This window comes from Janthinobacterium sp. MP5059B (assembly GCF_001758645.1).
Classification (GTDB): Bacteria; Pseudomonadota; Gammaproteobacteria; order Burkholderiales; family Burkholderiaceae_D; genus Janthinobacterium; species Janthinobacterium lividum.
This window is the reverse complement of sequence record NZ_LRHX01000010.1, coordinates 229,085-286,755: the sequence shown is the minus strand read 5'-3', so window position 1 is coordinate 286,755 and position 57,671 is coordinate 229,085. Positions and strand designations below refer to the sequence as shown.

Below are 57,671 nucleotides of genomic sequence, written 5' to 3'. Positions count from 1 at the left end.
TGCACGGATTGCGGCCGCAATTCCGCCGTCAAGGAAAAACCGTTCTGCAAGACTTGCCACTGTTGCGCGTTGAGCGCTTGCGGCGCCGACGGCAAGTGGCTGGCGCTGCGCGTGTCGTCGAACGGCATGCGCCCTTCCAGCATCTGGTAAATCATCACGGCCACCGCATACACGTCCAGGCGCGGGCTGGGCTGGCGCTGGTTGGCGCCGGCCTCGGGCGCCCGGTAGCCGTGCGTGCCCGCATTCGGCATCTCCAGCGCCAGGCTGCTGTCCGCATTGCGCACGCGAGACGCGATGCCGTAGTCGAGCAGCTTGACGTCGCCCTTCGCCGTCAGGAAGACATTGCCAGGCTTGATGTCGCGGTGCACCAGCTTGTGCTTTTCCCACGCATACGACAGGGCGTCGGCCACCGGCTGCAGCAGTTCCTGCACGGTCGACAGCGGCAGCGCGCCCTCGCGCGCCAGATAGTGCTCGAGGTCTTCGCCATCGAGGCATTCCATGATGATGAAATAGCTGGCCGTGGCCGGATCCTGCGCCCACTCGTAGACGCGCACGATGTTTTCATGCGCGAGCTTGCGTGCCTGGGTGGCTTCCTCGATCAGCAGTTTTGCATGCGTGGCGCTCTGCGTCAGCTGCGGCGGCAAGATCTTCAGCGCCACCATTTCGCTGCTGCCCAGCTCCGCGTGCGTGGCCAGGTCGGTGGCTTGCCACACCTGTCCCATGCCGCCCGTGCCGATCAGCCGTTCGAGCCGGTAGCGGCGGTTTTGCGGGCCGATTTCCTGGCCCGTCATGAAGCCCAGTTCCGTGCCCTGGCGCACGGGCAACGGCGCGGGCGCAGGTGCGGCGCCGGGCGGCGCGTACTCGGCGTCGAGGATGGCGTTCTTGCGGCTTTCAAATTCCTGCTCGCTGAGCAGCCCGTCATCGTGGAGGGCGCGCAGTTCCCGCAGTTTGTCTCGTGCTTTTTGCATCATCTGGGGTGAAACGCTTCCATCAAGGCTGCAAGGCAACGCCGCAGGCGGCGCAGAATTTATCTTCCGGATGGCCCGCGCGCTGCGCATGGCCGTTCTTGCAGCGGGCCGGCGCGCCGGCAACAGAAGCCGCGCCTGGCTGCAGCGCCTGCGCCACGGCCACGCCCAGCTGCGCCTGCGCCGACAGGCCATGCGCATGCGCCGCATTTTGCAGGTTGATCAGGTCCAGCTGCTGGCGCCGTTCGCGTTCCGCCTGGCCTTCCAGATAGCTGCGCTCCTGCGCCACGCTGTCCTGCGCCATGCGCAGCGCGTCCAGCGGCGCGACGCTGTTCTCGGCCGCCGCCAGCGCCGCCAGCGCGTGGATCTGCTCGGCGCTCATGCCCGCCTGCAGCTGCGTTTTCAGCACTTGCGCCAGCGCGGCCGCGTTCTGCCCGGCGGCCATGGCCACCTTGCCCGTGTCGCTCAGGGAGCCGATTTTCTCGATGCGGTCGATGTCGATGCGCGCCAGTTCGGCCGCATGCGCCTGCTGCGCCAGCAGGGCTTCGTACTCGCCCTTCCAGCGCGCGTAATCGCTTTCGCGCTGCTGCGCCATGGCCAGCAGATCGCGCTGCCATTGCGCTTCCTGTTCCAGCTGGCGCAGCTGCTGGCGCTGTTCCTCGATGGCCAGCGCGTCGAGCTGTGCCAGCTGCGTTTGCTGCTGCAGCTGGCGCGCGTGCACGCCATCGGCCTCGATGGTGCGCAGCAGCTTTTCCTGCTGCGCGATGGCGTCTTCGCGCGCGCCGCCGCGCCGCAGCGCCGCCACCTTTTCCGCGATTTCCGCCGCCTGCACCTGGGCCGCTTCATCCTTGTGCGCCTCGGCGCGCAGCAGTTCGCGCTGGCGCGCCAGCTGCATCTGGTCTTCCCACTCCTGCACCCGCTCGGCCTCGCGCTTGCGCGCCGCGTTCGCCAGCATCAGGCCCTGCCAGGCGGCCTGGTGCTGCTCCGCCTCCAGCTGCGCCTCGCGCTGGGCCGCATCCGCTTCCGCCTGGCGCAGGCGCGCCAGCTGGGTGCGGCGGCCCGTCTCGTCATCGATCAGCAGCGCGCTTTCCACTTGCTGCGCGATCGACTGCAAGTGGACTTGATGCGTGAAACGCTGCTGCGCCAGCTGGATCTGTTCGCGCCCATGCAGCTGCGACAGTTCCAGCTCGCTGCGCATCTTGATGGCGGCCAGCGCCCGCACGTGTTCCCAGTTGGCCGCTTCATCGGCGCGCTGCGCGCCCTTTTGCGCCAGTTCCTGTTCCAGTTCGCCCAGCGCCAGCGCGGCGCCATGGTCGAGCGCCTGGCGCCGCGATTTCGCTTCCAGGATGCGGCCATACAGGTCGATCTGGCGTCCGCGCAGCGCCTGCAGGCGCTCCGCTTCCTGGTGGTTCAGTTCCGCCTTTTCCACCGTCGCATCCTGCTGCAGCTCGGCGCGGCGGTGCGCATGGCGCGCCGCCAGTTCCTCGCGGCGGATACGCTGCCACTCTTCCTCGTCATACAGCTGGTCGAGCTGCTTCATGCGTTCCAGGCTGTGCTGCTCCAGTTCCTGCGCCGGCAAGCCGCCCAGCCACAGGGTGCCGATGCTGGCGCCGGCGTCACCTTCGCGCTTGTCGTGGCGTAGCGCCAGGGTTTCCACGCGCGCCACGGCCAGGCCGCTGGACGCCAGGCGCTGCGTCAGCGCCGATTGCAGGCGTTCATTCAATTCCGGCCGCAGGTCGGCATTCGCCTCCATCTCGCGCAGCGCGCGGCTGCCGATGAATTCCAGCGCAATCTGGCGCACGGATGGCAGCAACAGGGCGTGCAGGTGGGCGCGCGTGACGGCGCCCGGTGCGCGCATGAACTGGCGCGCGAACGCATCGGGCTGGCCCAGGGCGATATCCACGCGCAGGGATGCGGCGACGTCCAGCCGCTCCGTGCTGGCCAGCCCGGGCAAGTCGAATTCCAGGCTGACGGCGTCGGCGCGCGCGATCAGCACTTCGGCCGGACGCGCCGGCAGCAGCGCGGGCAGGCGCGCAAAGAAGGCGGCGCTGTCATAGTCGCCGGCCGGTATCAAGGTGAAAGCGTCCGATTGCACGATCCAGGCGCGCGACTCGGCCGGCACCTGCAGACGGCGCGCGGCGCTGCCGAACAGCGAAGACAGTTCGCGCACGCCAAAGAACAGTGCCAGTTGCCCATCAGCAAGATGCCATTGATTGGCATGCAGCACCGCGTCGCTGTCGGGTGCCCCCAGCGACAAGCCGCATTGCGCGCAATAGCCGGCGGCAGCGCCGTTCTTGTGCTCGCAGCGCGGGCAGCGGGCGCCGCCAAAACCAAACAATTGGAACATATGTGACTCCTGATGATATTTTTATCCACGCGACGGGGCCGCCATGCCGATTCTAGCAGGACAGCTGGCCCTGCACTTGCCGCGCGCGGCAGTGTGCAGCGTCAAATAATGCCACGCGGCAATTACATTCATATGCCCGGATACAGGGCAATTTAGGCCTCAATTCAAGCGGTCGGCTTGCCAGCCCCGCGCGCAGGCATTTCAGCGCCGTTTTTTTGCAGGCCATCCCGCCAAAACCACGGCTGGTCGCATCCGCATGGCGCAGCGGCCCGCGCCTGGCTACAGTGCATGCATACCCACCCGCCACCCGAAAGGAAACATCATGAAAGCCTTGAAAAACATGGAAGCCATCTTCACCGTCGCCGTCGCCATCGCCTGCGGTGCCAGCTATGCCAGCTTCATGCAGCCATCGGCCGCCAAGGCTGCCGATGTGGCGCAAGCGAGCGCCATCCCCGTCGTGGTGGTCAGCGCCAAGCGCATGACGGAATCGGAAAAGAAAATCTCGCTGATCGAGGAACGGCAAGCCTTGCTGGCCAACGCCACCGCCAGCACCCTGTGAGCCACCGATGCTGACACCACGCCGCCTGGCGCCCGCTTGATCACCGCCGCGCCAGGCCGCCATTTGCATCGCAAATGTATCCGCCACGGATACACGGACACACAGCATTGTGTCAATTGTAATAAGTTGAATCAAAGGCGAAAAACCGCCAGCAAGCGCCTATAGTCCATTTCACGCAATCACCGAAATGGAGTACACCATGAAACCCATCACACTCTACGCAGCAGCCATGCTTGCCATCAGCACCGCGGCGTTCTTGCCCGTGCAGGCCATGGCACAGAATCAGCTCGGCGTCAGCATTGTCGTCGGCAACGCCCCGCCTCCGCCACGGTTTGAAAGCGCACCCGCGCCGCGCGCCGGCTATGTCTGGGCGCCCGGCTACTGGAACTGGGATGGCCAGCGCCATGTCTGGAACAACGGTGAATGGCTGCGCGAACGCAGCGGCAACCAGTACCGTCGCGCCGCCTGGATACAAGAGAACAACCGCTGGCGCCTGGACCGTGGCGGCTGGGTCGCCGCGCAAGTGCAGCCCGTGCGCTATGACGACATCCGCATCGCCCCGCCGCCGCCGCGCCGCGAAGCCATCCCGCGCGCGCGCCACGGCTACACCTGGGCGCCGGGCCACTGGGAATGGCGCGGCCAGCGCTACGCCTGGACGCCAGGCGTATGGATCGCCGAACGCCCCGGCTACGTGTATGCGCCGCCCGCCTGGAACCAGCGCGATGGCCGCTGGCAGATGGAGCAAGGCCGCTGGTCGCCACGCGGCCCGAACGGTGACCGCGACCGCGACGGCATCCCCAACCGCTATGACCGCGACAATGGCAACCGCCATGACCGCGACCATGATGGCGTGCCGAACCGCGACGACCGGCGTCCGGATAACCCGAACCGCAGCTGATATGCGGCTGTAATTGGCACCAAGGCCACCGTTCGCGGTGGCCTTGTCATTTTCCCGACATATCCGTGTATTAGAATCGCGCGACGATCAATCACACTGCGCGAGAAAGATTCACGATGGCGATGGAAACTGCCGGTTTTACCTACGGCTCGGACACCTCGGGCCTGGTCTGGGGCTTCCTGTTTGGTCGCGACGGGCCACCGCTGGCGCTCGACTCGACGGCGGCACTGGCCTGGCTGGCCGATGGCGCGGCGCGTCCGGCGCAGGAATTCGTCTGGCTGCATTTCAATTTGTCGCATGCGGCCAGCGAAAAATGGCTGATGACGCATACGCAGCTGGCCGACGAATTCTATGAAACCCTGCACCAGGGGTCGCGCTCGACGCGCATCGAACAGGCGGAAAACACCCTGATCGCCGTGGTCAACGATGTGGTGCACAATTTCTCGTTCGAGGCATCCGATATTTCCACCATGTGGGCCAGCGTGGCGCAAAACCTCGTCATCACGGCGCGCCGCGCGCCGCTGCAGTCGATCGAGCGCCTGCGCCAGGCCGTCATCAAGAACCACGAGCCGATCCGCTCGTCGGTGGAGCTGCTGATTCATTTGCTGCGCGACCAGGCGGACGTGCTGGTCAACATCGTGCGCGACGCCGTGGCGCGGGTCGACGATATCGAGGATCACTTGCTGGCCGGACGCCTGGTGCCGAAACGCGAAGACCTGGGCGCCATGCGGCGCGTGCTGGTGCGGCTGCAGCGCCTGCTGGCGCCGGAACCGGCGGCCCTGTTCCGCCTGCTGCAACGCCCACCTGCGTGGGTGTCGGAGCTGGACAGCCTGGAACTGCGCCAGTCGACGGAGGAATTTTCCGTGGTGCTCAGCGATATGTCCTCGCTACAGGAACGCATCAAGCTGCTGCAGGAAGAGATCGCCGCCAGCGTCAACGAGGAAAACAGCCGCAGCTTGTTCGTGCTGACCATTGTCACCGTGCTGGCCTTGCCGATCAATATCATCGCCGGCATGCTGGGCATGAATGTGGGGGGAATTCCGCTGGCCCAGCACCCGCAGGGCTTCTGGATCATCGTTGCCATCATCGTCACGTTTACGGTCGTGGCGGGATGGCTGGTGGTGCGCGTGCAGCGAAACAGTTAATTCCCGTCCCGGCACGGCCTGGCAGGCGAACGGCAGGCGCCGTCCGCCTTACTGCTTGCTGCGCTTAACGGTGGTATTCGCCAGCCCGTTCAGGCTGATAGACGATTTCCTCGATCTTGACCTTCACCACGCCGCCCGGCATGGGCCAGGCGATGCTGTCGCCGACGGACAGGCCCAGCAGCGCGCTGCCGACGGGTGCCAGCACGGAAATGCGGTCGGCCTGGCCTTCCACATCCTTCGGATACACGAGCGTCAGGCAGAATTCCTCCTTGTTCTCCACCGTGAAGCGCACGGTGGAATTCATCGTCACGACGGTCGGCGGAATCTCTTGCGGCTCGAGCACCTCGGCGCGGCCCAGCTCATCGAGCAAGGCGGCCTTGTCCGGCGACAGATTATTACCCAAGGCATACAACAACGCTTCCAGTCGTTCCAGGTCTTGTGACGACAAAATAATTTTTGGTTTTTTTTCCAAGATATCCTCACTATTGATCATTAGGGCGACGTCCGGTTTTACTGGCGGCAGCTTGCTTGGCCGCGGCAGACAAAACAAACAGCATCAGAACGTCCATCATCAGCGGATTATGGACGAAGTCGCGGAGCAAGGCCATAGTGTTCGCGCATTCTTCATTAAAATTTATTAAAATCAATGACTTGCAATCGGCCATACGGACAAGAAATTAATCCATGCCGGGATGGTCGCAGGTATTGAAGTTATTCTTGATGGTATTTTGTTTACCATCAGCATGTTTTTAAAGAAAAAAACCGGCGGGCAAAAAAAGGATTAAAATTCATCTGGAATTATTATTAGAAAGACACGTCCCGCCTTTTCCGTCCGTCTTGTCGCCTTGCCTGCTGCCACCGGCCTGCGGTATGGACACTAAATTGCCGCGCGCCCTGTACTTTCACGCTGCAAAATGACAATATGTCGGCCTTAACAACACGTTGAGAGTTCCGGCTCACTTCGGTTTTCATCAGACTGGAACGTAAAGTATGGCAGGGCGAGGCGGGATCACACGGGGCGGCGGCAAGCGGGGCCGGCAGGAGGGCGCGTCATGATGGCGCCATTGATGCTGCCGTCGGCGCAATTGCGCGGCGACCGGATTGCCCGCTTGAACTTGCTGGCCGCGGCGGCCATGCTGGCGATGGCCAGCCTGCTGCTGATCCTCTTCCAGTTGTTTTCCCTCCAAACATCCTTCCAGCGCACGCTGCGCATCCAGGCCGACATGCTGGCGCCTGCCGCCACCCAGGCCTTGCGCCAGGACAATCGACTTGCAGCGCAACAACTCCTCGCCTCCCTCGCCGCCGCCCCGCATGTCCGGCAAGCACTGCTCTACAGCCCCTATGGCGCGCCGTTTGCCAGCTACGCGCGCAGCGCCAGCGATGCCGCGCCCGCGGCGCCGCGCAACGGCCTGCACATCGATTACCTGGACGGCAGCGCCGCCATCCTGAAGACCTTGCCCGGCGGCGGCGCGCTGTACCTGCGCGCCAGCCTGGCGCCGCTGTACGCCAGCCTGGCGCAATTTGCCGCCTTCACCCTGCTCGTCTGCCTGTGCGCGTTCGGCCTGACGTTCCTGATGGTGCGCCGCACGCGCACGGCCGCCCAGCATGCGGAAAGCCATTTGCACTACCTGGCCCATGTCGACCCGGTCACGCAACTGCCGAACCGCCATGAATTCAACGATGCCCTGGCCTACGCGCTGGCGCGCGCCGACCGCCAGGACAGCAGCGTGGGCCTGCTGCTGCTGGACCTGGACAACTTCAAGATCGTCAACGATACGCTGGGCCACCACTGCGGCGACCAGCTGCTCAAGCTCGTGTCCGAGCGCCTGGTGGCCATCCTGCGCGGCACCGACATCATCTGCCGCATCGGCGGCGATGAATTCGTCGTCATCGTCGAACCGGCCGACGACGCCTCGGAAATGGCCAGCGTGGCGCGCAAGATCCTGGCCGTGCTGGCCGCGCCGTTCGACCTCGAAGGCCACCAGCTATATGTCAGCGCCAGCATCGGCGTGAGCCTGTATCCGTTCGACGCGCAGGACGTGGCTACCCTGACGCGCAATGCCGATACCGCCATGTACCACGCCAAGCACCAGGGCAAGAACCGCTACGCCGTGTTCAAGGCCGAAATGGAATTGCGCGCCCAGCGCCGCCTGCGCATGGAAGCGAACCTGCGCAAGGCTCTGCAGAACGAGGAACTGTATCTGCACTACCAGCCGCAGATCGACTTGCGCAGCGGGCGCATCGTCGGCGTGGAAGCGCTGATACGCTGGAACTGCCGCGACATGGGCCAGCTGAGCCCCGCCGAATTCATCCCCGTGGCCGAGGAAAGCGGCATCATCGTCGACCTGGGACGCTGGGTGCTGCAAAGCGCCTGCCGCCAGGCGGCCCTGTGGTGCAAGGCAGGCCTGCTCGATTCGCTCGAGCACGTGGCCGTCAACCTGTCGGCCTGCCAGGCGCGCGACCCGGGCCTGATGGACGATATCCGCGCCATCCTGGATGAAACGCAGCTGCCGCATGGCTTGCTGGAGCTGGAAATCACGGAAGGCGTCCTGATGGACAATGTCCACGCCAACGTGGAACTGATGCGGCGCCTGCAGGAAACTGGCATCCACCTGTCGATCGACGATTTCGGCACCGGCTATTCGTCGATGTCGTACCTGAAGCGCCTGCCCATCGACCAGCTGAAAATCGACCGCAGCTTCGTGCACGACCTGCCCGGCGAGGGAGAAGCCATCGTCACGGCCATCATCGCCATGGCGCACAGCCTGCACCTGAAAGTGGTGGCAGAAGGGGTGGAAACCTTGCGGCAGGTGGAGTTTCTGAGAAAAGCCGGCTGCGACAACGTGCAGGGCTTTTTCTTCGCGCGTCCGATGACGGCGGCGCAGTTGACGGCGCTGCTGCTGGAACGGCGCGACTGGAGTACGCGCACGATCCTGCCGGCTTGAATTGCTGCCAACAAGGGTGTCGGATTACGCACGGCGTGGCCGCGCTAATCCGACCTACGCCATAAACGGGTAGGCCGGATTAGCGCATGGCGCGTCATCCGGCGCTACAAGACGTAGGTCGGGTTAGCGCAAAGCGCGTCAGCCGACGCCGCCAATGCTACATCAGGCCAGCTTGGCCGAATGCTCGCGCGTGGCGTGGAATGTCAATTTCGGCCAGCGCTCTTCCGTCAGGCGCAGGTTCACGCCCGACGTGGCCAGGTAGGCCATGTTGCCTGCCGCATCGTAGGCCACGTTGTGGCCCAGCGCGTTTTCGAAATCCTGCAGGATGCGCTTGTCGTCGCAGCTGACCCAGCGGGCGCTGCTGATGCTGGTGCCTTCAAACACGGCGTCGACGCCATACTCGTTGAGCAAACGGCTGGCCACCACTTCGAACTGCAGCACGCCGACGGCGCCCAGTACCAGTTCGCCGCCCTGCACCGGTTTGAAGACCTGCACCGCGCCCTCTTCGCCCAGCTGCTGCAAGCCCTTGTGCAGCTGCTTGATCTTCAGCGGATTACGGATGCGCACGGAGCGGAAGAAGTCCGGCGCGAAGTACGGGATGCCCGTAAAGGTCAGCATCTCGCCTTCGGAAAAACTGTCGCCGATCTGCATGTTGCCGTGGTTCGGCAAGCCGATGATGTCGCCCGCGTACGCTTCTTCCACCTGTTCGCGCGAGGAGGCCATGAAGGTCACCACGTTCGACACCTTGATCTCGCGCCCCAGGCGCAAATGCTTGACCTTCATGCCGCGCTCGAAACGTCCCGAGCACACGCGCAAAAAGGCGATGCGGTCGCGGTGGGCAGGGTCCATGTTCGCCTGGATCTTGAAGACGAAACCGGTAAACGGCTGCTCGGACGGAGCCACCGAACGCACGGTGGCGTCGCGCTCGCGCGGCGCCGGCGCCCAGTCGACCAGCGCGGAGAGAATCTCGCGCACGCCGAAGTTGTTGATGGCCGAACCGAAGAACACGGGCGTCTGCACGCCGGAGAGGAATTCCTCCAGGTTGAACGGATTCGACGCGCCGTGCACCAGTTCCACTTCCATGCGCAACTGGTCCATCTCCAGCGGGAACATCTCCTGCAGGCGCGGGTTGTCGATGCCCTTGATGATTTCAAAGGCGCCATCGGCCTTTTCTTCACCGGCCTTGAACAGCATGATCTCGTCGTTCAGCAGGTGGTACACGCCGCGGAAGTTCTTGCCCATGCCGATAGGCCAGGTGACCGGCGCGCACTGGATCTTCAGCACCGACTCGAGTTCGTCGAGCAGGTCCAGCGGATCGCGCGTCTCGCGGTCCATCTTGTTCATGAAGGTGACGATCGGCGTATTGCGCATGCGGCAGACTGCCAGCAGCTTGATCGTCTGCGCTTCCACGCCCTTGGCCGCATCGATCACCATCAGCGCCGAGTCGACCGCCGTCAGCACGCGGTAGGTATCTTCCGAGAAGTCCTGGTGGCCCGGGGTGTCGAGCAGGTTGACGACGTGGTCGCGGAATTCGAACTGCATCACCGAGGAAGCGACGGAAATGCCGCGCTGCTTCTCGATCTCCATCCAGTCCGACGTCGCGTGGCGGCCCGATTTGCGGGCCTTGACGGTACCGGCCATCTGGATCGCGCCCGAGAACAGCAGCAGTTTTTCCGTCAGCGTGGTTTTACCCGCATCCGGGTGGGAAATGATGCCGAAGGTGCGGCGGCGCTGCACTTCGCGCGCGATCACGGCCGGCGCCTTGCTGCTGACGGCAGTGCTGGCGGAATCGGCTGCGCTGTCGCTGGAATCGGGGGTGTTGATGTCGTTCTCGTTGGCCATATTGGTGACCATAATATGGCCCTCGCAAAAAACCCTCGATTTTACAGAAGGATCGGCCTTCCGTGTGAACTGCTTCACTCTGGCGAACGGCAAAATCGCCCACTTCATCAAGGGGTCACAATCCGCAGGCAACATTGCACTGCAGAAATGTTGCCACTCTTTCCTGGAAACCCGATGAAAATGCTCCTCACCCCCGCCATCCGACTCATGCAGCGCTTGCGCCTGCTGCCCAAATTCATGCTTGTCTGCCTGGTCTTCCTGCTGCCGCTGGCGCTGGCGACCACCCTGCTGATCTCGGAGCTGGGCAAATCGCTGGCCCAGGCGCAGGATGCGCAGCGGGGCGTGGCCTATGTACGCCAGTTGCAGGAAGGCACGCGTCTGCTGCAACAGCGGCGCGGCCTCGAGCACTTGCGCCTGAGCGGCAAGGCGGGCATGGACAACACGGCCCTGAACGCGCGCATCACGGCCGCGCTGGGCGCCCTGGCGCGCTTGCCGGCCGGCGCAGGCCTGCCCCAGGCGGCCGAACTGACGAAGCAGTGGCAAGCCCTGCTGGGCCGCCAGGCGGGCCTCGCGGCGCGCGACAGCTACGCGGCGCACACGGCGCTGCTGCGCCAGGCCGCCAAGCTGGGCCAGCTGGTGGCCGACCGTTCGCACCTGAGCCTGGACCCGGACGCGGGCGCCAACCACCTGAGCGCAGTTTTCACCGCCACCCTGCCCGACCTGGCCGAAAGCTTGTCGGACATCGGCGGGCGCGGCGCCGCCTATATCGACACGGGCCTGTTCGAGGCGAATGAAGATCAGCTCGTCAACGCCAACGCCCTGATCGCGCGCCACGAACTGGAACGCCTGCCGGCCCGCTTCGACGAAATCATCGCCGCCAAGCCGGAACTGCGCGTCAGCCTGCAGCCAGCCCTGAAAGCCGTGCCGGCCGCGCTGGCCTTCCTCGAACGCACGAAGAATGAAGTGACGAATTCCTACGACCAGACCTCGGGCGCGCAATTCCATGCGGCCGGCATGCAGGCGATCGATACTCTGCACGCGCTGTCCGGCACCTCGGCCACCGCCCTGGACGGCTTGCTGGCGCAGCGCATCGCCCGCGACGAGGCGCGCCGCAGCCTGATCCTGGCGGCCATGCTGCTGGTGCTGCTGGCCGCCGCCTACCTGTGCGCAGGCTTCTATGCCGCCTTCGTGCGCGACGTGACGCAATTGCGCGTGGCCGTCGGCGCCGCGGCGGCGGGCGACCTGTCGCAGCGCATTACCTCGCAGGCGCACGATGAGATCGGCGACCTGGTGCGCGACTTCGGCGCCATGACGCACGGCCTGGCCACCCTGGTGCAGGAAATCCGCGGCGGCGCGGCCGTCATCGCCGCGGCCGGCGCCGATATCGCGCAGGGCAACGCGGCCCTGTCCGGCCATACGGCCACGCAAGCGGATGCGCTGGGCGCCACCGTGGACTCGATGCGCGAGCTGACGGCCACCGTGGGCCGCAACGAAGCCCACGTAGGACAGGGGCGCACCCTGGTGGCCTCGGCCGCCGAAGTGGCCCTGCGCGGCGGCGAGACCGTCAGCGCCGTGGTCGAGACCATGGCCTCGATCAAGGCCAGCTCGCACAAGATCGTCGACATCATCGGCGTCATCAACGGCATCGCCTTCCAGACGAATATCCTGGCCCTGAACGCGGCAGTGGAAGCGGCCCGCGCGGGCGAGCAGGGACGCGGCTTTGCCGTCGTCGCGTCCGAGGTGCGCAGCCTGGCGCAGCGCTCCAGCGAGGCGGCGCAGCAGATCAAGCGCCTGATCGGCGATTCCGTCGCCACGGTGGATGCGGGCGGCGACCTGGTCAATGCGGCCGGCAGCACCATGCGCCAGGTCGTCGATGCCGTGCAGCAGGTGTCTGTCGTCATCGGGCGCATCAGCAGCGCCGGCGCCGAGCAGAATGGCGAAATCGCCCGCATCAACGGCGCGCTGGCACAAATCGACGACATGACGCGCCAGAACGCAGGCCTGGTCGACGAGGCGCGCGCCGGTTCGCAGCGCCTGCACCAGGAAGGCGAAGCGCTGACGCAGGCCGTCAGCCGCTTCCGCCTGGGGGAACACGAGGCGCCAAACGTGCGCCAGACACCTGCCGCAACCGTGCGCGACGGCTTGCCCAGCGTGCGTCCGGCCGGCCTGTGGAGCGCCAACAAGCCGCGCGTCATATCACAAAATCGCGCGGAACGGCGCAAGGCTAGCTAGTCAAAAGTGTGCACGTAGGACAAGGACTACAATTTCGCCTCAATGGAGACTACAAAGTGGCGACTGCTAATCTTATGTTCGCCACTTACATAAGCTTTTAAAGTAGCTACATCGCGATCTGCACCGCGCGGTCGACAAAAACGCCGTTACCACATGAGTACGGCAGTTTTTTTGACCAGCAACGCGGCAGTCGCACTCCGATGTAAAAAGCCTGTGAGGAATACTATGAGCCATACTCAACTTATCGCCCCGGTCCAGAAGAACCAGTTGCTGCCGCGCGCCATGCCGGCGGCCGGTCGGGAAATCAAGCTTGCGTCGCGGGTTAGCCTCAGCAGTGCACAACAGAATGAATTGCTGGCCGCCCTGCCGCGCGCCGCGCTCGAATCGCTGTTCGAAGACCTGGAACTGGTCGAACTGCCTTTCGGCAAGGAACTGTATGCCTACGGTAACAACTTGGAATACAGCTACTTCCCTACCACCGCCATCATTTCCTTGCTGTATGTAATGGAAGACGGCGCCACGACGGAAATCGCCGTTGTCGGCCATGAAGGCGTGGCCGGTGCCTCGCTGCTGGCAGGCGAGCGCGCCATGTGCACGGCTGTCGTGCAAAGCGCCGGCTACGGCTACCGCCTGAAAACGCAAAGCTTGCGCGATGCCTTCAATCAAGGCGGTGCCCTGCCCCAGTTGCTGATGCGCTACACCAACGCCCTGTTTGCGCAAATGGCGCAGAACGCCGTCGGCGGCCGCCACAGCTCGATCGAGCAAAAGCTGTGCCGCTGGCTGCTGGACCGCCTGGACCGTTCGCCATCGAATGAATTGAAAGTCACGCAAGAGCTGATCTCCATCATGCTGGGCGTGCGCCGCGAAAGCATCACGGCAGCCGCCGGCAAGCTGCAGGAAGAAGGCTTGATCCACTATCGCCGCGGCAATATCACGGTGCTGGACCGCGCCGGCCTGGAATGCTATGCGGGCGAGTGCTACAAAGTGGCCAAGACGGAATACGACCGTTTGCTGCGCGACGTATCGCGCTGCTGATGGGAAGCTGCCGCGGATCCGGCGGCATGGATAAAAAAATGGCCGGGCTGCATGCCCGGCCATTTTTTTTGCCGCAACCTCAACCTCAATTAGGCTTCGGCATCCGCATCGATATCTTCCGGCTCCGGCGTCAGCGGCAGGGGAATCACGGCTTCCACACAGGTCCCCTTGCCTTCCGGCCCCTGGCGCACGGTGAGAGTGCCGCCCAGCAACAAAGCCCGTTCGCGCATGCCCAGCAAGCCGTGCGACATGGGTTTTTGCAAGGCATCTTCCGTGATGCCGATGCCGTCATCGATCACGCGCAGCACCAGGCCATGCTCGTTGCGTTTCAATGTCACGCTGACCATGCCGGCGCGCGCATATTTCAGGATGTTCGTCAGCGATTCCTGCACGATGCGGAACAGGGCAATCGTCAGGGTGGCTTCGCGGTTGTCGATATTGATGGCCACGTCCGTTTCGCAGCGCACGGAACTCATGCGCGTAAAATCCTCGCAATAGCTTTCGATGGCGGCGCACAGGCCCAGGTTGTCCAGCAGGCTCGGGCGCAAATCCTCGACGATGCGGCGCTTCAGTTCCACCGTTTCCAGCAAGGTTGCCTTGGCGCGCCGTAGTTGCGCGGCCAGTTCCGGCTGCGTGTGCGCCAGCTGCTGCGTAACGGCGCCCAGGTCCATGCTGATCGAGGTCAAGTTGGCGCCCAGCTCATCATGCAATTCGCGCGCCAGGCGCGCCTTTTCCACTTCGTTGACGCTGATCAAATGGCGCGACAGCACGGATAGCTGCTCCGTGCGCTTGCTGACCGTCGATTCGAGATTGTCGTTGGCATTTTGCAGCGCATACTCGACGGCCGCGCGGTTCTGGAAGCTGCGCCGCACCAGCTGGTAAAACATGATCAGCACGAGGATGGCCAGGGCATTGATGCCGATGCCGAGCAGCACGGCTTTCTGGTACTCATGGTAAAAGGCGGCGCTGCCGGACGACAGCGCTTCATTCTGCTCGCGCGTCATGATCACCACCTGCAGGCGGATCTCGTCCATGGTGGCGCGGTCATCGGTCACGCGGGAAATGTTGACGATCTCGGCCAGCCCACCCTGCCTGTAGACCTCGATCGACTCTTGCAGCATCGACATCTTGCGGCGGATCAAGCTTTTCAGCTGACCCAGGTTTTTCAGCTGGGTGGGACTGCCCGCGAGCAAAGTCTGCAGCTCATTGAATTCGTTTTCAATTTCGGTGGTAGCCGTCTTCGACGGCCCCAGATAGGTTTCGGAGCCGGAAATGAAATAGCCGCGCAAGCTGCTTTCCGCATCGAGCACGAGCACGTTCAAATACTGCAGGCGGTCCGCCACGCGGGCGCTCTGGCTGAGCAAGGCATTCGTGCCCTTCAGCGACTGCAGGTTATGAAAGAGACTGAAACCATTAAGTACAAGCAACAAGGCGCACGTCACGCACAGGATCGTCTTGTACAGGGGCAGGCGGTGATTCGGGGCCGGTTCAGCGGTGAAATACATCCTGATGTGCATCCTTAGCAAGGTTCGGCGCGGGAGAGAGCGCCGGCGCCGGCCAATTATAGTCCTCGCCACAAACTGCTGCACTGCACAAGTCGTGCTGGCCAGCTGGCTGAGCGATCATGTTTCCATGATCGCACCGCAGCGCTAGTCAAGCAAATTGTTTTTCATTGCGTAATAGGTCAAGTCGCTGTTCGATTGCAAGCCCATTTTTTCCATGATGCGCGTACGGTAGGTACTCACCGTCTTGATGCTCAGCGACAAGGCCACACCGATATCGGACACGGTGGCGCCACGCGCCAGGCGCAGGAAGACCTGGAACTCGCGGTCCGACAATTCCGTATGCAGGGCGGCATTCGTGTCGCGGTCGAACGACTGCGCCAGCAATTCACCGACGGTGGAGCTGACGTAGCGGCGCCCCTGGAAAACGGTGCGCACGGCCGTCATCAGCTCGTCGGCTTCGCATTCCTTGTTCAGATAGCCATTCGCGCCCATCTTGAACAGGTTCAGCGCGTATTGCTGCGCGGGATAGCCGCTGAGGATCAGCACGGGCAATTCCGGCTGGCCCTGGCGGATCGTGCGCAAGGTATCGATGCCGCTCTGATCGGGCATGGCTATATCGAGCAACAATACATCGCAAATTTCGCGGCGGGCGATATCGAGGGCTTCACGCCCCGTACCGGCTTCCGCCACCACACTGAAATCGCTTGACGACGAAAAAATCTGTTTGAATCCAGCTCGTACTATTTGGTGATCATCACAAATGGCAACGCGTATCATTGTTTCCCCTTAAATTTTCCTGGCCTGGGAAAGACTACCGGAACCTGAACGCTGCTCCGGCTTAGCGTCACTAACAAAAACGCAACATTAACATTATATTCAAAATATGGCGCGCCGTACGGTAGCGTCAACGCCAAGACGGAGCGCCCATGCAGTATAGTCAACTTAATCAACTGCTACCGGACAACCCCACCTATATTGGTACAAATCTTATTTTAGCAAGTTTAAAATCGCAATTAATTCATTGCGTATCCACACGCGGTCCAGCGGCGCTTCCTGCGGCACAACGGGCATGGCCGGCAGCACTGGCAACTCGTCAAGGATGGCATGCGATGCGCCACGGCTGTCGAGCTTGTTTCGCGCGCCGCTGATGGTAAAGCCCTGCTCGTACAGCAATTCGCGGATGCGGCGTATCAGCAGCACCTCATGGTGCTGATAATAACGGCGGTTGCCACGTCGTTTGACCGGCTTGAGCTGGGAAAACTCCTGCTCCCAGTAGCGCAACACGTGCGGTTTGACGCCGCACAATTCGCTCACTTCGCCGATCGTGAAATAGCGTTTCGCCGGAATGGGCGGCAAGGCGATCAACTCGGTTTTACTGATGCGCTCGTTCATCGCCACTCACTCAGGCAGCACGTGCCAGCGGACTGGTCTCTTCGACCATGCTTTTCAGCTTCTGGCTCGCATGAAAGGTCACGACACGACGCGCCGTGATGGGAATCTCTTCGCCCGTCTTCGGATTGCGGCCGGGCCGCTGCGGCTTGTCGCGCAACTGGAAATTGCCGAAACCGGACAGCTTGACGGCCTCGCCACGCTCGAGCGCATTGCGAATCTCGTCGAAGAAGGTCTCGACCATATCCTTCGCTTCGCGCTTGTTCAGGCCCACTTGCTCGAACAACAGTTCGGCCAGTTCCGCCTTGGTCAAGGTGGGTAAATCTTTTTCCGCTTCCTGGCGCACTTTGGCAACCAGCATGGCCCGATGCAAATCGGCGGCCAGTGCGGATTGCAGTACGGCGGAATCAACGTCGCTGTTATTAATTTTCCTGCCCTGCCTTTTCTGTGCGCCCGAGCCTGCCACATGGCAAGCTCGTCTACGGTTGACGACGGAAAGGCCGTCACGCAAGGCGACGGCCGTCCGGTAATTACGAACGCAGTTTCGCGTCGTGGCCCTGCTTGGCCGCATCGATCAGGACAGCCATCAGGCCGTCGACGACATCGTCTTGCAGGGTGTTTTGAGTATCTTGCAAGCTAATCCGGAAAGCAAGGCTTTTTTCATCCACTTCCAGCCCTTTTCCACGATATTCATCAAATAAAACAATGGCTTGCACGATACGCGCTGCCTGGCTCGACTTGGCGGCGGCATGGAAGCTGTCGAGCAGATCCTGCACGGCCACCGATTGCTTGACGACCACGGCCAAGTCGCGGCTGGCGCCAGGGAATTTCGAGATTTCCTGGTACGCCGGCACGACTCGTTGCGTCAAGGCAGCGGCGTCGACTTCGAACAGCACGGGAGCCAGCGGCAAGTCGTACTTTTGCATCCAGCGCGGGTGCAATTCGCCGATGAAACCGATGACCTTGCCATCGAGCTCCACATTGGCCGAACGGCCCGGATGCAGGGCCGGATGTTCCGCCTTGGTGAAACGCAGGACCAGCGGTGCAAACAGCGCTTCCAGGTCCGCCTTCACGTCGAAGAAGTCGACCGTGCGCGCAGCCTGGCCCCACTGCTCGTCGGCAACCGCGCCATAGGCCATGGCCGCCACGCGCTTCGGCTGGGCGTAGCCAGCCACCGACAAGGGGCCGTTTTCCACGCTGTCGTCGCGCTGGTAGATGGCGCCCACTTCGAAGATGCGCACGCGGTTCGTCTTGCGGTTCAGGTTGTAGCGCACATTGGCGATCAGGCTGCCGATCAGCGAGGAACGCATCACGCTCATCTGGCTGGCGATCGGGTTCTGCAATTTGATCGGGTTCGTATTGCCCGAGAAATCGCGCTCCCATGCCGTATCGACAAAGCTCATGTTAACCACTTCCTGGAAGCCCAGGTCGGCCAGCTCATGACGTACCGCAAACAGCGAGCGGGTATTTTCCGGTGCAATCTGCATCACGTTCGCGGCCACGGGCGGCAAGGTCGGGATGTTTTCAAAGCCGTACACGCGCGCCACTTCCTCGATCAGGTCTTCCTCGATCTCGATGTCGAAACGGTAGCTGGGCGACGTCACGGAAAACACGCCGTCCGCCAGGGTGTATGGCAGGGCCAGGCGCGTGAAGATATCGGCGATCAGCTCATCGTTGAGCGGCACGCCGATGACTTTTTGCGCGCGCGCCGTGCGCATCGACACGGGCTGGCGCTGCGGCAAGTTCACCACGTGGTCATCGACAGGACCGACGGTCGTGGCCGGCGTGCCGCAGATTTCCACGATCAGGGCCGTGATGCGCTCGATGTGCTCGACGGTGGTGGCGAAATCGACGCCGCGCTCGAAGCGGTGTGCCGCATCGGTCGAGAAATTCAAGCGGCGCGCGCGGCCTTGAATGGCGTTCGGCCACCAGAATGCCGCTTCCAGGTAGATGCTGTCTGTATCGTCCGACACCGAGCTGGCGTCGCCGCCCATGATGCCGGCCAGCGATTCGATTTCTTGGTCATCGGCAATGACGCCGATCCACTCGTCGACGGCGACGGTGTTGCCATTTAACAGCTTGACGGATTCGCCCGCCTTGCCCCAACGTACGTCGAGGCTGCCGTGGATCTTTGCCAGGTCAAACACGTGGCTAGGACGGCCCAGTTCCAGCATGACATAGTTGGAAATGTCGACCAGTGCCGACAACGGACGCTGGCCGCTGCGCTCGAGGCGCTGCTTCATCCAGTCCGGTGTGGCTGCCTTGGCGTTCAAGCCGCGGATGACGCGACCCGTGAAACGGCCGCACAGGTCCGGCGCGCTGACTTTCACGGGCAGGATTTCGTCGCTGGAAACTGGCACGGTGCGGAACTGCGGCGCATTCAGGGGCACGCCCGTCAATGCCGACACTTCGCGCGCCACGCCCAGCACGGACAGGCAGTCCGCCTTGTTCGGCGTCAACTTGATGGTGAATTTCAAGTCGTTGAGCGCAAAGTAATCGCGGAAATTCTGGCCGATCGGCGCGTCGTCCGGCAATTCCATCAAGCCGGCGTTTTCTTCCGACAATTTCAATTCGCGCGCGGAGCACAGCATGCCTTGCGACTCGACGCCGCGCAGCTGGCCCACCTTGATTTCAAACGGCTTGCCATCGGCGCCAGGCGGCAGCACGGCGCCCGCCATCGCGCACACGACTTTCAAGCCCGGGCGCACGTTCGGCGCGCCGCAGACGATGTTGAGCATGGTGCCCGTGCCGACATCAACCTGGCACACATTCAGGCGGTCCGCATTCGGATGTTTTTCCATCTCCAGGACCAGGCCCACCACCACGTTCGAGAACGGCGGGGCGACAGGATCGACGTCCTCGACTTCGAGACCGGACATGGTCAGCAGATGGGCCAGTTCGTCCGAAGTCATCTTCGGATCGACCATGGTACGGAGCCAGTTTTCGGAAAATTGCATAATCAAGCCTTCAAAGGGTCAAAGCTCACAGCGCGAGCGCACAGGCGCTCAAGCGCCATGAATCAAACGGAACAACGCTTAGTTGAATTGCTTCAGGAACCTTAAATCGCCTTCATAGAACAGGCGCAGGTCGTTGATGCCGTAACGCAGCATCGTCAAGCGTTCCAGGCCGGAGCCGAAAGCAAAACCGATGAATTTCTCGGGATCGAGGCCAAAGTTCTTCACCACGGTCGGATGCACCTGGCCGGCGCCCGACACTTCCAGCCAACGGCCTTTCAATGGACCGGAGCCAAAGGCGATGTCGATCTCGGCCGACGGTTCCGTGAACGGGAAGTACGATGGACGGAAGCGCACTTGCAAATCGTCCGTCTCGAAGAAGGCCTTGACGAAATTCAGGTACACGCCCTTCAGGTCGGCAAAGCTGATGTCTTCGGCGATCCACAGGCCTTCGACCTGGTGGAACATGGGCGAATGGGTGGCGTCGCTGTCGACGCGGTAGGTGCGGCCCGGCGCGATGACCTTGATCGGCGGCGTGTGCGTGCGCGCGTAGCGCACCTGCATCGGGCTCGTGTGCGTGCGCAGCAGCAAGGGTTTGCCATCGGTATCGTTGCCGTCGATGTAGAACGTGTCTTGCATGGAACGGGCCGGGTGGTTTTCCGGGCTGTTCAGCGCCGTGAAGTTGGTCCAGTCGTTCTCGATTTCGGGGCCGTCGGCCACGTCAAAGCCGATCGAGCGGAAGATTTCCTCGACCCGTTCCCACGTGCGCATCACGGGATGGATGCCGCCGGGCATGCGGCCACGGCCTGGCAGGGTCACGTCGATCGCTTCGGCGTTCAGACGGCCTTGCATCTGGGCATCGGCCAGCGCATCACGGCGCGCCGTCAGCGCGTCCTCGATCTGCACTTTGACGGCGTTGATCAGGGCGCCTTGCGCCTTGCGCGCGTCCGGGTCCAGCTTGCCCAGGCCCTTCATCATTTCAGTAATCTGGCCAGTCTTGCCCAGGTAGCGGGCTTTGGCGTTTTCAAGTGCGGCAGCGTCTGCGGCGGCGATAAAGTCAGCCTGGGCCGAGACGACGAGTTCTTCTAGGGAGTTCATGCGGCATTTCCTGTTTTGGACATCAATTCTGGACTCGCTTATCTAAAGTCCAACAATCAAAAACGGAAACGGGGCATAAGGTTCACACCCCTGCCCCGCTCTTTATGACGTCACCCTACGGATGACGTTGTGCAATGACCGATGCTTACGCAGCGATTTTTGCTTTAACTGCGTTGACAATCGCAGCGAATGCTGGCTTGTCCATCACAGCCATATCGGCCAGGACTTTACGGTCCAGTTCGATATTTGCTTTTTTCAAGCCGTTCATGAATACGCTGTACGTTACGCCATGCTCACGGGAAGCGGCGTTGATACGGGCGATCCACAGGCGGCGGAAAACGCGTTTCTTGTTGCGGCGATCGCGGTAAGCGTATTGGCCAGCGCGCATAACTGCTTGCTTGGCAACACGGTATACACGGCTGCGGCGACCACGGTAGCCTTTAGCTTGAACAAGAATCTTTTTATGACGGGCACGAGCTGTAACCCCACGTTTTACTCTAGGCATAGTAACTCCTTAAATTGAGTGTGAGATTAAGCAGTCGGCATCATGCGCATGACGGATGTGACATCCGATGCGTTGATGTTACGGGTACCGCGCAACTGACGTTTGTTTTTGGTGGTTTTCTTGGTCAGGATGTGGCGTTTGAACGCGTGACCCGACTTGACTGTTCCACCTGGACGCACGCGAAAACGTTTTTTCGCGGAGCTTTTGGTCTTCATTTTAGGCATAGCAATCTGTCCTCTTACGGACAGCTCCATTTATAACAGGATTGCAGGTGGCAACACGACGCTGCGCTTAGATGCCTGCTTTCACATGTTGTGCAGCGGATGCGAGTCCACTACAGTTCACGCGGCCCGGACATTGCTGACCGGGCCGCGCAAATTCTGCCTGGAATCTGGTGTCGCGCCCATGCAGGCACAAACCACGTCGATCCACAGTAAAACGCTATTGTAGCTTACTTCTTCTTCTTAGGCGAAAGAACCATGATCATTTGGCGGCCTTCCATCTTCGGGAACTGCTCGACCTGGCCGTACGGCTCCAGGTCGGCTTTCAGACGTTCCAGCATGCGGAAGCCAATATCCTGATGCGCCATCTCACGACCGCGGAAACGCAAGGTGATCTTGGTTTTATCGCCATCTTCGAGGAACTTGATGAGATTACGCAACTTGATATTGTAGTCACCATCATCAGTCCCCGGACGGAATTTGACTTCCTTCACGAGGATGATCTTTTGCTTCAATTTGGCTTCGTGAGCTTTCTTTTGCTCCGAATACTTAAATTTGCCGTAGTCCATCAAACGGCACACCGGTGGCTGCGCGGTAGGCGCAATTTCCACCAGGTCGACGTTTGCCTCTTCCGCCAGGCGGAAGGCTTCAGCCAAACTTACGATACCGAGTGGCTCGTTATCGACCCCGCTTAAACGCATTTCAGGGGCAGTGATTTCGCCATTGATGCGATGTGACTTGTCAGTAGCTATTGTAATTTCCTTTAAAAATCTTGTAAGACGGTCGTGCAGCGAGTTTCCTCGTCAGGCCTTGGTGTCGACTTCATGTTTGAGTCGCTCAATCAGGGCATCGACGGACATGACGCCCAGATCGACATTGCCCCGCGCCCGCACGGCCACTGTATTCGCATCCCGCTCTTTGTCGCCAATCACTAAGATGTAAGGCAATTTTTGTACGGAATGTTCACGTATTTTATAGGTAATCTTCTCGTTACGCAAATCAGCCTGTACGCGCAGCCCCGCTTTGCGCAGTTTTGTTGTAACTTCCTGTACATAGTCGGCTTGAGCGTCGGAAATATTCAACACCGACACTTGCACTGGCGACAACCACAGCGGCATGGCGCCCGCATAGTGTTCGATCAGGATGCCGATGAAACGTTCCAGCGAACCGACGATCGCGCGGTGCAGCATGATGGGCACCTGGCGCGTATTGTCCACGGCCACGTATTCCGCACCCAGGCGGCCCGGCATGGATGGATCGATCTGCACGGTACCCACTTGCCATGCGCGGCCCAGGCTGTCTTTCAGGTGGTATTCGATCTTCGGACCGTAGAACGCGCCCTCGCCCGGCAATTCCGTCCATTCCACGCCGCAGGCGCGCAAGGCCGAACGCAGCGATTCCTCGGCAAAATCCCACGACTCTTCCGTACCGATGCGGTTATCCGGGCGCAAAGCCAGTTTCACATCGATATTCGTGAAGCCGAAAGCCGTGTACACATCCATCGCCTGCTGGTGGAACGCCGTCACTTCGCCGGCGATCTGCTCTTCCAGGCAGAAGATGTGACCATCGTCCTGCGTAAAGCCGCGCACGCGCATCATGCCGTGCAAGGCGCCCGACGGCTCATTGCGGTGGCATTGACCGAATTCGCCGTAGCGCAATGGCAAGTCGCGGTAGCTGCGCATGCCATTGTTGAAAATCTGGATATGGCCAGGGCAATTCATCGGCTTCAGCGCATAGGCGCGGTTTTCCGATTCCGTGATGAACATGTTTTCACGGTAATTGTCCCAGTGACCGGTTTTTTCCCACAGGCCACGGTCCAGAATTTGCGGCGCCTTGACTTCCTGGTAGCCGTTGACCTGGTACACATTGCGCATGTATTGCTCGACTTGCTGCCAGATCGACCAGCCTTTCGGATGCCAGAAGATCAGGCCTGGCGCTTCTTCCTGGAAATGGAAGAAATCGAGCTGCTTGCCCAATTTGCGATGATCGCGCTTTTCCGCCTCTTCCAGATTGTGCAGGTACAATTCCTGGTCTTCCTTCTTGGCCCAGGCCGTGCCATAGATACGCTGCAGCATCTCGTTTTTCGAGTCGCCGCGCCAGTAGGCGCCGGCCAGCTTCATCAGCTTGAAGACTTTCAGCTTGCCCGTCGATGGCACGTGGGGGCCGCGGCACAAGTCCGTGAACTTGCCTTCGGAATACAGCGACACTTCCTGGTCGGCGGGAATCGAGCCGATCAGCTCCGCCTTGTACGCCTCGCCGATACCCTTGAAGTATTCGATGGCTTCGTCGCGCGCGACAACCTTGCGCGTGACTTGCTCATCCTTCTTGGCCAGTTCCGCCATTTTCTTTTCGATCGCCGTCAAATCTTCGGGCGTGAACGGACGCTTGTAGGCGAAATCATAGTAAAAGCCGTTGTCGATCACGGGACCGATGGTCACTTGCGCGTCAGGGAACAACTCCTTGACGGCATACGCCAGCAAGTGGGCCGTCGAGTGGCGGATCACTTCCAGGCCATCGGCGTCCTTGTCCGTGACAATCGCCAGTTCCGCGTCCTGCTCGATCAGATAGGAAGTATCGACCAGTTTGCCGTCGACCTTGCCGGCCAGCGCAGCCTTGGCCAGACCGGTACCAATATTGGCCGCAACCTGGGCCACGGTGACCGGGCCGTCGAATTGACGGGCGGAACCATCGGGAAGTCGGATTGTAAGCATATTGATCTCCATATCGGCGCTGGCGCCAGGTAAAACTGCAATGTGATGGGTAAAATACTGAAAGGAAAACGCAGACGCAAAAAAACGCGGACTAGCCGCGTTTTTCACTTTCTTGAGACAAAGGAAACCCGTTCGACTAGCGTCACTCCCAAAGCTTGGTAGTAGTTCGCGGTGTCATAACCGGTTTTACCTTTCTCTCTAACTGCATTCTGGTGGGCGGTGAGGAATTCGAATCCCCGACCCCTTGGATGTCGACCAAGTATTCTAACCAGCTGAACTAACCGCCCGTAAAACTTTTGTTGATCATTGTATTTCAAATGACCGCTTGCGGCTTGCGCCAGCTTAAAAACCATCTACTGCCAAATTCTGGTGGGCGGTGAGGAATTCGAATCCCCGACCCCTTGGATGTCGACCAAGTATTCTAACCAGCTGAACTAACCGCCCCGAAGACCAGCATTATAGAGAGGCTTTCCCAGAATGACAAGGGCTGTTTTACAGGAAACTTTAATCATTTCCCGGGGCGTCAGTCCCCTTTATATGGAGATGGCCCGGCACACGCGGAATGCCGCTAGAATCGCGGCATGAACTCCACCATATTAGCCTGGCTGAAAACCCTGAGCCGCATCTGCGGTTTTGAAACGGCCGACTCCTTCCCGCCCGGCCACCCATATGCGCGCACGCGCTGGGAAGCCGCGTATTTCGATATCGCCTCCGACGTGAAGCCGGACGAGATCGAACGGCGCATCTGCGCGGCCATCGCCAACACGCCGAGCGTCTTCGCCTACATCACCAATCCCACGCCGCGCATGCAGCGCGCGCTGCTGAACGTGATCCACGACCGGCTGCGGCGCCAGCCCGGCGCGGGCGCCACGGACCTGGTCTTGTTATTGATCAATGCCTACGCCAGCGACCACATCACAGAAGCCGTGCCCGGCCTGCGCGCCCTGATCTACAACACGGAGCATGAAGACACGAATCTGCGCGTGCATGCCATCCTGGAATTGCTGGTGGGCACGCCACGGGGACTCGATGTCATCGACATGTAGTCGTCACGCATGATTCGCGGGAACATAGCGCGCCCGCAAGCGCATGAACGGCGTTTCCACCAATATATATAAGAGCCAGCCCGTGACGATGCTCACAGCGATACTGACCAGTATCGCTGTGAGGCCATCCGGCCCGTAGCCAAAGTCTTGCAACAAGGGTCGCAGCAAAATGCACAGCTGCTTGTGCAGCAGATAGATCGCATACGACCACAAGGCCAGGCTGGCGGCGCCCGGCACGCGCAGTGTATAGAGTGCGCTGGCTGGACTGAGCGCCGCGATTAGCAGCAGGGTAAAACTGGCCGCCAGGGCCGGATAACCGAACACCGTCACCCAATAGCCATAGTGATCGGTGAGAAACACATAAAACATCAGCGCCGTGCCCGCGATTCCCGCCAGCAAGCTGCGGTTGCCGTAAGAGGTCAGGCGCGCCCAGGCGACCGGATGGTGATTTTTCAGCAGCGCCAGCGCCACGCCCGCCACCAGCTCGTCAAAGCGGCACCACGACGCGTAATAAATATACTTGTAATACCCGAGGCCGCCGCGCGGCACTTGCACGTATTCATCCCACAAATAGGCGCGCACCAGCATGCCGACGATAAAGCTGGCGGCCACGGCCAGCCAGGCCCACAGCAGCGACTTGCGGCAGGCGGCGATCACCAGGGCCACGGCCGGCAGCAGCACATAGAACTGCTCCTCCACGCACAAGGACCACGCATGCGAAAACGCCGTGCCCGGCGTCAGATTGATGTTTTGCGTAAAGGTCAGGAATTTCCACAGGGGCAGCAGCGCGCTATCGCCGCGGAACGCGGGCCACAAGTAATACAGGGCAAGCACGGCATAGAAACTGGGCAAGGTGCGCAGGAAGCGCCGCGCATAGAAACGCGGCAAGGAAAAGCCATGTTCGCTGCGCAAGGCCGCAAAAATCTGGTTGCCGATCAGATAACCGCTGAGGGCAAAGAACAGGTCCACGCCCACCCAGCCGATTTCGCCCCAGAAACCAAACGCCCCACCCTCGCTGACGAACAGCAAATAATGGTTCATGAAGACAAGCACGATGGCCAGCGCGCGCAAGGTATCGAGGCCGTACAGGCGGGAAGGATGGGACGTACTGGACATGGAATCGGCAAGGGAAAACAACGGTGGCGCCGATCATGCCACGCCGCACGCCGCCATGGCCAACTTTTTACAGGCGTCCACGGCGAATCCCGCTAAAATATGCCGACCCCGCTTTCCCTTCCCGCAACAGCATAGGATATGTCCAGCATGAGCAGCGCACTCCACTTCAAATCCATCAACTACACGGGCCAGGGCAGCGGCCCGCGCCTGATCGTCACGGGCGCCGTGCACGGCAATGAAACCTGCGGCACCAAGGGCATTCACCGCGTGATGGCTGAACTCGACAGCGGCGCCCTCTCCATCGTGGCCGGCAGCGTCACCTTCGTGCCCATCACCAATCCGCTGGCCTATGCCAAGGGCGTGCGCAGCGGCGACCGCAACCTGAACCGCAATCTGTTCCCGAACGACAATCCGCAGGATTTCGAAGACCGCATCGCCAATTGGCTGTGCCCGCTGTTGGGCCAGCATGACGTGCTGCTGGACTTGCACTCGTTCAATGCCGACAGCCAGCCCTTCGTCATGGTCGGACCACGCAACAACGATGGCCCGCTGCAACCGTTTAAACATGAAGAAAAGGAACGCGCGCTAGCGCGCCGCCTGGGCGTGCGCCGCTTCGTCGACGGCTGGCTGCATGCGTACGGCCAGGGCGTGCAGCGCCGCCTGGGCAATAGCGACCAGGTGGGCCTGGTCTTGCGCTACGGTGTGGGCACGACGGAATACATGCGCTCGACGGGCGGCTACGCCTTGACCCTGGAATGCGGCCAGCATGCGGACCCGGCCGCGCCGGATGTTGCTTACCGCGCCATCATGAACACCTTGGCTTTTTTGGGTTTCATCGACGCGCCGCAGCCGGAAGCGATCGCCGACGCCGACATGGAAGCGCTGAACATGGTCGTCGTGCACGACAAGCTCGATGCGGGCGACCGCTTCATCAAGACCTGGTCCAGCTTTGACAAAGTCAAACAGGGCGAGCAGATCGGCGTGCGCGCGAATGGCACGCCCGTGACGGCCGAGTTCGACGCCTACATCCTGTTCCCGGACGTCAATGCGGCGGCGAATGCCGAGTGGTATTACCTGGCACGCGTGGCTGCCAGCTTTTGATCAGTGACCGACGGACTTTGAAAACAAGTTAATGACAAGCACGCCGGCAATGATCAGCCCCAGGCCGATCAAGGCTGGCGTGTCGAGGCTTTGCTTGAACCAGAACCAGCCGACGGCGGAAATGAGCACGATACCCACGCCCGACCAGATGGCGTACACGATGCCGGTAGGAATGACCTTCAAGGTCAGGGACAAGCACCAGAAGGCGATGCTGTAGCCAATCACGGTGATGACACTGGGCCACAAGCGACTGAAGCCCTCGGACGCCTTCAAGGCGCTGGTGGCGATGACCTCGGCGATGATGGCGATAGCCAGGTAGAAATACGTCATGGCAAGACTCATGCTGGCATCCTTTATTGTGGGCTGAGCAGTTTCAAGCCCAGGATGCCCGAAACGATCAGGGCGATGCAGGCGATGCGCGCGGCGCTGGCCGGCTCGCCCAGCACCATGATGCCGAAGATGGCCGTGCCGACGGTGCCGATGCCCGTCCAGATGGCGTAGGCCGTGCCCAGCGGCAAGGTGCGCAAGGCCAGGCCCAGCATCACTACGCTGCCCAGCATGGAAATGGCGGTCAATACGGATGGCACGAGGCGGGTAAAGCCGGCACTGTATTTGAGGCCGATGGCCCAGCCGATTTCCAGCAAGCCCGCCAATACCAGAATGATCCACGCCATACTTTTCTCCCGAGGCGGCAGGGTCGTCCCCGCCATACAGCCCCGTCATCGAGCAGGGTCGTCCCCACTGGAGCAAAGGGAAAAGTATACCATTGGGTGAAAACTCTTGCCGCCAGCACATTTTTTCTAGTACGTCCGCTCCAATTGAAAGTTGCCAAAAAACATGCTGATGGCAGCATAATTGCTGCATCCATTCACTTTCGGGAACAATGATGCTACTTCTGGCCCAAATCCTTACCGCCCTCATCCTGCTGCTGCACGTCTACATCGTGCTGCTGGAAACCGTGCTGTTCGATGCGCGCGGACGCAAGGTGTTTGGCCTGTCCAAGGAAAAGGCGGAGATCGTGCGTCCCGCCATGTCGAACCAGGGTTGCTACAACGGTTTTCTCGTCGCCGCGCTGGCGCTGGGCTTTTTTCACCCGGACGCGGCCATCGCCTATGCGTTCACCGTGTTCGGCCTGGCCTGCATCGCCGTGGCCGGCGTGTGGGGCGCAGCCACCGTCATGACGCGCATCCTCTACCTGCAAACCGTGCCTGCCGTCATCGCCCTGCTGCTGTTCCACTTCGCCTGATACCTGCCAGGGCGGCCAGCCGGCCGCCCTGGCCCGCTCCGCTCCACACTGCCTGCGCATACCCCAAATGGGTGATGTTTCCAAAAAACATGCCCGATACAATTCCTTGTAGCAAAAATACCACCAGACACATGGTGGCAAGTCACAGTCCACAGGGGAAATCATGCAAGCACATCCAACCACCTTTGCCGTCACGTTGCTCGGCTGCCTCATGCTGTCCGCCTGCGGTGGCGGCGGCAGCGACGGCAGTGGTTCCAGCAGCGGTTCCACCAGCGCCGGCGGCACCAGCGGCACCTCGGCAAACTGCCAGTACAGCAACCTGATCAGCGATACGGAACGCAAGCAGGCCAGCGCCTGCGGCGTCCAGGTATCGGGCAACTACGCCCAGGCGGACTCGGGATACGACAGCGTGGTCGCCGCCTGCAAGCAGGGGCAGAAAACCATTGCCGATACCTATTACGGCGGCACGTACCAGAAAATGGTCGACTACGCGCGCTCCGTGAGCAAGGAGCTCGGCTGCGGGCAAAACAATGGCCCCACCTTGCCCAACAACACGACGGCAAGCAACTACAATTTCTGTGTCAAGAGCACCACCGTCAGTGGTAAGCTCAGCTATGAAGGCGCTTGCTACGGCCCCGTCAAATCGGGCGAAGGCGGCTGCGGCAGCGGCTATAACTATGTCAGCCAGTACGCCAGCCTCAGCACATGCACCTCCGGCGGCAAAAGCTGGCTGGAAGCGCGCTAGGGAAGCCGGGCGGCCGTAGCAAGGGCCGCCCCCAGATGTGTCTTGTCCACCGCTTGCCGCCATGAGGATCGCCAATGACGCCATCGCTCGCCGTCGCCAGCCAGGCACTGACTGCCCTGATCTACGAAGCGGCCACGCGGCATGGCGCCTGGTCGCAATTCCTCGCCGCCTTTGCGCGACAACTGAAATCGCACGCCGGTTTGATCTGGGCCAATGATTTCAGCAACCGCTCGGTCGACGTCCAGCTGCCCGGCAGCGGCCTGTCCGCCACCTATGGCTTCGAGTCGGATGCCATGGCCAGCTTTGCCAGCTATTACGGCGCGCGCAATGTCTGGCTGGAAGACGTCACCCTGCACCGCGAGGGCGCCGTCGTCACCGGCTCCATGCTGTTTCCCGACCATTGCCTGAAGAAAACCGAATACTGGAACGACTGGCTGCGCCCGCAAGACATCTTTTATACGGCGGCGGCCATCGTCGAACTGCGCGCCGAGCGCTCCACCAATGTCACCGTGGTGCGCCGCGAACAGGCGGGCGCCTATGACGCGGGCGAACTGCCGCTGGTCCGCAGCCTGATGCCGCATTTGCAAACGGCCTTTGCCCTGCAGCGCAAGCTGCGCCGGCTGGAAGTGCTGTCCCAGAGTTCCACGCAGGTGCTGGAATTGCTGCCGTTTGGCGTGCTGCTGCTCGACGCCACGTCGCAACTGCTGTACGCCAACGAGCGGGCACTGGCCATGACGGCCGCGACGCGGCTGCTGCATCTGCGCGAAGGCGCACCCCTGTATTGCCCGCGCGAAGCGGACAACGGCGCGCTGCGGCGCATGCTGCACGAGGCGGCCCAAACGGGCACGACTGCGGCAGGCGGTCCCGGCGGCGTGCTCAACCTGAATGGATTGACGGGCGAGCAGCTGCGCCTGCGCGTCACGCCCCTGCCTTCCTGGCACAGCCCTTTCGGCTCGGCCAGCGCCATCGCCGTTTTCCTCAGCGATAGCAGCGACCTGATCACCTCCCTGGCCGCCACCCTGCGCAATTTCTATGGCATGACGGTGGCCGAGGCGCGCCTGACGGAAGCGCTCGTCAACGGCTATTCCTTGCAGGAATACGCCGAACGCCAGCGCATTTCCATCCACACGGCGCGCACGCAGATCAAGAGCGCCACCGCCAAGGCCGGCGCCCAGCGCCAGGTGGATCTGGTGCGCATCGTGCTGACGGGCCCGGCCGTGCTGCAGCGCAATCCCCTTCCCGCCTGAATCCGTTCAAAAACGCGCGCCGGCAGCACGCCTTTCATTTATATCGTAAGATGGTCATATCGTAAAACAGCGATATTAGAATTGAACAACTACGATATATACATCGCTGAAAAGCGAATTGTATGTTCAGGAGAAACAATATGGATATCGACGCCATCCACAAGGCGCTGGCCAATCCGGTGCGCCGGCAGATTTTGCAATGGCTGAAAGAGCCGCAGCTGTATTTCCAGGAGCAGGATCACCCGCTGCACCTGGGCGTATGCGCCGGCCTGATCGACCGCCGCCTGAACCTGTCGCAATCGACGGTCTCGGCGCACCTGGCCAGCTTGCAGAAAGCGGGCCTGATTTCGGCCACCAAGGTGGGCCAATGGAGTTTCTTCAGCCGCAATGAAGCCACCATCGAAGCCTTTCTCGAACACATGCAGCAAGGTTTGTAAGCACATAGTTCATCTTGACAACCCCGTCTCAACACCGCCTGAACGGCACCCACAAGGACAATCATGGCAACTTTATTCGACCCCATCACCATTGGCAGTTTGCAACTAAAAAACCGCATCATCATGGCGCCGCTGACGCGTTCGCGCGCCGGCAACCCGGGCCGCGTGCCCAACGCCCTGATGACCGAGTACTACACGCAGCGCGCTTCGGCCGGCATGATCATCTCGGAAGCGACGGCCGTCACGCCCCAAGGCGTGGGCTATGCCGACACGCCGGGCATCTGGTCCGAGGAACAGGTGGAAGGCTGGAAACACATCACCCAGGCAGTGCATGACGCAGGCGGCCTGATCGTATTACAACTGTGGCATGTGGGCCGCATTTCCGCCCCCGTCTTCCTCGATGGCGACTTGCCCGTGGCGCCCAGCGCCGTCAAGCCGGCCGGCCACGTCAGCCTGCTGCGCCCGAAACAGGAATTCGTCACGCCACGCGCGCTGGACACGGAAGAGATCCCCGGCATCGTGGCAGCCTACCGCCTGGGCGCCGAGAATGCGAAAAAAGCCGGTTTCGACGGCGTGGAAATCCACGGTGCCAATGGTTATTTGCTCGACCAGTTCCTGCAAGACAGCACCAACTTGCGTACCGACAACTATGGCGGCTCGGTTGAAAACCGCGCCCGTTTGATGCTGGAAGTGACGGACGCGTGCATCGACGTGTGGGGCGCCGACCGGGTCGGCATGCATCTGGCACCGCGCCGCGATGCGCACGACATGGGCGATTCCGACCCGCGCGCCACTTTCGGCTATGTGGCACGCGAGCTGGGCAAACGCGGCATCGCCTTCATCTGCGCCCGCGAAGCGCTGGGCGACGACCGCCTGGGCCCGTACCTGAAGCAGGAATTTGGCGGCGTGTACATTGCCAACGAGAAAATGGACAAGGCGGCGGCCGAAGCCCTGCTGGCCAACGGTGAAGCCGATGCCGTGGCCTTTGGCCTGTGGTTCATCGCCAACCCCGACCTGCCCATCCGCCTGCACAGCGACGCGCCATTGAATCCCCTGAACCCGGATACCCTGTACGCAGCGGACGCTGCCGGCTACACGGACTACCCGGCACTGGCGGCACACGCCTGAACGGCTCCCTGAGACTCCCTGAGAATACCGTGAGAGCTCCCTGAGCGGCACTACACCGCTCCTCCCCCACTAGCGGCGGACGCAACGATACCAACGCAACTCACTGCGTGACGATCGCGGCGCCCGCCGTTTTCGCCGCTTTTTTAATGACGCCGCCGCTCCCCCATCGTCAGCGCCATCGGCGCCGTGCCGGCCGGGCCGGACGACGCGCCTGCACGCTGCTGAAGACCCGGCGTATCACCTCGACCGGTACCGCGTGTTCGCGCAAATAGGCTGTCGCCACCGTCCGTCCCAGGGTGTGATGAAAAGCGACGCCCCGCTCGACGAGCTCGGCCATCGCTTTGTCCGTTCGCACATGCTCCCCATTTACATCGTCGATGTTGTTTTTCATGCCATGGCTCCATGTCGGGTGGATCAACGCTGCGTCAAGTTTTGACCACATTGTGCGCATTTAGTGCCCGACACAGTGACCAAGCATCGTTAAAATAGCGGCAGCAACCGCCTCGACACCGCATGAATAGCGGCCTCGGCTGCTTGTCGCCATCGCCAGCCCCGTATAGAATGCCTGCGCAGAATTTTTGCTTCAAGGAAAATGGCCACCAGCGCCATCCCATTAAGAACAGTGTCACTGAAGGGTATCAATGGACGATTTATTTGTAAAAGCGGGCGACTTGCCGACCTGGCACCAGCGCTGCGCGCTGCGCGTGCTGCACCTGTTTGGCTGGCGCATGCGCTTCCGTCCCCTGCCGGGACCGCGCGGCATCGCCGTCGTCTACCCGCACACGTCCAACTGGGATTTCATGGTGGGCCTGTTCGGCAAATGGGCGCTGTCCCTGCCATTCCGCTGGCTGGCCAAGGATTCCCTCTTCCGCGGCCCGATGGGCAAGGTGCTGCGCTACCTGGGCGGCGAACCCGTCGACCGCAGTACCACCAGCGGCACGATCCAGCGCCAGGCCGAGCGCATGCTGGCCGCCGACTGGTACTGGCTGGCCATCACGCCGGAAGCGACGCGCAGCTACCGCCCGAACTGGAAGAGCGGCTTTTATCACCTGGCCCTGGCCGCCAAGGTGCCCTTGCTGCTGGTCTACATCGACTACCCGAACAAGGTGCTGGGCGTCGTCGACCATTTATACTTGACGGGCGACAAGGATGCCGACATGGCCGCCATCGCCGCCGTGTATGCGGGCCATCAGGGCTTGCATCCTGAAAAAGCGGCGCCCATCGTGCTGTCCGAGCGCCGCCCCGGCGCCTAATTCATTCCCATCAGCACCACGCCGGCGGCCGTCAGGGCCACGCCGGCCACACGCAGCATGCGCTCGGCCAGTACCTGGCCGATGAAACGTCCCGCCCCCAGCAAGATGGCCGAAGCCAGCAGGAAGCCGCACGCGGCCGAGGCGGCCGGCAATTCCTGGCCATGCGCATTGCCATGCGCCAGCGCAAACAGGCCCACCAATCCCATGCCCAGCCAGTTCGGCAAGGCCAGCGCCAGCGCGATGGCCAGTCCCACCAGCGCCACCGTGGCGGCGATACCCGTTTCCAGCCCGGGTACCGCCATGCCCGCCATGCCGGCCAGCGCGCCCAGCAGCATCATGCCGAGGAAAGTGGCGGGCTGGGCCAAGCCGCGGCGCTGCTGGCCGCCCCAGATGCCCACGCCCAGCATGGCCAGCAAATGGTCGATGCCCGTGAACGGATGGGCGAAACCGGCCAGGAAACCGGCGCTCTCTCCATGGCCGGGGTGGGCCATGGCGGGCAAGGCCAGCAGGCACAGCGCCGCCACGGCGGCCGTATTCTTCATCAGTCTTGCGCTCATTGCAGCTCCTTGCCTGGTTGATCGAGCAAACCTTGCTCGCGGATAAAGTCGATAACGATCTGCACGCCGTCGCCGCTGCGCAGGTTGGTAAACACGAAGGGGCGCTCGCCGCGCATGCGTTTGGCATCCTGCGCCATGATGTCCAGATTGGCCCCCACATACGGCGCCAGGTCCGTCTTGTTGATAATAAGCAAATCGGAACGCGTGATGCCGGGCCCGCCCTTGCGCGGGATCTTTTCGCCGCCGGCCACGTCGATCACATAAATGGTGAGGTCCGACAATTCCGGGCTGAAGGTGGCGGCCAGATTGTCCCCGCCGGATTCGACCAGGATCAAATCGAGATTCGGAAAATCTGCCTGCATGCGCGCGATCGCTTCCAGGTTGATGGACGCGTCTTCGCGGATGGCCGTGTGCGGGCAGCCGCCCGTCTCCACGCCCATCAGGCGCTCGGCCGGCAAGGCATTCGCGCGCAGCAGGATTTCCATGTCTTCCTTGGTGTAGATGTCATTCGTGATGACGGCCATGTCGTAGCGCTCGCGCATGCCCTTGCACAGCATTTCGCACAGGGCCGTCTTGCCCGATCCGACGGGGCCGCCGATGCCCACGCGCAGGGGATTGGAAGTGATCGATGTCATTTTTTGCTCTCTCATAAAATTTTCAGGAACGGTACAGCCGGCTGTACTGCACTTCGTGCCGCATCGACAGCAGCGACAGGCCGGGCGCCCAGTTGCCCATCTCGTCGTCTGGTAACGTCTGCGCCGTGAGGGCCGCCGCTTCCAGCTCGGGCCGCAGCGACAGCAGCAATCGCTGGCCCGCCACCTGCCCCAGCGGCACGGATTTCACGCAGACGAGCACCTGGTTTTCCGCCCACGCAAACAGTATGGCCAGCAGCGCCTCTTCGCGCGGAATCGCCAGCGCCGCCACGGCGCAGGCATAGGCCGTGGGCAAGGCCACCTCCGGCTGGCCCTGCAGCATGTCGATCAGCACGCCGTCGGCCACGCCCAGCTCGGCCAGCAACTTGGTCAGCGAATATCCCATCTGGATGGTTTCGGCGCGAAATTCCGCCGTGTCGCGCGAAGCGATGAAACGCTCGCTCCAGCGCTGCACGGCGCACAGATCCTGCGCTTCGAACGCTTGCATCAAGCGCCAGCACAGCGGGGCTTCCCAACGCGCCACCACTTGCGTCAGATGCTGGGCGATCCACTCGCGCGCCGTGGCCGCATCCACTACCAGGCCGGATTCGAGCACCGCCTCCAGCCCCTGCGAATAGCTGTAGGCGCCAATCGGCAAGGCCGGACTGGCGAACTGCAGCAAATGCAGCAGGGCGGACGCCTGCATCATGCAGTGTCACCGGGGCGGTGGATTTTCTGCCGCAGCGGCACGGGCGCCAGCAAATGCTGGCCGTGGCCGTCGTGGTGGCCGTGGCCGCCGCCGTACGCGCCCGCCTCGGGCTCGAACGGCGCGCTTTCTTCCGTCACGCTCGCCTGCAAGCCTTCCAGCATCTCCTTGAGCACCACGTCCTTGCGGATGCGCAGGAAGCCGTCGCCCACCTGCGCCTGCGTGTGGCGGTTCCCCAGGTGGAAGGCGCAGCGCAGCAGGGTGTGCGCGTCCGCGCACTGCACCAGATAGGTCGGTTCGCGCGCGGCGACGATCTGCACCACCTGCCCTTCCGGTCCCGTCAGGCGCTCGCCGTCGCGCAGCACCGTGCCGCGCACGGTAAACACGGCCACGTCGTCGCCAGTCGACAGCACGGCGCGCAGCCGGCATTTTTCGCGCTGGTCGTAGGGCAGCACCAGTTGGGCGACGGCGACGCGCTTGTCGTCGGCCGCCAGTTTGGTATGCAAGGTAAGCATGCTTGTCTCCCGCTTAAAATAGAAAATAGCGCTGCGCCATCGGCAGCACGGCGGCCGCCTCGCACACGAGCAGCTGGCCGTCGGCGCGCACGGCGTAGGTTTCCGGGTCCACTTCCATGTGCGGCGTGGCGCTGTTGTGGATCATGTCGTGCTTGCGCAAGCCGCGCATGTTTTTCACGGCGATGACGGATTTGTTCAATTTCATCTGGTGGCCGATATCGAGGTCGTAGGCCGCCTGCGAGACAAACGTAAACGACTTTTTCAGGCCGCCGCCGAAGGCGCCGAACATCATGCGGTAATGCACGGGCTGCGGCGTGGGAATCGAGGCGTTCGGGTCGCCCATCTGCGCGGCCGCGATCATGCCGCCTTTTAGAATCATCGAGGGCTTGACGCCGAAGAAGGCCGGTTTCCACAGCACGATGTCGGCGATCTTGCCCGCCTCGATCGAGCCCACCACGTGCGAGATCCCATGCGTGATGGCCGGGTTGATCGTGTACTTTGCGATATAGCGCTTGGCGCGGAAATTGTCGCTGCGCACCGTGTCGGGCGCCAGCGCCCCCCGCTGCACCTTCATCTTGTGCGCCGTCTGCCAGGTGCGCATGATCACTTCGCCGACTCGCCCCATGGCTTGCGAGTCGGACGACATCATCGAGATGGCGCCGATGTCGTGCAGGATGTCTTCCGCGGCGATGGTTTCGCGGCGGATGCGCGACTCGGCAAAGGCCACGTCTTCGGCAATCGCCGGGTCCAGGTGGTGGCACACCATCAGCATGTCCAGGTGCTCGTCGAGCGTGTTGACGGTGAAGGGCCGCGTGGGATTGGTCGACGAAGGCAGCACGTTGGCCTGGCCGACGGCGGCGATGATGTCGGGAGCATGGCCGCCGCCCGCGCCTTCCGTGTGGAAGGTGTGGATGGTGCGGTCCTTGAAGGCGGCCAAGGTGTGTTCGAGAAAACCGCCTTCGTTGAGGGTGTCGCTGTGCAGCGCCACCTGGATATCCATGCGGTCCGCGACGGACAGGCAGTTGTCGATGGCGGCCGGCGTGCTGCCCCAGTCTTCGTGCAGTTTCAGGCCGATGGCGCCCGCGCGCACCTGCTCTTCCAGCGGCAGCGGCAGGCTGACGTTACCTTTACCCATGAAGCCCAGGTTCATCGGGAAGGCGTCGGCCGCCGCCAGCATGGCGTGCAAGTGCCACGGCCCCGGTGTGCAAGTGGTGGCGGCCGTGCCCACGGCCGGTCCCGTGCCGCCGCCTAGCATGGTGGTCACGCCGCTCATCAGCGCTTCCTCGATCTGCTGCGGGCAGATGAAGTGGATGTGGGTATCGACGCCGCCGGCCGTGACGATCAAGCCTTCGCCGGCGATGATCTCCGTGGCGCCGCCAATAGCCAGGGTCACGCCGGGCTGGATGTCCGGATTGCCCGCCTTGCCGATGCCGAAGATCAGCCCGTTTTTGAGGCCGATGTCCGCCTTCACGATGCCCCAGTGGTCGAGGATGACGGCATTCGTGATGACGGTGTCCATCACCTCGGCCGCGCAGCGCTGCGACTGGCCCATGCCGTCGCGGATCACCTTGCCGCCGCCGAACTTCACCTCTTCGCCGTAGATCGCGTAGTCATGCTCGACCTCGATGAACAGTTCCGTATCGGCCAGGCGGATGCGGTCACCCTTGGTGGGGCCGAACATTTCGGCGTACGCGCTGCGGGGAATGCTGGCCATCTCAATCCTTTCCCGGTGGAGTATCTTGCAGTTCGCCCATCACTTCGCCATTGAAGCCGTAGACCTTGCGCTCGCCCGCCAGCGCCACCAGTTCCACCGTGCGCTGCTGGCCCGGCTCGAAGCGCACGGCCGTACCGGCCGTGATATTGAGGCGCATGCCGTAGGCGCGCCAGCGCTCGAAGGACAACGCCGGGTTGACTTCGAAAAAGTGGAAATGCGAGCCCACCTGGATCGGCCGGTCGCCCCGGTTGGCCACTACCACGGTGGCCGTGGCGCGTCCGACATTCAAGCTGATTTCGCCTTCTTCCAATTTGTATTCGCCTGGGGTCATGACCGGCTCCTGTAATGTCGCTTGTATGGTTAAGGTATCGGGTGGTGCACGGTGACCAGCTTGCTGCCGTCAGGGAAGGTCGCCTCCACCTGGATATCGGGGATCATCTCGGCGATGCCGTCCATGACGTCGGCGCGCGAGAGTATCTTCGTACCGTCCGACATCAGCTGCGCCACCGACTTGCCATCGCGCGCCCCTTCCATGATGGCCGCGCTGATCAGGGCCACCGCTTCCGGATAATTCAACTTCAAGCCGCGCGCCAGGCGCCGTTCGGCCAGCAGCGCGGCCGTAAAAATGAGCAGCTTGTCTTTTTCGCGGGGAGTCAGGTCCATGGTTTTCCTTGCGCTTCTTTCCTGATTAAGTGTTCCAGATGCGGGGCACGACGGCGTCGCGCCCCAGCATGGCGGGACGCAGCAGCTGCCAGGCGGCCAGCATGATGCGGCGCGCCGCCTCGCTGTCGCCGCACAGCAGGCGCACCGCCACCAGCGATTTCATGTGCGTGGCGCCAAACGCGGCGCCGTCCGGCACGGCGATCTCGCGCACGGCCGCCAGCACGGCGGGAGAAACGGGCGTGCCGATGGCGATCAGGGTGGCGCACACGGTGTGGCCTCCCAGGCCCAGCGGGCTGGCCATCAGCGCGCCGCCGGCGGCCAGCACGCCCTGCTCCCACCACAGCAGCTTGCCGCCGCGGCGGATCTGCACCTGCTGGCTGATGCTGCCCGTGTTGAAAACTTCGCCCGAGGCGCTGCGGCCCAGGCAGACGATGTCGCAGCCGATGTAGCTGGCGTCGGCCGCCAGTTCCACTTCATGGCGCAGGCGCACGCAAGCCTGGTCGAAGAAAATGCTCTCCTGCGGCAGCCACTCGATGGCCGCGCCGCTGGCGGCGCGCAGCATGATGTGCTGGCCCGAGACATGGCCGTTGGCGCGGTACCACTTGGCGGCGCCCGGGGACGTGAGCAAGGCGTGCGCACCCTCGCCCACCGTGGCGTCGACGGCCAACTGGTCGCCGCCCACCACGCCGCCGGGCGGATGGATGATGATGGCGAGGCAGACGCGATCGCCCTCCGGATACAGGGGCTTTTGCACGCGCAGGGGGCCGCTGTGCGTACGCTCGACGAGGCGGCTGACGCCATCGTGCAGCGCAAAGCCCAGGCGCAAGTGCGCCTGCCAGGCGCCGTGCGCGCTGGCCTGCAAAAGCATGGCTGGAGGGGTACTGTCTGGCATGCGGGGCAATCGCGCAAATAAGCGATTACCTAAGCAGGATATGTGCCAGCGTCAGGGGAAATAAAAGTGAGAATTGTGCACCGCGCTGCAGCGAACGCACCGGCATGGTGCATCGGCCGCACCGCGGCGCTTAGGCCGCCGCCACGGCCAGGGTGCGCCGTTCGCGCAGCAAGGCCGTGAAGGCTTCCGCGGCCAGGGGGCGGCTGAAGTAATAGCCCTGCATTTCGTCGCAGCCGTGTTCCGTCAAAAAATCCACCTGCTCGCGCGTTTCCACACCCTCGGCGATGACGCGCATGTCCAGGTTGTGCGCCAGCGAGATGACGGAACGGGCGATGGCCGCATCGCTGCTGCTGGTGGTGACATCGTCGACGAACGATTTGTCGATCTTCAGCACGTCGATGGGAAAGCGCTTCAGGTAGCCCAGGCTGGAATAGCCGGTGCCGAAGTCGTCGAGCGAAATGCCCACGCCGATATCCTTCAGGCGCGTCAGGGCCGCCACGGCCTTGTCCGGATCGCCCATGACCGTGCTTTCCGTGATCTCGATGCCGAGGCAGGCGGGCGCGATGCCGTATTTGCGCAAGGCCGCCTCGACGAACGGCACCGTGCGGTCTTGCGCGAACTGCTTGCCGGACAGATTGACGGCCACCTTGATGCTGCCCAGGCCCGCGTCGTGCCAGGCGCGGATCTGCGCGCACACGCTTTCGAGCACCCATTCGCCAATGGCCGTAATCGAACCGTATTCCTCTGCCAGCGCGATGAACAGGCCGGGCGGCACCTTGCCCAGCACCGGATTATCCCAGCGCAGCAAGGCTTCCGCGCCCAGCAAGGCGCCCGTGCGCAAGCACATCTGCGGCTGGTAGTGCACTTCGAATTCATCGCGGCCGATGGCGCCGCGCAGCTGCTGCTGCATCGCCAGGCGGGCGCGGATATCGCTGCCCATGCGCTCCGTGAAGAAGGCGTAATGGTCGCGTCCCATTTCCTTGGCGCGCACCAGGGCCGTATCGGCGTGGCGCAGCACGTCGTCGAGGCTGTCGCCGTCGGCCGGGCACATGGCGATGCCGATGCTGGTGGTCAGCGCCAGGCGCTCGCCATCGACGCTGAGTTCTTCGCGCAAGCCGGCCAGGATGGTTTGCGCCAGCCCCAGGGTGCGCCCCAGCAGGGCATCGTCCTGCAGCAGGATCTGGAATTCGTCGCCGCCCTGGCGCACCACCGTGTCGCCCTCGCGCACGCAGCCGGACAGGAAACGCGCCACCACTTGCAGCGCCTTGTCGCCCACGGCCTGGCCGTGCGAATCGTTGATGTTCTTGAAACGGTCCAGGTCCAGGCACATCAGCACCACTTGCTGGCTGTCGCGCAGGGCGTTCGCGCGCGCCTGTTCGAAGCGCTCGCGCAGCAGCACGCGGTTCGGCAAGCCCGTCAACGCGTCGTGGTAGGAGAGGAAATCGATCAGATGCTGCTCGGCCTTGCGCTCACTGATGTCGAGGAAGACGCCGATGTAGTTGACGACGGCGCCGTCGGGCCCGTGCACGGTGGAGACGCTGAGCAGGCAGGGATAGGTGTCGCCGCTCCTGCGCCGCGTCTGCACCTCGCCCGACCAGCAGCCGCTGCTGCGCAAGCCCTGGCGCAGGGCCAGCAGCACCGCTTCGCCCGTGTATTCGGCGTGCAGGCGCAAAATGTCCGTGCCCACCACTTCCTGCGCCGCGTAGCCGGTGATGCGCGTAAAGGCGGGATTGGCCGTGACGATGACGCCGGCAGGATCCGTGATCAGGATGGCGTCCTGCGTCGCTTCGAAGACCTGGCCGGACAAGCGCAACAATTCTTCATTGGCGCGGCGGATCTGCACTTCGCGCGCCAGCGTGCTGGCCACCTGCTCCAGTTCGGCCGTGCGTTCGGCCACGCGCCGTTCCAGGTTGGCGCGCTCCTGCGCCAGCTGCAGCTGCGCCCGCGCCAGGCGCACGTGGGCATCGGTGCGGGCCAGTATCTCCTCGGCCTGGAAGGGCTTGGCGATGAAATCGACGGCGCCCAGCGCGAAGCCGCGCACCTTGTCGTCCGTGTCGTACTGGGCCGACAGGAAGATCACCGGCACCTGGCGCAGGGACGGTATCTCCTTCAGGCGGCGGCACACTTCAAAGCCGTCGAGGCCCGGCATGCGCACGTCGAGCAGGATCAGCTCCGGCGGGCGCGCCTGGGCCGTCCACAGGGCCAGTTCACCGTTCGGCGCCTGGCGCACCGCATAGCCGGCGCCGCCCAGCAAATCGCTCAACAGCTTCAGCGAAGCCGGCGTATCTTCAACGATCAGTACTTCGCCCTTCGAGTTCACTTCCGAAAAATCGCGGTGCATGTAGCAGTTCTCTCAGCTTTGGATGAGGCGCGGCGATCCGTTGCCGCGCTGGACAAGACATTTCTTTGCGATGAACTACGTACTATCATCATAATCTTTATTGCAATTTAGCACCATCCATCGGTGGCACTTAGCCCGTCTTTTCATCGAATCCGATGTTGTCAGCCCACACTTTTCAAGCGTGCGCCGGCGCACCCTCACTCTCCAGCAAGTCGCACAGCTGGCGGTACTGATGCTGGTCGAGCATGGCTTGCAGCGGCGCCAGCACGGGCGCAGCCGCCGGCGGCAAGTCATCCAGCAGCAGCGCCACCCTGGCCAGGTTCAATTCGCGCAGCGCCACCAGCAAGGCCGCGCGCTCTTCACCTGCCAGCAACTGCAAGTCTCGCGCCCGCAGCGCCGGCGGCGCCTCGGGCACCGGCGCCGCCGGCAGCGGCACGGACACCTGCACGGGCGCTTCCGCCGCCTGCGCGGGTATGCTGAAACGGAAGGTGGCGCCCTGCCCCGGCATCGATTCCACTGTCAGTTCGCCTTTCATCAATTGCACGAATTCGCGCGAAATGGCCAGGCCAAGGCCCGTGCCATCCTTCGGTCCCGCGCTGTCGGCCTGCACGAAGGGTTCAAAAATGCGCTGCTGGTCCTCCGGGGCGATGCCGATGCCCGTGTCGCTGACGGCAAACGACAGCATCCATTGATCGCCATCGCGCCGCGCAGCGCGCACGCGCAAGGTGACTTCACCGCCGCCGGCAAATTTGACGGCGTTCGACATCAGGTTCAGCAGCACCTGGCGCAAGCGCGTCGCGTCGAGCACCACGGCCGCCGGCAGGTCCGCGCAATCGAGGCGCAGGGCCAGGCCCTGCTGCTCGGCGCGCATGCCCAGCATGTCCATCACTTCCTGCAACAGGGGCGCCAGCGCCGCCACGGCCGTCTGCGCGTGCAGGCGTCCCGCCTCGCCCTTCGACAGTTCGAGGATTTCATTGATCAGGGTAAGCAGATGATTGCCGGAGCGGTGGATGATGGCCAGGTTGCGCTTTTCATCGTCCTGCATGTTGGGCGAGGCGGCCATCAGGCGCGAAAAGCCGATCACGGAATTCAAGGGCGTGCGCAGTTCATGGCTCATGTTCGCCAGGAAGGTACTCTTGGCGCGGTTCGCCGCCTGCGCCTGGCTGACGGCCACCGACAGGGCGCTCGTGCGCTCGGCCACCAGTTCTTCCAGGTGATGGCGGTGGCGCAGCAGTTCCAGTTCGGCCTCGCGGTGCGCCGTGATGTCGTAGTTCGAGCCCACCAGGCGCATGGGCTGGCCCTGCCCGTCGCGGAAGATCACGGCATCGGCCTTGATGTAGCGGATGGCGCCATCGGGCCACAGGATACGGTACTCGTGCGTGAACGCCTGGCCGGCTCCCAGCGCGGCGCGCAGGGCTTCCTTGGCGGCCGGCACGTCGTCGGGCATCAGCGCCGCGCGCCAGATCGCCGCGGGTGCCATCCTGCTGTCCGCATCGGCCTTGAACTGCGCATACATCTGCTCATCCCACTGCAAGGCATCGTTGATGACGTTCCAGTCCCAGATGCCGATGCTGGCCGCTCCGGTGGCCATCTGCACGCGCTCCTCGCTGCGCTGCAGGGCGCGGTAGCGGCTGTCGAGCAGTGCCACCATGTCGCGGATGGAGCGGTACAGCGTGCGCAGTTCGCCCAGGAACCAGGCTTTCGGCGGCGTGCCGAATGCTTCGCCCTGCCCCGCCTTGATGCCGGCCGCATACTGGCCGATCGCCTTCAGGGGTTTGAGCATCAGACACCACATGAGCAGCCAGACGCTGGCCACCAGGATCACGTCGAGCGCCACGATCATGGCGCCGATGCCCAGCGCGCGCTGCTGCAGCTGCGCGTGCAGCAGCGCCGGCGTCGCATACACGGCCACGCTGCCGATGACCTGTCCGCCCATGGTCACGGGGCGCCGCTGCACCAGCCAGTCGGGCTCCGCGGACAACGAGGAAAAGCTGTCGATGGCGCCGCTTGCAGTGCGGCGCAAGACCAGCGCTTCCTTGCCAATGCCCGGCGTCAGGGAGCTGGCCACCAGGTCGCGCTTGCCCAGCATGCTGCGCATGATGGCCTGCATCTGCTTTTCATCGAGATTCCACAATGGCAGTTCGATGGCCACGGCCAGCTGGTCCGCGCTCACGGCCAGGCTGCGATGCAGCTGCTGCCAGCGCTGCTCGCGTTCGGACTGGTAAAACAGCACGGCAAACACCAGCAGCAGCGCGGTGACGACAAAGGTCAGCGCCACGCTGACGGCCAGCACGATGGACACGCCGCCCAGGCGCGCGTCTTTGGGCAAGTGAAAAGTCATGCGTCCTCGCCCTGCGGCTCGCTCGCCAGTTGCGCCAGCAAGGCGCACAGCGGCTGGTACTGATGCTGTTCCAGCATGGCGGCGATATGCGCGGCCAGCTGCGGCAGGCTGGTCGCCACGCCGGCCAGCACGATGGCGCTACGGCGCAGATCGAGGGCCTGCACGGATTCGAGCAGCGCCTGCCGCTCGGCAGCGCCCAGCTGGCCCAGCGCCTGCTGCAAGTCAAAGACAGCCACCGGCACGCGCGGCGGCGCGGCGGCAGTACGCTGGAAGCGCACGCCCAGTTGCTGCTCCAGCATGGCGAACAGGTGTTCCTGCTCGATCGGCTTGCGCAGGAAACCGTCGGCGCCGGCCGCCAGCGCTTCCTGTTTTTCCTCCTCGAAGGCGGAGGCGGTCATGATCACCAGGCGCGGCTGCACCAGCGCCGGCTGCGCGCGCAGCCAGCGCGTCAGCGCCAGGCCATCCATGTCCGGCATGCGCCAGTCGCTGAGCACAATGTCGTAGCGCTGCGCCGCCAGCATGGCTTGCGCCTGCACGCCGCCCGCCGCCTCCTGCAGCTGGAAGCCCAGCGGCGCCAGCAAGCCGGCCAGCAGCTTGCGGCAGTTATCGTCATCGTCGACCAGCAGCACCATGCGCCCGCGTTGGGCTGGCGGCAGGCGCGCCACGCGGCCCGGCGCCAGCGACGCGATGGCCGGCTGCTGCAGCACCGGCGCGCGCAGCTCGAAACTGAAGCGGGACCCGGCCCCCAGGGTCGATTCGACGCGCAGCTCGCCGCCCATCAGACGCACGAATTCGCGCGAAATGGTCAGCCCCAGTCCCGTGCCAGCCTGCGCCACGGCGCTGTCGGCCTGCACGAACGGTTCAAAGATGCGCTCCAGATCCTCTTCCGCGATGCCGCTGCCCGTATCGCGCACGGCAAACGCCAGCGCCACCTGTCCATCGCCGTCCGCCTGGCAGGCCAGCGACAGGGTCACGCTGCCCTGCTCGATGAACTTGAGCGCGTTCGACAGCAAATTCAACAGCACCTGGCGCAGTTTGGCGCCATCGAGACGCACCAGCGGCGGCACGCCGGCACGTTCGAGCCGCAGCGCGATGCCCTGGTCGCCGGAGCGCATGCGCACCATCTCGAGCACCTCGTCGAGCAAGCCATTCAAGTCCACGGGCCCCGCTTGCAGCTGCATGCGGCCCGCCTCGATCTTCGACAATTCCAGGATATCGTTGATCAAGGTCAGCAAATGATGGCCGGCGCGGTTGATGATGGCCAGGTTATGCTTTTCTTCCTCGAACATGCTGCTCGAATCGGCCATCATCTGCGAAAAGCCGATCACGGAATTCAAGGGCGTGCGCAATTCGTGGCTCATGTTGGCCAGGAAGACGCTTTTCGCGCGGTTCGCCGATTCGGCCTCGGTGACGGCCACCGACAGGGCCGCCGTGCGCTGCTGCACCAATTCTTCCAGATGGTCGCGGTAGCCGAGCAGCTCCTGCTCGCTTTGCTTGCGCTCGGAAATGTCGACGATGCCGCTGCGCACCAGGCGCCGCCCTTCCATCGGCAAGCGCACCAGCCGCACTTCGCAGGGAAAGATGCTGCCGTCGGCGCGCCGCACATTGCGTTCAACCAGGATGGGTTCACCGAGCATGGCGCGGCGCAGATGCTCTTCCATCATCAGTCCCAGCGGCAGGCCATCGGGCTGCTCGCCGGTATACAGGTCGAACGGCCCACGCGCCAGCAGCGCTTCGCGCGACATCCCCAGCATGCGCTGCGCGCTGCTGTTGGCGTCGATGAAGCGGTCCAGGTCCAGGTCATACACGACGATGGCTTCGGGCGCATGCTCGACGAGGATGCGGAAGCGCTGCTCACTTTCGCGCGCATCGCTCTCGGCGCGGCGCAGGCGGCGGCGCTGCAGCAGCAAGGCGCTCAGCATGCACGCCATGGCAAGAAACACGGCGCCGGCCGACAGCACGGCGACGCGGTGTTCGTGCCACAGTTGCGGCGGGCGGTTGAAGAACAGGGTGTGCGGCGGCAGCCGGCTGAAGTCCGCATCCCAGCGCTGCAGCTGTTCCCAGTCATACATGGGCACCGGGCGGACCGGCGGCAGCAAGGCGCCCGGCGCGGCAGGCGCCTTGCCGGCCAACACGGCCAGCGACATCTGCGCCACCTGCTGCGCGGCCCCTTCGATGTGCAGGATGGAGCCGCCGAGGATCCCCTTGCCCACGTTCGTGTTGTACATGCCGAACGCGGGCACGTTCGCCAGCCGCGCCAGTTCCCCTGCAAACTGCACGGGCGTGGCGATGGCGCCGTCCACATCGCGGTTGACGTTGCCCGCCACCAGCAAGGTATCGGCGGGCAGGTGCGCCACGGCCGCGCGCATCTGCTCCAGGGTCAGGTCATCGAGGTAGCGCATGGCCACCTTGCCCTGCCATGCCTGCGCCGCCTGCTGCATGTTGCGCTTCAATGCCTGGTCGGCCTCGCTGGCGCCGACGGCCATGGCGATGGTTTTGGTCTCCGGGAACAGCGCCATGGCTTGCGCCAGGGTACCGGGGAAATCGACATTCGCCTTTTGCTGCCAGATGGATGCCGGGCTGCCGGCCGGCAAAGCCTTGCCCGAGGTGTTAATCGCCAGCACGGGCACGCCGCGCGCCAGCGGCGCCAGGTCGGACAATAAAAAATCGAGCGCCGGCTGCTGCATGGCGATGATCAGGTCGGCCTTGCGGCCCATCATCTGGGTGTATCTTAAAAGCAACAAATCACGCATCTCGTTGCGCAGCGCCGGGTCGCCCTGGGTATTCAGGTTCAGGTGCTCGACCATGATGTCTTCGCTGGCCAGGCCCGCGGCGGCCATGGCGGCCACATAGGTCCGCGTGTACGACTCCACGCCGGCGCGGCCGTAATCGTAGGCGTTGAGAAACAGCACGCGCTGGCCCTGGTGCGGCGGCGCAGCGGCCGGCGGCGCAGCCGACACGGCGGCCGGGGCTGCGGCGACACAGAACGCCAGCAGCAATGCGCGGCCACAGCGACGCACCGCTGCCCTGCCCATCCCGCCGCCAGGCCGCCAGCCGCCCGGCACATCACGCATCATTCGCCATGCCCATGCTCACTCCCGCCTGTCACCATGTTTCAACTATGCGCTGACTGCTCAGCCACCGACACTTACAAAAACATGATAACGTCAACTGCAGGGGCAAGTCTATTCCTTAGGGCAATCTTTTGACAAGACATCCGCTCGCAGCGCCCACCATCGTTACGCGGCGGTACCGCTGATACCGAACAATTCCAGCTTCAACCCTTTTATGCCAGACGGCACATAAATCGCAATCGCCTGGGCCTTGATCATGCTGTCATAAATACTGCCCTTGTTATCGATCGAAAAGTAATACGTATTGGGCCGCACTGGCACTTCGGCAGGGACCTGGGCCATATGGCGCAACTCGGCACCCGGAAGTGCCCGGCCCAGTAATAGTTCGATAGTGTCCGGAGAGGAAACTTTGAACTGCAATGGCACTGTGGCGACCAGTTCCAGCGCAGGCATATCGGCGTTTACTGCAAGACAGAGTTCGGTCTGCCGGTCAATCCGCTTGGCATCGAGCAAGCCGTGATAGTGGGTGTTCTGTTGCATGTCGTTGGACAGTGCAATCGGGAAGTAGCGCGACAGCAGCACAGTATCGATCAGGTCGCGAATGATGCCATCGAGCTTGCCGAAACCGGGAGCCGCGTCATCGTGACAATACGCCGGCAAATCGCTCAGTGTGTATTTTTTCGAAAACGTCATCAAGCCACCGGCCAATGCCATCAATTTTTCAAACAAATATACGGGATGGTGGCGCCGATAACTGGCGCAATGGCTGAGCATGGCGCTGGCCGTGCTCAAGGTATGGAGCATCCAGAATGAGGAAACATCCCCGCCATGAAATTCAACCGTATCTTTGCCGGGCTGACGGTGGCGGCTGTACAGCGCCTCAACTTTCGCACCCATGCGGTCGATCAGCGACTCGAGCATTTTCTGCAGAGAAGACTCGGCGCTGATGGTCAGGCCAGGCGGGATGAAGGACGTATCGACTTCAAAGCCGCCGTTGCCAGCGCGGTACAGGCGGATCAGCGGAATGGCAAGGTAATCGTTCAGGGGATCCAGTTGCGACAGCAGATACACGCGTTTCTTCAGGTAAGCCACGTCAATGCTGACTGCTTCGCTGTACAGATCCGGAGTTTCGATATCCACCTGAACATAGCGCGCGCCGGCAGAACTCGAATTGCCGCCATGTGCCTGCAGCGCGGGCAGCGCGGCATAAAACGTAAAACTATGTTCGCTGGAAGGCAGCTGGGACAGGTCAACGGCACCGGGCAATACATCGCCAAGCGGCGCTTCAAACAGTTCGCCATCCTGAAAGACGAGCGACATGGCGTCCGCCCGCAGGCTGTTGTTGGCCAATGCATCCGCATTCCAGCTGATGCCATGCACGCCCCATAAATGCGGATTAATGAGCGAGGCCAGACGTTGCAGGCGCGCTTCATGGTAGCGGTCCATCTGCTGGAACTGCTGGGGACCGATGGCCAGTCCTTCGGACCAAAGTAATTTGGATGGCAATGTCATTGCGTTCTCCATGTTGACCGTTGGAATCATGCTGCCTTGCCAGTCTGATGTTGCCAGCGTTGACGTCTTTGATATTGCGCAGCAACCCTATTCAATTATTTGCGCAAACGCAATTTATCTTTGAGCAAACGCTCGGATACTGGCCATTCTGCCGCAAAGACACAGGAAACAGAGATGGAGGACTTGCTGCCGTATTTCGAACGCGAGCTGGTGATGCTGCGGCGACATTGCCGTGAGTTCTCCGAACGCTATCCGCGAATCGCCGGCAAACTGCACATGTCCGGCGAGTCTTGCGAAGATCCGCACGTCGAACACTTGATCGAATCGGTTGCCATGCTGGCGGCACGCATCTCGAAACGGCTCGATGACGACTATCCGCAATTTACCGAAGCCTTGTTCGAAGCCCTGTTCCCCCATTATCTGCGCCCCTTTCCATCCTGCACCATCGTTCACCAGTCCGCCCCAGCCACTGGAGCGGGCGTATTGCACTTGCCGGCCGGCAGTGAAATGGATGCGACGCCTGTGCGCGGCGTGCGCTGCCGCTTCAAGACTGCCTATGGCGTGACGACAGGAGCATCGATACTGGAAAGCACGTTTTTCGATACGATGATCAAGGCGCCGCCAGGCGTACGCCTGCCAGCACAAGCCAGTTCCTCGCTGAACATTGGCATCCGGCATCTCGACGCAGCGCCTGCATCACTGCGCGTTTTCATCGATGGCGAAGCTTCTTTTTCCGCCGCATTGCGCGATGCCTTGTTCATGCATGCAGTCTGCGCTTTTGTGTCCATCGACGCAGTGCAATGGTTTGCTTTACCCGCCGTGCCCTTGACGCCCGTCGGCTTCGCCGACACGGAGGCCTTGATACCTTTCGGTGCCCGTTCCCAGCCGGCCTACCGCATCCTGAGCGAGTATTTTGCATATCCGGAAAAATTCAATTTCTTCGACATCGATATCGCGACGCTGAGTGCGGCCCTGCCGCCTGGGTGCCAGCGCTTTACCCTGCATCTGTGCATGGCAGGTTTGCGACCCGATTGCGCTGCGGCACGCATGTTGTCCAACATTTCCAGCGAAAACTTAAGGCTGGGCTGCAGTCCGGCGGTCAATCTTTTCCGCCAGGAAGGCGTGCCGATCGCCATCACCCGGCAGAAAGCCGACTACTCCGTGCTGGCCCATGCTACCCATGCCCATGGCTACGAAGTCGTCACTGTCGAGGCAGTGCGCTTGTTACGCCAGCGGGGAGGCGAAAGCACGCTGACCGAATTTCGTCCACTGTACAGCCTGCGCCATGGCGAGGGCGCAGCGCAACAAGGCCATTACTGGGTCGTACGCCACGACATGGCTTTGGCCATCAAAAGTCCTGGCCATGAAAAGAAAATCACGCTGGTCGATGGCGACTTCAATCCCTTGATCCATGAAAAGGCCAGCCTGTCGCTGTCGCTGACATGTAGTAACCGCGATCTTCCGCTGTCGCTCAAATACGGCCAACCGCAAGGAGACTTGCAACCGTGCGGCGGCGGAACCGCATTGCATATGCTGCGACGCCCCAGCCAGCCGCGACGCTTTTCACCGGGCGCGGGCCTGCACTGGCGCCTGATTTCGCACCTGACGCTGAATCATCACGCGCTGGTCCAGGAGGGCTTGCCGGCGCTGCGCGAAATGCTGACACTGTATGACCTGTCCCAATCGGCAAGCTCGCAACGCCAGATCGACGGCATCGTCGCGCTGTCGCACTCGCCGACCACGACCTGGCTGCGGCACAGGCGCGGCACCTCGCTGGCGCATGGCGTTGAGGTGCGCATCACGCTTGACGAGGGGGCGTTCGTCGGCAGCAGCATGCACCTGTTTGTGCAGGTGATCGATCACTTCCTTGGGCTATATGTGCAAATCAACAGTTTCATCGAACTGGTGGTGCTGTCACTGCAAAGCGGAGAGGAGCTGATCCGATGCAAACCAAGAAGCGGACTGCAGAATCTGGTGTAATGCACCACTTGCTGGCCGAGCCGCACCGCTACCAGTTCGTGCAGGCGGTGCGTATTCTGCTGTGCTGGCTACGTCGGCAGAATGTCTCCCATGCGCAAGCCTTCGGCCAGGTATTGCGCTTCAAAAACAGCTTGTCGTTGAGTTTTCCCGCCAGTGAAATCGAGCAGCTCTCGCTCGACGACAATGAACAGCTGACCTTGATACCGACGTTCATGCGCTTTCTGGGCATCGGCGGTACCTTGCCTTTGCACCATTCGGAACGTATCGCCAGCCACCGCTTGTCGAGCAAAGACGCCGGCGTTCCGGCCTTCCTCGATATCTTTTCGCACCGCATGCTCACACTGTATTACCAGGCGTGGGAAAAGTATCGGCTGGAATCCTCGCTGCAGACCCACGCAACGGATGTACAACGGCCATTGCTGACGGCACTGGCCGGCGTGCGGCGCAATGCGCTGCCGCCGAGCGCCGAACCCGATGCCATGACGCAGGACGTCGCGGCCTGGTACGCGGGTCTGCTGCGCTGCCGCCCCGTCTCCGCGCAAGCAATCGGCCCCGCGCTGGCCGAATACTGCGCCGTGCCCGTCACCCTGCAACAATTTGTCGGCGGCTGGGACTATCTTGAAAAAGATAGGCGCAGCCTGCTGGGCAGTGTCAACTTTACCCTGGCGCGCGGCGCAACGCTTGGCCTGCGGCTGTGGCGGCAGGATATGCGCGTGTGCCTGCATATCGGTCCGCTGGATCCCGCCGGCCTGCAACGCTTCCTGCCGCGCAGCACAGGCGCGGCGGCTTTGGCAAAGATGCTGGCGCTGTTCGGCGTACCGGACTTGCAATATGAAGTGCGGCTGATATTGAGTCCGCCATGCATTACTCCCCTGCTCCTGAGCTCCAACCCTGCCAAAAGACGGCGCTTGGGCTGGACGACGTTCTTGCAGACAGCACAAGGCAAGGTACGCGGCGCCGAAGTGCGTTATTTGCTGCAACTGGCTTGAGTACTTCACTCCTGGAAAGCGAGGCAAGCATGAAACATGCGGGACGCGGCGTCATCCGGCTCGGAGACGCAACCGATCACGGCGGCAAGGTCACCAGCGCATCGTCCGGCAGCACCGTGATGGGGAAGACGGCGGCGCTGGCCAACGACACAACGTTCTGCCCCAAGTGCAAAGGCAGTTTTCCGATCACGCCGGATGGCGCCGGCGCAAAACACATGGGCAAGCCGTACGCCTATGACGGCGATGCCACCGCCTGCGGCGCCCGCCTGATCACATCCCTGTAACGGAGGCAGGCCATGCATGCAAGCATCCAGGCGGCACTGTCGGCCTTCGACCTCGCCGCGCAAGAACGGCGCCTGCTGAAGATCGATTTCCCCCATGAAGATGGGCCAGCCGGCGCCATCCTGCTGGTCAATTCGCTGACCGGCATGGAAGAGGTATCGCGCGACTTTCGTTTCGAGGCCGAACTGCTGTCCGATGACGCGCATATTGCGCTCAAGGCCATGATGGGACGCATGGTGACCATTTCCATGGTGCGCGACGATGGCACGCTGCGCCACTTCAATGGCTATGTGGGCGAGTTTTGCCTGCTGCGCGCCGATGGCGGCTTTGCGTGGTATCGCATGGTGCTGCAACCATGGCTGGCCTTCGCCCGGCTGCGCCAGGACAATGTGTCCTTTCATGGCCAAAGCGTGATGCAGCTGACCGAGACGACCTTTGCCCATTACGAACAGCGCGACTGGAAAACCAGCATCCATGGCGACGATCCACAGATCACCTGCGCCAATCAGCACAATGAAACCGACTACAACCATCTGCACCGGCGCTGGGAGGCGCTGGGCTGGCATTACTGGTACGAACACCGCGCCGATGGCCATACGCTGTGGCTCGCGGACAACAGCACCCTGGCGGACACGATCGCCACGGCGTCCGGCGATGGTGCCATGCGTTTTCACGCCGAATCGGGTGCCATGGAAGACGATGGCCTGCAACAGTGGCAAGCCGTGCGCCGGATTGGCTCCGGGCAGCTGACCTTGGCCAGTTTCGACTATAAAAATCCCCAGCCGCGCCTTGCCAGCGGCTACTCCCTGAATCGCCAAGGCGACGTATTTTCCCACGAACTGTATGAAAACACGGGCGCCTATGGCTACAAGAATGTCGATGATGGGGAATCCCTGGCACAGCGCCGCATGGAAGAAAGCGACCATCTGCGCCAGTATTTCGAGGCGGCAGGCAATCACCGTGGCGCACAGCCCGGCCTTTGTTTCCGGCTCGATGGGCATTTCAGCGCCGAGGAAAAACGCTATCAGCCTGGCCAGGAGCGCCCAGACAGTATTGCCGAACGCGAGTACCTGATCCTGTCAGTCATGCATAGCGCCAGCAATAATTATCAGCTTGGCTCTGGCACACCTTCCCACTATGTCAACAAGTTGGTGTGCGTGCGTCGGGACATCCGCTGGCGGCCGGGTCGTGACTACAACAGCACACCGTGCGTGGTTGCCGGTGTGCAGACGGCGCTGGTGGTCGGACCGGCCGGAGAGGAAATCCATACCGATGCACTGGGACGCATCCGCCTGCAGTTTCACTGGGATCGTCTGGGTGAATTCGATGAGCGCAGCTCGCCATGGATACGCGTCATGATGCCGATGGCGGGTCCGCAAATGGGACACATCGCCTTGCCGCGCGTGGGCCAGGAAGTCGTTGTGCAATTTCAAGACGGCAATATCGACCACCCTATCGTCATCGGCGTGGTCTACAACAGCGCCAATCCGCCGCCGTGGCAACTGCCGCAGCAGCGTGCCCTGTCCGGCTTGCGCAGCCGTGAACTGGGCGCCCGCAGCGCCAACCATCTCGTGCTCGACGATACCAAGGGTGCGATCCAGGCGCAGCTGCGCAGCGAACACCAGGACAGCCGGCTATCGCTGGGCAACATCACCCGCATCGACGACAATGCCGGCCGCAAGGAAGCGCGCGGCGTGGGCTTTGAACTGGCCAGCAGCGCCTGGGGCGCCCTGCGCGCGGCCAAAGGCATGCTGATTACCACCGAAACACCGGCAGGTGGCGGCTCCGTCAAGCAACTCGACGAAACACAGGCCCGTCTGGCGCAAGCACGTCAACTGCAGCAAGGCTTGGCCGGCATGGCTGTCGACGCGGGCGCGCAAGACAGCGCAGCACAACAAGGCGCCGTCGCCGAGTCCATCCAGCGGCAAAACGCCGCAATCAAGGGCGCCGGCGGCGATTTCCCGGAACTGTCCGAACCGCATTTGCTGCTGGCCAGCCCGGCCGGCATCGAGCTGAGCACGGCCCAGTCCATCCACCTCGCCGCCAGCGAGCATGTGGCGCTCACCAGCAGCAAGCATATTTCACTCGCCAGCGGCGACAGCATGTTTGCCAGCATTGCCAGGACCTTCAGCCTGTTCGTGCACAAGGCCGGCATGAAACTGATCGCCGCCAGCGGCAAAGTGTCCATCCAGGCCCACAGCGACGAGGTGGAAATCCTCGCCCAGAAAGTCTTGTCTCTGATCAGCGAAGCGGACTGGGTCAACATCAAGGGCAAAAAAGGTGTACGCCTGCACGGCGCCAACCACATGCTGGAAATCAGCGACAAGGTGCAGTTCTTCACCTCTTCTCCCGTGCTCTTTAACGGCAACCTGGAAACACTGGCGCCGAAGAGCGTGTCGCAGGAATTCAATGAGAGGCCAAGCAGCAGCTTTGATCAGGAAGTGTTGTTGATGGAAGCGGCCGACGAACCCGCTGTCGGCATCGATTTTTTGAAATACTGCGAGAGGACGGCAACATGGCTGGCAAAAGCGGTGACGACGGCTCGACGAGCCTACAAAAATCCACCGGCATGGACAGCTATGTGATTCGATACAAAGGAGAACTGCCATGAGTGATAACGATGAGCTGAACAAACGCGGCAATCATCCAAGACAATTTACACAGGGTGTGGGCGGATGGGCTGAGTATGCAGTGCAGATGACCAGAACCAGCGATACAGCACGCCATGAAGTCGCCAAGCCCCCCGGCAAAGTTATACCGATCATTTTTCTGCCAGGTGTCATGGGCAGCAACTTACGTACCTCCAAGGCACGACAAAAACGGTTGGAGCGCCCAGACAATCGAGCATGGCGACCGGACGACTTGATGGGGGTGGGGGGAATGGCAGATGTCGCCGCCGGAACTGGTTTGGGCGGATGGTTCAGAGAGGCTACGCCTCAACAACGTCAGTTGGTGTTTGACCCCAACGAAACAGAAGTCGAATATTACCATTACACAGAAAACAATGGACGATTTGACGCGGAAGGGCCAGAAACAATGGCTTCCGATATGCGACATCAGAATGTTCCTGACAGTCTGACACCCATTCCCCCCCTGATTGGATCGAACAGAATCAATCCCGGCAGTCGTCCGGTACAAGGAAAACCGCAAGCGTTCGCAACTCCAGCGCAGGTGGCGCGATGGCGCGGCTGGAGTGAAGTGTTGTTTGATGGCGCTTATGGCTCCATGCTTCAACACACTGAAAAACATATGAACAATATAGTGTTTGGTGGAAAGCTGCATCCAGTCTGGCGCGGCACAAGTGGCTTGAGTGCGTCGGTGATGAAAGACCCTTCCACGTTTGGTGGCATATCAGGTAATCCCATAACTGAAGAAGACTTGAAAAAAATCGCGGCATGCTGGTATCCAGTTCACGCGATGGGCTACAACTTTGTGCAGAGCAATGGCGTCACTGCCGTGACCATTGCCAAACGCCTAAAAGGCCTGGTCAAAGGTTATCGTGAGCGAGGCTTCAAGTGTCATGAAGTCATTCTGGTCACGCACAGCATGGGTGGCCTGCTGGCCCGCACCTTGATACATCCCGACTATGGAAAAATAGTTAACGACAAGGACCTGACAATACTTGGCATTTATCACAGTGTTATGCCCGCCATCGGCGCCGCCGGAGCATATAAACGCATGCGCTTCGGCTTTCAGGAAAAAGACACTACTGCGGGTGAATACGAAGCAGAGGTACTTGGCATCAATGGCATCCATGCGACCGCTATTCTGGCGAATGCTCCGGCACCGCTGGAGATGATGCCTGGCGTCGTCTACGGTGAAAAATGGCTCAGGGTGGTAGATCAGCAAGACAAAGAACTGTGGAGCTGGCCGCGCGAGGGCGCTACAGCATTGGATGCTATTTACTTGCAGCCACCGAATGCGTGGTGGCGGCTGATAAATCCGAAATGGATAAATCCGGCAAACATCGACAAAAAAAGTGGAGGTGGCCTTGAGAAGGTCAAGTATAGGCTTAACGATGCATTCAAATTCCTGAACTCAATAAAAGAAACTTTTCACACCACCACCTTTGCAAGCTACTGCGCCTCACCAAAGAGGTTAAGTTATGGGACTGTCGTATTTAAAGTAATTGAAGGACTCAACAGCGGACTATCAGTTCCTATGGAAATTCAAAATTTACCTCCATCGGAAAAATGGACACTACTTGAAGACAATGCTAAAAATGAGCTTGTTGTTCAAGCTGGCACTCGAAAATTACGATTAAAGCTAATGCCAGCCAGCGCCGCTGGCGATGACACAGTTCCATCAAAAAATTTAGAGAAGTGCTTTAAAAAAGAAAGATTATTTATTCACGGGGTAAAAGATGGCACTGATTACGGACATCAAGATAGCTATTCAAATCCCAATGTACTTGCTTCAATGCTGTATTCCATCATACAAATCGCAAAAACCGCAAAGTGGACCTAATCATGTTTAGTCAAAAAAAAATATTAATTCTTTTCACTACCATTGCATTGTTTGGATTATTTCAACCTTGCAAAGCACGAAGTACCATCGAGGAGAATGCCGTGTCAGAAAATATCGCTCTTACTAAACGTTTTGAAGTGCTCTTTCTGCAAACGAAATTGGCATGTTTTGGGCGTTATGCCCTGCGCATACCGCAAGAGGCTGAATTGATTTCTGGCGAGACATCCCTCCCATCAACGATTGGAATAAGAACCGATGGATTGGTAGGGAGGGACATACAGGTTTTAGAGGATATTGAACAAATAAAGTTCAATAATCCAACCTCGGAAATTATCTACAACGGCATAGGTCCAATTGAAGACAGTTGGCAGATTCAGTATTTTGAGAATGAATACACCAAAAATGAAGGTGATATATATTTCAACACATACATTACAAAAGGAAACATAACATTTACGATAGGAGATTCGACCCCAGAAGGCCAGACCAAGCAAAGTGCTGAACAAAAACAAGTAGTTCGCGCAAAAAATTTACACCTACGCAAAGAAGATGAGATACCGTCCGAATCCGGCAACTGTATTCCTTATGGATTCATTTTTGACAATATTTATGACGAACAAGAAATAGTCAATACGGGACTGTATCTCCCAAGCTTCCCAGATGTAACGTTCTCCGTCAGCTCGAATAAGAACGCTTATGGTGACTACTCGCCTGCTGAGTTCGAAAATAATGTGAGAGGTGCCCTTTCCTTAATTCACCGAATTCAGCAAGCAAAAGACCGGCAAGGCAATCGCTATCCCAAAAGAACCGTGCTACGCGAAGGCAAACGCAACGTCCAGCACTGGCAAGGAGAAGAGTCGCTGATACGGCGTACCGACGGTGTCCATGATTTTGAATGGGCATTGGTAGGCAAACCAAAGGACATCGCGAATCCATCGGTACTGGAGGTCAGGATGTTCACCAAAGTCGCCCACAACATGGTCGGCGCCGCCGAAGCCGCGTCGCTGACCGACGAAGAGGCGGTCGCCCTGTGGGACAAGCTGCTGTCCGGCCTGAAGTTCCGGGTGAAAGTGCCGGGTGCGCCGCCGGGTTCGTATTACATCGATCCGGACAAGCCGGCGCAGTGATGGATGCACTACCCTGGCAGTAGGCCATGCTGGCGTGAAGTCATCTATTGCGCTAGCATGATCTTTTTGCCCGGAAAGCCGCCATGACCATCACCCTGCGCCCCGCCCTGCCCGACGATATTGACGCCCTGTGGGTCCTGCGCACGGTGGCTGTGCGCTTCAGTTGCGCCACGCACTATGCAGCGGAGCAAATTACTGTGTGGACGGCT

51 protein-coding genes and 2 tRNA genes (2 of these 53 running past the window's edge) are annotated in these 57,671 nt (G+C 61.7%); 21 read left to right on the top strand and 32 right to left on the bottom strand.

What is annotated here, in order from left to right; genetic code table 11:
* A protein-coding gene (locus JAB1_RS14245) for a bifunctional serine/threonine-protein kinase/formylglycine-generating enzyme family protein (protein ID WP_070280345.1) crosses the window boundary here: on the bottom strand, positions 1-971 show its 5' portion. It extends 1,348 nt beyond the left edge of the window; only the first 971 of its 2,319 coding nucleotides appear in the window; it begins with the start codon at positions 969-971; the stop codon falls past the left edge of the window.
* 19 nt (positions 972-990) lie between these two features.
* On the bottom strand, positions 991-3,312 hold the full coding sequence (locus tag JAB1_RS14240) for a hypothetical protein (protein WP_070280344.1): 2,322 nt from the start codon (positions 3,310-3,312) through the stop codon (positions 991-993).
* 322 nt (positions 3,313-3,634) lie between these two features.
* Here JAB1_RS14240 and JAB1_RS14235 point away from each other — a divergent pair, with 322 nt between their 5' ends.
* The 3 genes from JAB1_RS14235 to JAB1_RS14225 all read left to right on the top strand — a co-directional run bounded on the left by JAB1_RS14235 (position 3,635) and on the right by JAB1_RS14225 (position 5,914).
* Positions 3,635-3,871 carry a hypothetical protein gene (locus tag JAB1_RS14235; protein WP_070280343.1) on the top strand — a complete coding sequence of 79 codons (237 nt, stop codon included), beginning with the start codon at positions 3,635-3,637 and terminating at the stop codon, positions 3,869-3,871.
* Positions 3,872-4,070: 199 nt separating this feature from the next.
* On the top strand, positions 4,071-4,769 hold the full coding sequence (locus tag JAB1_RS30645; protein WP_306532424.1) for a YXWGXW repeat-containing protein: 699 nt from the start codon (positions 4,071-4,073) through the stop codon (positions 4,767-4,769).
* Between the two features lie 116 nt (positions 4,770-4,885).
* On the top strand, positions 4,886-5,914 hold the full coding sequence (locus JAB1_RS14225) for a transporter (protein ID WP_170846295.1): 1,029 nt from the start codon (positions 4,886-4,888) through the stop codon (positions 5,912-5,914).
* A 64-nt stretch (positions 5,915-5,978) separates the two neighbouring features.
* Here JAB1_RS14225 and rnk read toward each other — a convergent pair whose 3' ends face one another.
* A complete protein-coding gene (gene rnk / locus JAB1_RS14220; protein WP_162835757.1) occupies positions 5,979-6,386 on the bottom strand; it encodes a nucleoside diphosphate kinase regulator in 408 nt (135 codons plus the stop codon).
* Positions 6,387-6,966: 580 nt separating this feature from the next.
* Between rnk and JAB1_RS14215 the strand changes: the two genes are divergently transcribed.
* Positions 6,967-8,859 carry an EAL domain-containing protein gene (locus JAB1_RS14215; RefSeq protein ID WP_070280342.1) on the top strand — a complete coding sequence of 631 codons (1,893 nt, stop codon included), beginning with the start codon at positions 6,967-6,969 and terminating at the stop codon, positions 8,857-8,859.
* A gap of 162 nt (positions 8,860-9,021) precedes the next feature.
* Here the strand turns inward: JAB1_RS14215 and JAB1_RS14210 are convergent, their stop codons facing one another.
* Positions 9,022-10,701: a peptide chain release factor 3 gene (locus tag JAB1_RS14210; RefSeq protein WP_070280421.1), complete on the bottom strand. Its 1,680-nt coding sequence runs from the start codon at positions 10,699-10,701 to the stop codon at positions 9,022-9,024.
* A 174-nt stretch (positions 10,702-10,875) separates the two neighbouring features.
* On the opposite strand from JAB1_RS14210, the gene JAB1_RS14205 reads away from it, so the two are divergent.
* Both JAB1_RS14205 and JAB1_RS14200 read left to right on the top strand, forming a co-directional pair.
* Complete coding sequence (locus tag JAB1_RS14205) at positions 10,876-12,933, top strand: methyl-accepting chemotaxis protein (protein ID WP_070280341.1); 2,058 nt, start codon at positions 10,876-10,878, stop codon at positions 12,931-12,933.
* Positions 12,934-13,158: 225 nt separating this feature from the next.
* Positions 13,159-13,968, top strand: coding sequence for a Crp/Fnr family transcriptional regulator (locus tag JAB1_RS14200; RefSeq protein ID WP_034783188.1), 810 nt, complete (start codon positions 13,159-13,161; stop codon positions 13,966-13,968).
* An 89-nt stretch (positions 13,969-14,057) separates the two neighbouring features.
* Here the strand turns inward: JAB1_RS14200 and JAB1_RS14195 are convergent, their stop codons facing one another.
* From JAB1_RS14195 to JAB1_RS14145, 12 genes are all read right to left on the bottom strand, one after another.
* Positions 14,058-15,473: a CHASE3 domain-containing protein gene (locus JAB1_RS14195; RefSeq protein ID WP_034783186.1), complete on the bottom strand. Its 1,416-nt coding sequence runs from the start codon at positions 15,471-15,473 to the stop codon at positions 14,058-14,060.
* A 144-nt stretch (positions 15,474-15,617) separates the two neighbouring features.
* Positions 15,618-16,250, bottom strand: coding sequence for a response regulator transcription factor (locus tag JAB1_RS14190; protein ID WP_034783185.1), 633 nt, complete (start codon positions 16,248-16,250; stop codon positions 15,618-15,620).
* A gap of 210 nt (positions 16,251-16,460) precedes the next feature.
* Positions 16,461-16,865: a MerR family transcriptional regulator gene (locus tag JAB1_RS14185; RefSeq protein ID WP_034783182.1), complete on the bottom strand. Its 405-nt coding sequence runs from the start codon at positions 16,863-16,865 to the stop codon at positions 16,461-16,463.
* Positions 16,866-16,875: 10 nt separating this feature from the next.
* Entirely contained in the window at positions 16,876-17,223 is a 348-nt protein-coding gene (locus JAB1_RS14180) for an integration host factor subunit alpha (protein ID WP_010399205.1), read from the bottom strand.
* A gap of 169 nt (positions 17,224-17,392) precedes the next feature.
* Entirely contained in the window at positions 17,393-19,819 is a 2,427-nt protein-coding gene (gene pheT, locus JAB1_RS14175; protein WP_070280340.1) for a phenylalanine--tRNA ligase subunit beta, read from the bottom strand.
* Between the two features lie 78 nt (positions 19,820-19,897).
* On the bottom strand, positions 19,898-20,914 hold the full coding sequence (gene pheS / locus JAB1_RS14170) for a phenylalanine--tRNA ligase subunit alpha (RefSeq protein ID WP_034751917.1): 1,017 nt from the start codon (positions 20,912-20,914) through the stop codon (positions 19,898-19,900).
* A gap of 145 nt (positions 20,915-21,059) precedes the next feature.
* Positions 21,060-21,419, bottom strand: coding sequence for a 50S ribosomal protein L20 (gene rplT / locus JAB1_RS14165; protein ID WP_010399214.1), 360 nt, complete (start codon positions 21,417-21,419; stop codon positions 21,060-21,062).
* A 26-nt stretch (positions 21,420-21,445) separates the two neighbouring features.
* Positions 21,446-21,643, bottom strand: coding sequence for a 50S ribosomal protein L35 (gene rpmI, locus JAB1_RS28805; protein ID WP_038493025.1), 198 nt, complete (start codon positions 21,641-21,643; stop codon positions 21,446-21,448).
* Positions 21,644-21,870: 227 nt separating this feature from the next.
* On the bottom strand, positions 21,871-22,392 hold the full coding sequence (gene infC, locus JAB1_RS14160; protein WP_071650129.1) for a translation initiation factor IF-3: 522 nt from the start codon (positions 22,390-22,392) through the stop codon (positions 21,871-21,873).
* Between the two features lie 51 nt (positions 22,393-22,443).
* Entirely contained in the window at positions 22,444-24,351 is a 1,908-nt protein-coding gene (gene thrS / locus JAB1_RS14155; protein ID WP_070280420.1) for a threonine--tRNA ligase, read from the bottom strand.
* A 210-nt stretch (positions 24,352-24,561) separates the two neighbouring features.
* Positions 24,562-24,638, bottom strand: a tRNA-Val gene (locus JAB1_RS14150).
* A gap of 80 nt (positions 24,639-24,718) precedes the next feature.
* Positions 24,719-24,795 (bottom strand) — tRNA-Val (locus JAB1_RS14145).
* Positions 24,796-24,932: 137 nt separating this feature from the next.
* Here JAB1_RS14145 and JAB1_RS14140 point away from each other — a divergent pair.
* Positions 24,933-25,397, top strand: coding sequence for a hypothetical protein (locus tag JAB1_RS14140; protein ID WP_034783177.1), 465 nt, complete (start codon positions 24,933-24,935; stop codon positions 25,395-25,397).
* A gap of 3 nt (positions 25,398-25,400) precedes the next feature.
* Here the strand turns inward: JAB1_RS14140 and JAB1_RS14135 are convergent, their stop codons facing one another.
* The gene (locus JAB1_RS14135; protein WP_070280419.1) at positions 25,401-26,513 is read right to left on the bottom strand and encodes an acyltransferase; all 1,113 of its coding nucleotides are present in this window, start codon (positions 26,511-26,513) and stop codon (positions 25,401-25,403) included.
* A 147-nt stretch (positions 26,514-26,660) separates the two neighbouring features.
* Between JAB1_RS14135 and JAB1_RS14130 the strand changes: the two genes are divergently transcribed.
* Positions 26,661-27,614, top strand: a complete 954-nt coding sequence (locus JAB1_RS14130; RefSeq protein WP_070280418.1) for a succinylglutamate desuccinylase/aspartoacylase family protein — start codon at positions 26,661-26,663, stop codon at positions 27,612-27,614.
* On the opposite strand, the gene JAB1_RS14125 is transcribed toward JAB1_RS14130, so the two are convergent.
* Together JAB1_RS14125 and sugE are read right to left on the bottom strand one after the other, a co-directional pair.
* Positions 27,615-27,944, bottom strand: coding sequence for an SMR family transporter (locus tag JAB1_RS14125; protein ID WP_070280339.1), 330 nt, complete (start codon positions 27,942-27,944; stop codon positions 27,615-27,617).
* A gap of 23 nt (positions 27,945-27,967) precedes the next feature.
* Positions 27,968-28,288: a quaternary ammonium compound efflux SMR transporter SugE gene (gene sugE / locus JAB1_RS14120; RefSeq protein WP_034783172.1), complete on the bottom strand. Its 321-nt coding sequence runs from the start codon at positions 28,286-28,288 to the stop codon at positions 27,968-27,970.
* Positions 28,289-28,500: 212 nt separating this feature from the next.
* Here sugE and JAB1_RS14115 point away from each other — a divergent pair, with 212 nt between their 5' ends.
* The 5 genes from JAB1_RS14115 (at position 28,501) to JAB1_RS14095 (ending at position 32,417) form a co-directional block, all read left to right on the top strand.
* Positions 28,501-28,860, top strand: a complete 360-nt coding sequence (locus JAB1_RS14115) for a DUF1304 domain-containing protein (RefSeq protein WP_034751924.1) — start codon at positions 28,501-28,503, stop codon at positions 28,858-28,860.
* A gap of 163 nt (positions 28,861-29,023) precedes the next feature.
* A complete protein-coding gene (locus tag JAB1_RS29915; RefSeq protein ID WP_070280338.1) occupies positions 29,024-29,605 on the top strand; it encodes a hypothetical protein in 582 nt (193 codons plus the stop codon).
* Between the two features lie 74 nt (positions 29,606-29,679).
* Positions 29,680-30,852, top strand: coding sequence for a helix-turn-helix transcriptional regulator (locus JAB1_RS14105; RefSeq protein WP_070280337.1), 1,173 nt, complete (start codon positions 29,680-29,682; stop codon positions 30,850-30,852).
* Positions 30,853-30,992: 140 nt separating this feature from the next.
* Positions 30,993-31,289: a helix-turn-helix transcriptional regulator gene (locus JAB1_RS14100; protein ID WP_070280336.1), complete on the top strand. Its 297-nt coding sequence runs from the start codon at positions 30,993-30,995 to the stop codon at positions 31,287-31,289.
* 63 nt (positions 31,290-31,352) lie between these two features.
* Entirely contained in the window at positions 31,353-32,417 is a 1,065-nt protein-coding gene (locus JAB1_RS14095) for an alkene reductase (protein ID WP_034783166.1), read from the top strand.
* Between the two features lie 169 nt (positions 32,418-32,586).
* Here JAB1_RS14095 and JAB1_RS14090 read toward each other — a convergent pair whose 3' ends face one another.
* Complete coding sequence (locus JAB1_RS14090; RefSeq protein ID WP_034783165.1) at positions 32,587-32,808, bottom strand: hypothetical protein; 222 nt, start codon at positions 32,806-32,808, stop codon at positions 32,587-32,589.
* A 250-nt stretch (positions 32,809-33,058) separates the two neighbouring features.
* Between JAB1_RS14090 and JAB1_RS14085 the strand changes: the two genes are divergently transcribed.
* Positions 33,059-33,670, top strand: a complete 612-nt coding sequence (locus JAB1_RS14085; RefSeq protein WP_070280335.1) for a 1-acyl-sn-glycerol-3-phosphate acyltransferase — start codon at positions 33,059-33,061, stop codon at positions 33,668-33,670.
* Here the strand turns inward: JAB1_RS14085 and JAB1_RS14080 are convergent.
* The 12 genes from JAB1_RS14080 to tssK form a co-directional block, all read right to left on the bottom strand.
* Positions 33,667-34,227 carry a HupE/UreJ family protein gene (locus tag JAB1_RS14080; protein WP_254672092.1) on the bottom strand — a complete coding sequence of 187 codons (561 nt, stop codon included), beginning with the start codon at positions 34,225-34,227 and terminating at the stop codon, positions 33,667-33,669. The genes JAB1_RS14085 and JAB1_RS14080 overlap by 4 nt on opposite strands.
* Positions 34,224-34,862 carry an urease accessory protein UreG gene (gene ureG, locus JAB1_RS14075; RefSeq protein ID WP_070280333.1) on the bottom strand — a complete coding sequence of 213 codons (639 nt, stop codon included), beginning with the start codon at positions 34,860-34,862 and terminating at the stop codon, positions 34,224-34,226. Before ureG ends, JAB1_RS14080 begins: the two co-directional genes overlap by 4 nt.
* Before the next feature lie 22 nt (positions 34,863-34,884).
* Positions 34,885-35,565 carry an urease accessory protein UreF gene (locus tag JAB1_RS14070; protein WP_070280417.1) on the bottom strand — a complete coding sequence of 227 codons (681 nt, stop codon included), beginning with the start codon at positions 35,563-35,565 and terminating at the stop codon, positions 34,885-34,887.
* On the bottom strand, positions 35,565-36,080 hold the full coding sequence (ureE, locus tag JAB1_RS14065) for an urease accessory protein UreE (RefSeq protein WP_070280332.1): 516 nt from the start codon (positions 36,078-36,080) through the stop codon (positions 35,565-35,567). The genes JAB1_RS14070 and ureE overlap by 1 nt, the downstream gene beginning before the upstream one ends.
* Before the next feature lie 13 nt (positions 36,081-36,093).
* The gene (gene ureC, locus JAB1_RS14060; protein ID WP_070280331.1) at positions 36,094-37,794 is read right to left on the bottom strand and encodes an urease subunit alpha; all 1,701 of its coding nucleotides are present in this window, start codon (positions 37,792-37,794) and stop codon (positions 36,094-36,096) included.
* Position 37,795: 1 nt separating this feature from the next.
* A complete protein-coding gene (locus JAB1_RS14055; RefSeq protein WP_070280330.1) occupies positions 37,796-38,125 on the bottom strand; it encodes an urease subunit beta in 330 nt (109 codons plus the stop codon).
* A 29-nt stretch (positions 38,126-38,154) separates the two neighbouring features.
* Complete coding sequence (locus JAB1_RS14050; protein WP_034751936.1) at positions 38,155-38,457, bottom strand: urease subunit gamma; 303 nt, start codon at positions 38,455-38,457, stop codon at positions 38,155-38,157.
* A gap of 25 nt (positions 38,458-38,482) precedes the next feature.
* Positions 38,483-39,349, bottom strand: coding sequence for an urease accessory protein UreD (locus JAB1_RS14045; RefSeq protein WP_070280329.1), 867 nt, complete (start codon positions 39,347-39,349; stop codon positions 38,483-38,485).
* 130 nt (positions 39,350-39,479) lie between these two features.
* Positions 39,480-41,690, bottom strand: a complete 2,211-nt coding sequence (locus JAB1_RS14040) for a GGDEF domain-containing response regulator (RefSeq protein ID WP_070280328.1) — start codon at positions 41,688-41,690, stop codon at positions 39,480-39,482.
* Positions 41,691-41,865: 175 nt separating this feature from the next.
* Positions 41,866-44,031 carry an ATP-binding protein gene (locus JAB1_RS14035; protein WP_070280327.1) on the bottom strand — a complete coding sequence of 722 codons (2,166 nt, stop codon included), beginning with the start codon at positions 44,029-44,031 and terminating at the stop codon, positions 41,866-41,868.
* A complete protein-coding gene (locus JAB1_RS14030) occupies positions 44,028-47,108 on the bottom strand; it encodes a PAS domain-containing hybrid sensor histidine kinase/response regulator (RefSeq protein ID WP_070280326.1) in 3,081 nt (1,026 codons plus the stop codon). The genes JAB1_RS14035 and JAB1_RS14030 overlap by 4 nt, the downstream gene beginning before the upstream one ends.
* 162 nt (positions 47,109-47,270) lie before the next feature.
* The gene (gene tssK / locus JAB1_RS14025) at positions 47,271-48,617 is read right to left on the bottom strand and encodes a type VI secretion system baseplate subunit TssK (RefSeq protein WP_070280325.1); all 1,347 of its coding nucleotides are present in this window, start codon (positions 48,615-48,617) and stop codon (positions 47,271-47,273) included.
* A 174-nt stretch (positions 48,618-48,791) separates the two neighbouring features.
* Here tssK and tssF point away from each other — a divergent pair, with 174 nt between their 5' ends.
* The 7 genes from tssF to JAB1_RS13990 form a co-directional block, all read left to right on the top strand.
* Positions 48,792-50,597, top strand: coding sequence for a type VI secretion system baseplate subunit TssF (gene tssF, locus JAB1_RS14020; protein ID WP_070280324.1), 1,806 nt, complete (start codon positions 48,792-48,794; stop codon positions 50,595-50,597).
* Entirely contained in the window at positions 50,597-51,586 is a 990-nt protein-coding gene (gene tssG / locus JAB1_RS14015) for a type VI secretion system baseplate subunit TssG (RefSeq protein WP_175445063.1), read from the top strand. Before tssF ends, tssG begins: the two co-directional genes overlap by 1 nt.
* A 29-nt stretch (positions 51,587-51,615) precedes the next feature.
* Complete coding sequence (locus JAB1_RS14010; protein WP_070280323.1) at positions 51,616-51,870, top strand: PAAR domain-containing protein; 255 nt, start codon at positions 51,616-51,618, stop codon at positions 51,868-51,870.
* Positions 51,871-51,882: 12 nt separating this feature from the next.
* A complete protein-coding gene (gene tssI, locus JAB1_RS14005; protein ID WP_254672090.1) occupies positions 51,883-54,453 on the top strand; it encodes a type VI secretion system Vgr family protein in 2,571 nt (856 codons plus the stop codon).
* A gap of 22 nt (positions 54,454-54,475) precedes the next feature.
* Positions 54,476-56,335, top strand: a complete 1,860-nt coding sequence (locus tag JAB1_RS28800) for a hypothetical protein (RefSeq protein ID WP_071653356.1) — start codon at positions 54,476-54,478, stop codon at positions 56,333-56,335.
* A gap of 101 nt (positions 56,336-56,436) precedes the next feature.
* Positions 56,437-57,462, top strand: a complete 1,026-nt coding sequence (locus JAB1_RS29910; protein ID WP_175445062.1) for a T6SS immunity protein Tli4 family protein — start codon at positions 56,437-56,439, stop codon at positions 57,460-57,462.
* A gap of 83 nt (positions 57,463-57,545) precedes the next feature.
* A protein-coding gene (locus JAB1_RS13990) for a GNAT family N-acetyltransferase (protein WP_070280321.1) crosses the window boundary here: on the top strand, positions 57,546-57,671 show its 5' end (the start). The gene runs 354 nt beyond the window's last position; the window shows 126 of its 480 coding nt (coding positions 1-126); it begins with the start codon at positions 57,546-57,548; its stop codon lies beyond the right edge, outside the window.

Coding starts and splice junctions, on each gene's coding strand:
- JAB1_RS14240 (WP_070280344.1), bottom strand. CDS start 3,312: ATGTTCCAATTGTTTGGTTTTGGCGGCGCCCGCTGCCCGCGCTGCGAG.
- JAB1_RS14235 (WP_070280343.1), top strand. CDS start 3,635: ATGAAAGCCTTGAAAAACATGGAAGCCATCTTCACCGTCGCCGTCGCC.
- JAB1_RS30645 (WP_306532424.1), top strand. CDS start 4,071: ATGAAACCCATCACACTCTACGCAGCAGCCATGCTTGCCATCAGCACC.
- JAB1_RS14225 (WP_170846295.1), top strand. CDS start 4,886: ATGGCGATGGAAACTGCCGGTTTTACCTACGGCTCGGACACCTCGGGC.
- JAB1_RS14215 (WP_070280342.1), top strand. CDS start 6,967: ATGATGGCGCCATTGATGCTGCCGTCGGCGCAATTGCGCGGCGACCGG.
- JAB1_RS14210 (WP_070280421.1), bottom strand. CDS start 10,701: ATGGCCAACGAGAACGACATCAACACCCCCGATTCCAGCGACAGCGCA.
- JAB1_RS14205 (WP_070280341.1), top strand. CDS start 10,876: ATGAAAATGCTCCTCACCCCCGCCATCCGACTCATGCAGCGCTTGCGC.
- JAB1_RS14200 (WP_034783188.1), top strand. CDS start 13,159: ATGAGCCATACTCAACTTATCGCCCCGGTCCAGAAGAACCAGTTGCTG.
- JAB1_RS14195 (WP_034783186.1), bottom strand. CDS start 15,473: ATGTATTTCACCGCTGAACCGGCCCCGAATCACCGCCTGCCCCTGTAC.
- JAB1_RS14190 (WP_034783185.1), bottom strand. CDS start 16,250: ATGATACGCGTTGCCATTTGTGATGATCACCAAATAGTACGAGCTGGA.
- JAB1_RS14185 (WP_034783182.1), bottom strand. CDS start 16,865: ATGAACGAGCGCATCAGTAAAACCGAGTTGATCGCCTTGCCGCCCATT.
- JAB1_RS14180 (WP_010399205.1), bottom strand. CDS start 17,223: ATGCTGGTTGCCAAAGTGCGCCAGGAAGCGGAAAAAGATTTACCCACC.
- pheT (WP_070280340.1), bottom strand. CDS start 19,819: ATGCAATTTTCCGAAAACTGGCTCCGTACCATGGTCGATCCGAAGATG.
- pheS (WP_034751917.1), bottom strand. CDS start 20,914: ATGAACTCCCTAGAAGAACTCGTCGTCTCGGCCCAGGCTGACTTTATC.
- rplT (WP_010399214.1), bottom strand. CDS start 21,419: ATGCCTAGAGTAAAACGTGGGGTTACAGCTCGTGCCCGTCATAAAAAG.
- rpmI (WP_038493025.1), bottom strand. CDS start 21,643: ATGCCTAAAATGAAGACCAAAAGCTCCGCGAAAAAACGTTTTCGCGTG.
- thrS (WP_070280420.1), bottom strand. CDS start 24,351: ATGCTTACAATCCGACTTCCCGATGGTTCCGCCCGTCAATTCGACGGC.
- JAB1_RS14140 (WP_034783177.1), top strand. CDS start 24,933: ATGAACTCCACCATATTAGCCTGGCTGAAAACCCTGAGCCGCATCTGC.
- JAB1_RS14135 (WP_070280419.1), bottom strand. CDS start 26,513: ATGTCCAGTACGTCCCATCCTTCCCGCCTGTACGGCCTCGATACCTTG.
- JAB1_RS14130 (WP_070280418.1), top strand. CDS start 26,661: ATGAGCAGCGCACTCCACTTCAAATCCATCAACTACACGGGCCAGGGC.
- JAB1_RS14125 (WP_070280339.1), bottom strand. CDS start 27,944: ATGACGTATTTCTACCTGGCTATCGCCATCATCGCCGAGGTCATCGCC.
- sugE (WP_034783172.1), bottom strand. CDS start 28,288: ATGGCGTGGATCATTCTGGTATTGGCGGGCTTGCTGGAAATCGGCTGG.
- JAB1_RS14115 (WP_034751924.1), top strand. CDS start 28,501: ATGCTACTTCTGGCCCAAATCCTTACCGCCCTCATCCTGCTGCTGCAC.
- JAB1_RS29915 (WP_070280338.1), top strand. CDS start 29,024: ATGCAAGCACATCCAACCACCTTTGCCGTCACGTTGCTCGGCTGCCTC.
- JAB1_RS14105 (WP_070280337.1), top strand. CDS start 29,680: ATGACGCCATCGCTCGCCGTCGCCAGCCAGGCACTGACTGCCCTGATC.
- JAB1_RS14100 (WP_070280336.1), top strand. CDS start 30,993: ATGGATATCGACGCCATCCACAAGGCGCTGGCCAATCCGGTGCGCCGG.
- JAB1_RS14095 (WP_034783166.1), top strand. CDS start 31,353: ATGGCAACTTTATTCGACCCCATCACCATTGGCAGTTTGCAACTAAAA.
- JAB1_RS14090 (WP_034783165.1), bottom strand. CDS start 32,808: ATGAAAAACAACATCGACGATGTAAATGGGGAGCATGTGCGAACGGAC.
- JAB1_RS14085 (WP_070280335.1), top strand. CDS start 33,059: ATGGACGATTTATTTGTAAAAGCGGGCGACTTGCCGACCTGGCACCAG.
- JAB1_RS14080 (WP_254672092.1), bottom strand. CDS start 34,227: ATGAGCGCAAGACTGATGAAGAATACGGCCGCCGTGGCGGCGCTGTGC.
- ureG (WP_070280333.1), bottom strand. CDS start 34,862: ATGACATCGATCACTTCCAATCCCCTGCGCGTGGGCATCGGCGGCCCC.
- JAB1_RS14070 (WP_070280417.1), bottom strand. CDS start 35,565: ATGCAGGCGTCCGCCCTGCTGCATTTGCTGCAGTTCGCCAGTCCGGCC.
- ureE (WP_070280332.1), bottom strand. CDS start 36,080: ATGCTTACCTTGCATACCAAACTGGCGGCCGACGACAAGCGCGTCGCC.
- ureC (WP_070280331.1), bottom strand. CDS start 37,794: ATGGCCAGCATTCCCCGCAGCGCGTACGCCGAAATGTTCGGCCCCACC.
- JAB1_RS14055 (WP_070280330.1), bottom strand. CDS start 38,125: ATGACCCCAGGCGAATACAAATTGGAAGAAGGCGAAATCAGCTTGAAT.
- JAB1_RS14050 (WP_034751936.1), bottom strand. CDS start 38,457: ATGGACCTGACTCCCCGCGAAAAAGACAAGCTGCTCATTTTTACGGCC.
- JAB1_RS14045 (WP_070280329.1), bottom strand. CDS start 39,349: ATGCCAGACAGTACCCCTCCAGCCATGCTTTTGCAGGCCAGCGCGCAC.
- JAB1_RS14040 (WP_070280328.1), bottom strand. CDS start 41,690: ATGCACCGCGATTTTTCGGAAGTGAACTCGAAGGGCGAAGTACTGATC.
- JAB1_RS14035 (WP_070280327.1), bottom strand. CDS start 44,031: ATGACTTTTCACTTGCCCAAAGACGCGCGCCTGGGCGGCGTGTCCATC.
- JAB1_RS14030 (WP_070280326.1), bottom strand. CDS start 47,108: ATGATGCGTGATGTGCCGGGCGGCTGGCGGCCTGGCGGCGGGATGGGC.
- tssK (WP_070280325.1), bottom strand. CDS start 48,617: ATGACATTGCCATCCAAATTACTTTGGTCCGAAGGACTGGCCATCGGT.
- tssF (WP_070280324.1), top strand. CDS start 48,792: ATGGAGGACTTGCTGCCGTATTTCGAACGCGAGCTGGTGATGCTGCGG.
- tssG (WP_175445063.1), top strand. CDS start 50,597: ATGCACCACTTGCTGGCCGAGCCGCACCGCTACCAGTTCGTGCAGGCG.
- JAB1_RS14010 (WP_070280323.1), top strand. CDS start 51,616: ATGAAACATGCGGGACGCGGCGTCATCCGGCTCGGAGACGCAACCGAT.
- tssI (WP_254672090.1), top strand. CDS start 51,883: ATGCATGCAAGCATCCAGGCGGCACTGTCGGCCTTCGACCTCGCCGCG.
- JAB1_RS28800 (WP_071653356.1), top strand. CDS start 54,476: ATGAGTGATAACGATGAGCTGAACAAACGCGGCAATCATCCAAGACAA.